Below are 57,671 nucleotides of genomic sequence, written 5' to 3'. Positions count from 1 at the left end.
TAGCCAATCGCCTGTTCTAAATTCTCCGCTTTTTCCCCTCTGATGCGGTTACGATAAGCAATTCCCAGATTGTTTTGCACTGAAGCCCATTCTTGAGGAAAAGCTTCCCTGGTAAATACCGTAGCAGCAACTTTATACCCTGCTATGGCAATTTCTATGTTACTGGCTTGATTCCCTAGAGGCAGCTTACGAATGAAGATACTAAAATTGACTATATCTGCCGCCAACTCCTGGGCTTGTTCTGGTACTATACGTGGCAAGGTCGTAGTTGCCCAATTGTGCAAAACACTGGCACAGTTATCATTAAGTAGGCGTAAGTTATCTTGTAACAGCGAGTACAACACTTTCGGGTTGTTGTTACTGTAGTGGATTGCTTGCAATAACTGCAAGAGTAAGTCAAGTTGGGAGTTAGGGTTTTGGGGTTGAGAAAAAGTGGTGGTTGATGATAATCTCAATACTTCAGATAATTGACAGCTAACATCCCTTAAAAAATTAGCAGCATTTTCGTTACCCTTTTCTGCTAATTCCTGCGCTACCTGTTGCATCATCTGCAATAACCCAGCATCGATCAAATGCCGATTGCTATTCAAAATCTCATTGATTTCCTGGCTACTGCTACATTTAAGCAGTGCGTCGATTAATTTCCTATAGGTTTCTTGACTTTGTTCGTTCATCATTGACCAATCGCACAAAACGCTGCCCAGTAGAAAGGCGATTGAAAGGGTTTACCATCATCCTCCAACTTGTAAAAACGACGACGTAGATTCATCCTAACTGCTGGTTTCAATAGTAACTGATTTTCTTCAATCCACGTTTCCAAATCCCCCTTGTTCAAATTCTTTAACCAGAGTTGAGCTTGATTAAGCGCCAAAGCCACAGCCAAACCCTTTTGTAGGTTCTGATAAAATCGAATCATCAAAAATGCTGTAGATAAGTCGTTCACTGTCCAGAGGGAACTGACGACACTAGAAGCACCTGCATAAAGGAAACCACTGGGCAAACCGATATATTCGTCGCTTGTATTCCGGAAATCAATCAATCCGGTTTCGCAAGCAGATAGAGTGACGAGGCGACATTGTTCTAGATTCAGAGTGAAAAGCGCTATAGAAGACGAAAAAGCCCAGTCATATATAGGGGAACCATCAAAAAAGATACTTTAGAGTTACACGTCCACAGTCATCGACATAGAGAAAACCACAATCCAGTAGATAAGTATTTCTGGGAAAAATACCGCAGTTGAAGTGGTTGGGACAATGTTGCGTCCTTGGTTGGATGGGATTAAACCGGATTGGGAACGGTAGAGATGGGGTGGGTTTGAAATGGGTTGAGAGAATTTACTCGTCCTCAATTGCTCCTAAAGCTTTAAAATACAAGAGTGACATCATTTCCAACGCTACATGGAATCAGCTAAAATTACATTAGTATCTTGAAATTAATTTATAGTTAAGCAAAAACGATTATGTCATCAGAAGCCATTTCGACTGTAATCAAAATGATGGAATCTTTACCGGAAGATGTACAAAATCAAGTAGCACAACATCTTCACGAATATATCCAAGATTTACAGGATGAAATAAAATGGGGTAATTCATTTCAAAAAACCCAAAATAAGCTAGTAGCCGCAGCCCAAAAAGCAAAACAAGAAATTGCACAGGGACTTTCCCAGCCTATGGACTACGAGAGGCTATGAAATCTGCCACACTCCCTTCTTTTTGGGATGCTTATTTTACTCTCGATTCTCAAACTAAAAAAAGCGCAAAAAAAGCTTATAAACTTTGGAGAGAAAATAATTTTCACCCCTCCTTATATTTTAAATGTATTAATGATGCAGAAAATATTTGGTCGGTGAGAATAACATTAAATTATCGAGCAATAGGTGTTTTGACAAGCGATACAGTTACATGGTTTTGGATTGGTAGCCATGATGAATATGAGAAATATTTTGGATAAATGTAATCGCTATAAACATTTTGGTTTTCGCGCTTCTTACTAACTACTATTCATAATTGGCAAGGAAGCTGAGAAGATGCAACGGTGATTTAGGCTGCGCGTAAACGTAAATATTCTGTATGGACAATTAATTATCGAGACTTTGGCAGCTTTAGAGTCCTATCACCCCATCTCCAGTGATTTTACCCTATGAGTAACAGTGATTTAAACAGTCGCTGTTCAGACTCAGGTTTTTGTGGTTCGTATGCTTTCGGCTGATTCTTAAGTATAATCAAAAGCTTCATACAATCGATAGTAAAGCTGCTCCGGAATCCCAGGCATATCTTTTTTTACAGCTACATCCTCATAATAGTGTAAATTTTTGGGCAAACTTGTGACAACAGGTTGCTGCCATGAGCGATCGCAAAACCTATATTATCGATATTTCGTTATCACTGACCGAGCACACAAAATGCTGCCCAATGAAAGGGCGACTGAAAAGGTTTATCATTATCTATATCTTTGTTTAATCTCCTACGTAAACTTATACTCAATGTTGCATCCAGTTGAATTTGGTTTTCTGATATCCATTTTTGCAATTCCACTTTAGTCAAATCCCTTAACCACAGTTGAGCCTGATTTAACGCCAAAGCCACACTAGTACCTTGCCTCAGGTTTTGGTAAAACCGAATCATCAACAATGCTGTAGATATGTCGTTTACAGTCCACAGAGAACTGACTACACTAGAAGTACCTGCGTAGAGAAAGCCACTAGGTAAACCAATATATTCATCGCTAAGGGGTCTGAAATCGGTTAGACCCGTTTCACACGCGGAAAGAGTGACGAGGCGACATTGGCTGAGGTCTAGGGTAAATAAGTCTGCTAAGGTGATACACTTGCTAAGGTCAAAAATTTTATTTTCTTGCAATAGGAAATATTTGTTTGGGTCGGGATTAGCTGGAAGAGATGACACTTCACAATCAGCTAGTAGAAGGGCTGAGAGCAAAGGTTCATTAAAGTTAAAGTAACCATGACAGGAAAAGTGAGCGCAATGAGCGATGCGAAGACACTGCTTGTCAATTGCTGACTTATTTGCATTAGCTGTGACTAAGATATCTTTGAATGGGAAATACTGAGCAATTGCTTGTACTTCCAAGTCGGCATACTCTAAGTCCTGGGTGGGATTTTGGATGGCAAACAGGTGAGAAAAGTTGAGACGTTGTCTCTCACTAGTCTGTTGTAGCAGTTGGCAACTAGGGGCATAACGGACACCACCAGGGAAAAGGTCAAGCAGGGTTTTACACGAACAATTAAAACATTGTCTTTCTCCTGGTGCTTCTTGCTTCTTGGCTTCTAACACATGAAGCGGGAACAGGTGAAGGTATCGATGGGGAATTAGAATCAGATGGTCACAGGTTGGGGGAATATGGGAGAGGAGATCGTCGATATGCAGTATTTGAGCAAGGCGTTGGAGGCGGAAGGCGAGTTCTTCTTTCCAATGTATTTTTTTCTCTTGGTAGTAATAGTAGTAAGCATCTAGATACTCGTTGCTCCATTTCATCAAATCTTCCAGGTCTTGTTTTGACGATTTCCAGAGTATCGGAGTTGGAGATTGAGGTGTAATGATAAAGGTGAGGAATTTATCCCCTGTAATGTACCACTCAACAATAGCAGTGTTTTCACCAGTGAGGCATTGAATCTGGCTATAGGAAATGGGTTCTACTTTTTGGGTGAGGCCAAACTTCGGGTCAATAGGTGTAATTTCCCGCTCGATCAAATCATCAAGTTGTTGCCACAGCTGATTTAGGTTGGTGCGCTCTGGAATAGCGGGTTGTAAGGAGATTAACTGTTGACTACTTTCTCCTGAAATGATGCCACCATTGCTGCTACGATTTCTCTGTAGGATTTGCTGTCTTCGCTGTTCAGCATCAATTCGCTGACGCAGGTGATTAAGTTGATTTCGTACTGCTTCGGCAATATCCCCCTTAGGGTCAAATTTGCGGGTGGAAAGCAGTTCAACAAGGTTACGGGCTTTACTACGTTCAACATATTCTATGGCTGCGTTGTAATCATACAAATCTATACAAACCTCCACCATAACTTGATAAAGTTCGTTCCATTCTTCGGCTAGCTTTTGTTTAATTTCATCACCAGAACGAATCGTGCTTCGCAAAAATTCTACAGTTTTAATAGCGCCAGCAAAGGCTTTTTTGGCAGCGGAAAACAGTTCGGCTTTTTGGTAAGCAAGTCCAAGGTTGAATTGAGTTTGTGCATATTCTTGAGGAAAAGCCTCAGAGATGCGAACCTGTAGTGCCAATTCATAAGCCGCGATCGCTTTATCTATATTCTGAGCTTTCGCACCTTCCTGCCGATTGTAGTAAACATTGCCAAGATTATTTTGAGTCCTTGCCCAATCTTCGGGAAAATTCTCACGGGTGTAAATATTCAACGCCGATTCATAAGCTGCTATTGCCCGTTCTTGATTCTCAGCTTTAATGCCTTTAAGCCTCTCGGCGTAGTCATTTCCGACATTATTTTGAATCCTTGCCCAATCTTCGGGGAAATTCTCACGGGTGTAAACATTCAATGCCGATTCATAAGCAGCGAGCGCCCTTTCTAGATTCTCAGTTTTGTTACCTTCAACTCTGTCACTGTAAGCTGCGCCAAGATTATTTTGAATTGTTGCCCATTGCTGGGGAAAACTCTCACAGGTGTATATATTTAATGCTGCTTCATAAGCAGCAATTGCCAGTTCCAAGTTGTCAGTTTTGTTGCCTTCAACTCTGTCACTGTAGGCAATGCCAAGATTATTTTGACTCCTTGCCCACTTTTCCGGAAATTGCTCACGGGTGTAAACATTCAATGCTGCTCGATAAGCTGCGATCGCTTGCTCAATATTCTCAGCTTTATCACCTTCGATACGATTATAATAGGCAATACCGATATTATTTTGAGTTGTTGCCCATTGTTCGGGAAAATCCTCACGTGTGCGGACATCCAATACCAATTGATAAACCTGAATCGCCCGTTCGATATTCTTACTTTTCTCGCCTTCTATCCTATAAAGGTAGGCACTGGCAAGATTATTTTGAATTGTTGCCCACTTTTCCGGAAATTGCTCACGGGTGTAGACATTCAATGCTGATTCATAAGCTTGAAGCGCTCGTTCGATATTCTTGCCTTTCTCTCCTTCTATTCTGTAAAAATAGGCACTGGCAAGATTATTTTGAGTTTCTGCCCACTCGTCGGGAAATTGCTTACGCGTGTACACATTCAATGCTGATTCATAAGCGGCGATAGCCTGTTGAAGGTTCTGACTTCTGTTGTCTTTCAGTAGATTATAGTAGGCAATGCCAAGATAATATTGAGTTCTTGCCCATTGTTCGGGAAAATCCTCACGGGTACGGACATCCAATGCCAATCTATATGCGGCGATCGCGTTTTCGAGATTCTCAGCTTTATCGCCTTTAAGCCTCTCACTGTAAGCACTGCCGAGATTATTTTGGATTAATGCCCAACTTACTGAATCAGTGTTCCGGGTAAAGACAGAGAGTGCTACCTCATAGCCAGTGATAGCAATCTCTAGGTTAATTGCCCGATTGCCTAGAGGAAATTGCTGAATTAAATTACTAAAGCTGTTAATACTACTTGCTTTGTTTCTAGCTTCCTCTAACTGAACATTTCTCAGCATTTCTGGTGCCCATTCTCGTAGTAGTCGATTGAAGTTATCATCCAGTTTGTCTAAGTTGATTGCTAGTAAAGGGTACACTACTTGCTTTCTTTGTCCACTACTGGTTTTTTCAATAACTTTTAGTACCTCCATGAGGAAATTTATCTCTCCGTTCGGTTCCGGCAATTCTAGGATAGCTTTGAGTTGATGGGCAACCTGAATTAAAAAATTAGCGTTATCTATTTCACCCGTTTCTGCTAAATTCACTGCTACTTGTAACATTGTCTGCACTAACTCAGAATCAACCAATTCCCAATCATTATTCAAGACCTGGTTTATTTCATCATTATTAGAACAACTTAGCAGATGTGCAATCAAATTTATATTCTTCTGAAATTTATTATCATCCATTTTAGATTCCCTCCATTACTGACCGAGCGCACAAAATGCTGCCCAGTAGAAAGGCGATTGAAAGAGTTTAGCATCATCCTCAAACTCGTAAAAACGACGACGTAAATTTATCCTAACTGCTGGTTTCAATGGTAACTGATTTTTTTCAATCCAGGTTTCCAAATCCCCCTTGGTTAAATCCTTTAACCAGAGTTGAGCTTGATTGAGCGCTAAAGCTACAGCAAAACCCTTTTGAAGGTTTTGATACAACCGAATCATCAAAAATGCTGTGGATAAGTCATTCACTGTCCAAAGAGAACTGACGACACTGGAAGCACCTGCATAAAGGAAACCACTGGGCAAGCCAATATATTCGTCGCTCGTATTGCGGAAATCAATTAATCCGGTTTCGCAAGCAGATAGAGTGACGAGGCGACATTGTTCTAGATTCAGAGTGAAAATGCTATCTAAAGTCAGGCACTTGTTAAGATCGAGTATGCCGCCTTTTTCCAAACTGAGATAATTTCCTGTATCGAATTGTGTGGGTGCAGAATTTAACTGGGCATTGGCTAGAATAAGGGCAGATTTACGAGGTTGGGTTGCGTTAAAATAACCATGACAGCTAAAGTGGGCGCAGTGGGCAGCAGTAAGATAAGTATTATCAACAGCTTCTCTGGTTGCTATTTTCTGTTTGAGAAGATGACTGGTGTTGAAATAGCTTTGGATGGTTTCGACTTCAATATCAGTATAGGTGAGGTCTCCTGTAGGGTTTTGGACGGCGAATAGGTGAGTAAATTCGGGACGTTGCCTGGTTTGGGCGAGTTGCAGAAGTTGACAGCTAGGAGCATAGCTAACTCCTTCAAGAAATCTGTCAAAAAGGTTAGAGTCTTCAGCAAGGGGCAAAGCATGAAGCGGAAGCAAATGCAAGTAGCGATGGGGAATTAGAATTAACTTGTCGCACGCTGTTGGAATTTGCTTAATAATTTCCTCAAAGTGTAGAATTTTTGCCAACAGATGCAGACGGGTAGTGAGGCGGTGCGACCAGTGAGATTTTTTATTACTGTAGGCTTTTTGATAACTGTTTGCCCAATTTGCCAATTTTTTCAGGTTTATCAAATCGGGTGGTAAAACAATTGGTTGTTGGGTTTGCTTGGTAACAATGAAGACGAGTAGCTTATCGCTTGTAATGTAAAACTCAACAATTGCAGTGCGATCGCTCAGAATTGGCTGGAACTGCTTAAACTGAAAACCAGAACCAATAGCTAGGTATCGATTTTGCAATTCGTTGCGCTGCTGTCGAAGCTGTTGGAGATGTTGGGCTAGAGCAGTTGGATCTTCTGCAGTGGCATTTTGGAGTTGATATTGACCGCTAGCGATTTCATCTCGAAGTCGATCTAGTTGAGCGACTACTTCCGGGGGGAAAATAGTGTAGCGATCTTTTGTGAGAATAAGTTCGACTAAGTTTCGCGTTTTGCTGCGCTCAACGTAAGTAAGTGTCTTGGCTGGGTTATCCAGTGCTAAGCAAACTTCTACCATTCGTTGATAGAGTTCATTCCATTCTTCAGCTAGTTTTTGTTTGTCTTCTGCTTTGCTGTAACTAGAAGCAATTTCAGCTTGCTGAACTTCTATAGTATCTATTGCAGCAGCAAAAGCAGCGTAGGCTTGAGAAAACTGTAAGGTATTTTGGTATGCAATGCCCATATTAAATTGAGTAGCCGCATAATCACTGGGATAAGCCTGACGGGTACGTACTTCCAAAGCCGCCAAGAAAAAGCGAACTGCTTCTTTCAGATTCTCCGGTCCAATGACGTTGATTAGTTCGCTGTAAACAAGACCCAGATTATTTTGAGTTTCTGCCTTTTGTCGTAAAAAGCCTTGTTGGGTATAGAAATCCAAAGACGCAATGTAACAATCAATAGCTTTTTTCAAATTCTCGGCTTTAGCTTCTTTGATACGGTTACGATAGACCTCACCAAGGTTATTTTGAATTCTTGCCCATTCTTGAGGAAAGTCTTGATAGATATACACTTTCAAAGCATGATTTAAACAGTCGAGCGCTTTCTCCAATTTTTCGCTTCTCTCACTTACGGAGTAATCGAAATAAGCCAGACCTAAACTGAGATAAGTCAGACCTAAATGGTTTTGCACCATTGCCCATTCTTTAGGAAAAGTTTGTTGGGTATAGACCTCTAGAGCCTGCTTGAAATAGTCAATAGCTAGTGCCAAATTTTGTGACTTTTCACCCTGGATACGATTGAGATAAGCCAGACCTAAATGGTTCTGCACCATTGCCCAATTTTCGGGAAATATCTGTTGACTATAAACTCCCAAAGCTGCTAGATAAAATTGGATTGCGCTTTCCAGGTTCTCGGCTCTTTCTCCTCGAATGCGATCGCTATAGACAACCCCTAAAGCAATTTGAACATCTGCCCATTCTCTGGAGAAAACTGGTTGGATATAGACGTTCAAAGCAGCTTTGAAATGGCGGATTGCAATTTCTGGATTTTCCGTCCTGTCTCCTTTGATCCTGTAAAAATAAGCAGTCCCCAAACGAATTTGGATATTTGCCCAATCTTTTGGCGAGGCTTGGAGAGTGTAAATTGCCAAAGTTTTCTCAAAACATCGAATTGCTGCTTCCAAATTATTTGCCCTTGCTTCCTTAATTCTCGCATAGTATGCTTCCCCCAAGTTTTCCTGAGTTTCTGCCCATTCTCGAGGAAACTCTTGATAAGTTCGTACTTCCAGAGCTGCCTTGAAATACCAAATAGCCATTTCTATGTTTTCTTCTTTATCTCCACAAATGCGCCGAAGGTAAGCAGCACCTAAGTTGTTTTGGATATCTGCCCATTCTTTTGCAAAGGCTTGGCGAGTGTATACCTCTAAAGCCGAGCGGAAAAAGTTGATAGCTATTTCTAAGTTCTCTTCTTTATTTCCCCGGATACGATTAAAGTAGGCAACACCCAAGTTTTGTTGAAGCTGTGCCCACCTATTAGGGAAAGCTTCGCGAGTAAAGATTCTGGCAATGGACTGGTAACCTGTAATGGCAATTTCTACATTAACTTCTCGATCTCCTTCTGAAAAAACCTGAATGAAAGTGCTGAACTCTCCAATAACAACTGCAATCTTTTCTCCTTGCTCTGGTTCTACTTGAGACAAAGTTTTAGTTGCCCAATTTTGCAATAATCTCGCAAAATTATCATTGAGTTTTTCTAAATTCGCTTGCAGCAGATGGTATTCAACTTGTGGATCGCCTTGGCTTTCATCAATTGCTTGTAATACTTGTAATAAAAAGTTAGAAAGCTCCAAGTGTTCAGCTATATCTCGCGCAATGTGAATTAAAAAATCAGCAGCCTCTTGGTCTTCTGACTTTGCTAAGCCCTCTGCTACTTGTGCCATTGTTTGCACTAAACCAATGTCAACCAACTTTAAGTTGGCATTTAAAATTTGGTCTTCTTCACCTTTTGAACAACTCAGAATTTTTTGAATTAAATTCAAGTAAGCTTCAATACGTTCTTCATTCATACTTAATTTACCAATCGCACAAAATACTGCCCACTTTCATCATCATTGACCGATCGCACAAAATGCTGCCCAGTGCTGAGGGTTTTGAAATGGTCGGTCATTTGGTAACAGTTGGTTAATCTGGCGATGCAGGCTTATTCTCAAAGTGTGGCTGATAACATTCTGGTTAGCTTCTACCCAAGCTTCCATTTCCAATTTTGTTACCTTCAGCAGCCAACGCTGCGCTTTATTGAGAGCAACTGCGGCTTTCATTCCCTGCTGAAGATTTTGGTAGAATCTAACCATCAGAAAAGCGGTGGATTGGTCTCCTACAGACCAAAGAGATACAATTATACTATTGACTCCTGCTGCAATCAAACTGCGGGACAATCCAATTATCCCATCCCCAGTGATTTTACCCTGTCCGGTACTACAGGCACTGAGAACAACTAATTGAGCATTAAGTTGCATTTCCAAAATTTCACCAGCAGTCAGAAAACCATTGTCTTCTGTAGTAGGAGCCAGAGCAATTGCCCCCGGTACACCCAGTTGCTGAATATCATCTAATAATCCGTGGGTTGCTAAATGAATGACTCGCGCTTTGGGCATCTGCTGTTTAATGTAAATTTTGGTAGCAGCTACGCCTGTAATAGCTTGTGTTTTGAAAAGGTGAGCGATGACCTGCGCTTCTGTTTTCGCCCAGGCTAAATCCTCTAACTGCACGGGTGGCTCAGTTAAGGGAATAGTTGGCATTTTAGGATTTCCTATAACCAGCGCGTCTAGAGAAGTTTCTGGTACTTGTATACTTCGTTTTTGGGTTAACTCCAGCACTTGAATGGAAGGTGCAATCAGGATGGTATGTTTTTCGATAAGAAATTTGCCTTCTGCATCTTGAAGGGTTGAGAATGGTAGCAAAAACAAAAAATCTTGGGGAATGAAAATAACTGGAACATCAGGAGAGGTTGGTAGCAGATGAGAGATTGGTTGAATTAGTAATTGATAGAGTTGTTTTAATATCTCAGAGATAGAAGAGTTGAAATGCTCCTGATGGTTAGTCGCCTTTGAGACAGGTTTCTCTTTGATATCGGGGTTCAGTATTCTATATAGTTTTACAATTAAGTCACTTAGGGAACCCAAAGAGGTTCTTTGCTTTTCTGATGGAGGCTTTAAATCAACAGAACAAAAAGAAATGTCGCTATTGGGTTGTAGTACCCAAATCAGCAGTTGTGTTTCTCTCAGAGATGGTACGCCTTCAAGCTCGAAATAATCGTAGAGCAAGGAGTATTCAACTATCGGACAATTTTGCTGTTGGACAACTTGTTGAATTTTCTGAAGATTAGGTGGAGTGGTAATAACTTGTTCGATGGATTGCGGGGTTAAACGCCGAGTTAATAACTCTGCAAATGCCCTAGCTCGACCACGCTCAGTAATTTCTAAGGCTTCGGCGATCTTACCTTGAGTCACAAGTACTTTTTGCAAGTTCCGATAAATCCGCACCTGTTCTTCAAAAAGTGATATATTATGCTCGTCTTTCAATCCTATACGGAGAGACTCCCAACGCTCTACTCCTTGGCGGAGCTTTCTTTCGGCTTCTACCAGTTGGTTGGAATGCAACAAAGTCCATCCCAAATTATTTAAAGAAGTCCCTTCGCCTCTGCTATCTCCTATTTCTCGAGCAATATCTAGAGATTGCTGGTGGCAATTCACTGCTAATTGGTACTGCTCTAGAAAGTGGTAAGCTCTACCCAGATTATTGAGAGAACTGGACTCTCCTTGACGATCGCCAAGTTCTCGTTTGATTGCTATTGACTGTTGATGGTACTCAATTGCTTTCGAGTACTGTCCTAGAGAATGATATGCATTTCCCAGTCCACTTAGAGCGTGGGCTTCTCCCTGGAGATCGCCAATTTCTTGACAAATTGATAACTGCTGTTGATGATACTCAATGGCTTCCGAAAACTGCCATAGAGAATCATAGGCATTACCCAATCCGCTCAGAGATTGAGCTTCTCCTCGGCGATTCCCAATTTCCCTTTCAATTGCCAACGATAACTGAAAGTACTCAATCGCTTTCTGGTATTGCCCTAAAGAATCATAAACGCTAGCTATATTGTTCAGAGCGCTTGCTTCTCCCCGACGGTTACCCATTGCTTGGGCAATAGATAAGGATTGCTGATGATGTTCGATCGCATTGGGGTATTGTCCCAAGGAGTCGTAAATATTGCCCAAATTATTGAGCGAGTTGAACTGTCGGTGGCGATCGCCTATCTTGTTGGCTAAGATTAAAGACTGTTGATAGCATTCAATTGCTTCTCGGTACTGTCCTAAAGAGTAGTAAACATTGCCCAGGTTGTTGAGGGAATCGGCTTCACCCTGGAAGTCGTCCAAGGCGCGTACAGTAGCTAAGACGCTCTGATGGCATTCCATTGCCTTTTTGTAATCTCCCAAGGAATAGTAGGCATTACCCAAATTGCCAAGAGCGATCGCTTCCCGATAAGAGTCTTCCTGTTCCCGGAAAGCCGCTAACACTTGCTCATAGTATTCAATCGCTTTTGAGTATTCACCAACACAAGAGTGAGCATTGCCCAGATTGCCAAGAGAATTGATTTCTCCAAGGCGATCGCTCTTAACTTGAAAAATGGACAACGCCTGTTGATGATACTCAATGGCTTTGAGGTATTGTCCCAAGGAACAGTAAACGTTACCCAAGTTTCCGAGTGCGATCGCTTCTCCTAAACTATCTTGAATGTTTTGTGCGATCGCCAAAGCCTTTTGGTGACAATCAATTGCTTTCTGGTGTTCCCCTAGGGAATAGTAAGTGTTTCCTAAACCGCTCTGTGCCTTTGATTCCCCTATAGGGTCATTGATTTCTTGTGTTATTGCCAGCTGTTGCTGATGTGAATCCAAAGCATCTTGGTGAAAACCCAAAGTGTTGTAAGTATTGCCTAAAGCATTTAGGACTTTAGCTTCTTGGCAAAGGTTTCCAATTTCTCGGCACTTTCTCTGTAACTTTTGCCATAACTTTAAAGAAGCTTGTAATTGACCTGTTTGAAACAAGTGAAGCCCTTGTTCAAAAAGTTGTTCAAAATTCATGACTGACCTATGGTACTGAACGCTCCGTAGTAATTGGAAATCATCTAGACACCTTCGTTTTTTATGATACCATTGTACTAACTTTAGCCATAATTCCCATCTATACGGTGGGGCTTTCCTGCTCGGACACAAAACCCTATTATCATTAAAAGGTGAACGGAGAACAACTGTTGAACGACCTGTATCAAGGTAAAGACCCCCGCAACATAGGGACTTATAGCGCAGCAGAGGCGGTACATTATTTACGGGTGCCGTATTCAACCGTGCGTTCTTGGGTTTTTGGCGCTCGATATAAAACTAAGCTGGGTTCTAAACGTTTTCAACCAGTTATTACTATTCCTGAAGTAGATAAACGATTATTGTCTTTTACTAATTTGGTAGAATTGCATGTTCTTAATGCGATTCGACGATATCATCAAGTACCTTTAGAAAAGGTTAGGCAAGGGGTTGCATATCTTCAAAAATCTTATGGAATGGAGCATCCGCTAGCTTATAAAAAGCTGTATACCGATGGGATAGATTTATTTATTGAACATTTAGGAAATTTGGTTAATGCTTCCAGAAATGGACAGTTAGCAATACCAGAAATTGTGCAAATTTATTTAAAACGAATTGAGTGGGATGAGACGGATTTACCAACAAAGCTTTATCCGTTTACTCGTACAAAAGAAAGTGAGTTACCGAGGTTGATTGTCATTAATCCAACCGTGTCTTTTGGACAACCTGTTTTAGAGGGGACAGGAGTACCCACAAGTATTTTGGCTCTTCGGTATGCGGCTGGAGAATCAATTGAGGATTTGGCAGTAGATTATGATTGCGATCGCCTCAAAATAGAAGAAGCTATCAGGTATGAATTACCATTGGCTGCATGAGTGAGGATACTGAAATTGTATTTTTTATTGACCGCTCTTTAGGAAAAACTCATGTTGTCAATGCTCTGAGGAATATAGGAGAGTTAGTTGAGATTCACGACGACCATTTTAACCAAGCAACACCCGATACGGATTGGTTACCTGTAGTCGCATCAAAGGGTTGGATAATTTTGACTGCTGATAAAAAAATTGCCCATCGGCGTTTAGAAATGATGGCTGTTCAAAATTCTGGCGCGTGTATGTTTGTTTTGGTTTCTGGAAATTTATCCGGTAGCGAAATGGCGTCCGTTTTTGTTCAAGCAGTACCTTCAATGAAACGTTTTATTGCCAAGACAGCCGCACCTTTTATGGCAAAAATTTACAAGGATGGTAAGGTAAAAGCCTGGAAATAGCGGTAATTGATGTAGCCAAGGCTTCTCGAAGGGTATTGCCTCTACCCTTCCTAACTAAATGTACCAACTACAGTACAGCTTTCTCTATTCTTGCGGATTGGGTAACGGGGGGAATGTCCTCATTGTTGTTTGTATTTTGCGACAATGGTGAGAAAGCAGAAGCAGGGTTAAGGAATGCGATCGCTTCTTCAATAATTTCATTACTAACATCAGAAATATCGGATTTCGAATAAATAGTAGCAAGGATGATTGCTTGAGTAGTTTTCAGATAATAAATGACTCGATAGACTCTACTTTTTACTTTTTGAATGTTGCTATTTTTGAGACGAACTTTGAAAACCTCATATTTCACGCCAGCAATTCTGTCTCCAGGAATTTCACCTGCTTGGAGTTGCTCAATTAATGGTTGCAGATCGCTACGAATTGAACGATAACGTTTAGCCAGTTCTCGAAGATCCTTTTCAAACCAAGGAGTTAGAGCAATTTGGAGCGGTGATGGTTCACTCTGCATCAATACCTTCCCACATTTCTGAAAGAGGTAGAGTTTGCCCGCTTAATGCTTCTCTGATGCCTTGATGAATGCCTTCAATCACAATTTCAGTAGGTGTTTCTTCATCAGATAATTCTCGCTCTAAGCCTAAGCGAAAGGAGTGAATTATATCATAAATTTCTGCTAGTTTGTCTTCGGGTATATTTTGCAGTTCGTGGATTATTTTATCAATTAGCATAAGTCAATCCCTCGGTTTGTTAGTGGTTAATCATCAATAAGTTTAGCTGCATTCATTATGGATCATCTTTAGAAGATGATAGTCCGTTCATAATGGAATTTTGAAGGTCTCTGTAATCATTTTCTTCCTAGAGATTTATAGTCAATAAACCACAAACTTTTGGTTCCGTAAAAATCAGGGTTTTCCCCTTCACCAACCAGGCGGTAAACAGTATTGGTTTCAAGCCGTTCTCGTAGGTCGGCTTACCCATCGCCAATGTCTACTAGTGACATCGCCTCAAATCTTCAACCAATGATTGTTTTGTGCAATCCCTCAAGTTATATGAAATATCTGTAGAGCAAGGCTGCTAAAAAACTTTTGAGTTGACTGATATCAAGTTATTTTGCACCATTAGACCCATCCTAAAACTCGCAAGCCTTCATCAATCAGGTCTTGGTTAGCACTCAACTCTTCTGCTTCTTGTCCGGTGGGGCACAACACGAGAGTTAATCGATAAACTGAGAGTGACTCCGAAGCGATTTGCGTTTAAGCACTTTTTTGTTGGTTCTGTAAGGGTTTCAGGCTTTGAGGGCGGTTCATCGCGATTTGCGTTAAAACACTTTTTTGTTGGTTCTGCAAGGGTTTCGGGATTTGAGAAGGAATCATCGCGATTTGCGTTAAAACACTTTTTTGTTGGTTCTGCAAGGGTTTCGGGATTTGAGAAGGAATCATCGCGATTTGCGTTAAAACACTTTTTTGTTGGTTCTGCAAGGGTTTCGGGATTTGAGAAGGAATCATCGCGATTTGCGTTAAAACACTTTTTTGTTGGTTCTGCAAGGGTTTCGGGATTTGAGAAGGAATCATCGCGATTTGCGTTAAAACACTTTTATGCCCAAAAAGGGAGATAGCGGGCATAGCGGCTAGAGGTTGATTCGGATTGGTCTGTCTTGATTAAGCCAGCTTCTTTGGTAGCTCCTATAATTAGAGAAACGGTTGCTGCCTGTGACTCACTTAGACGAAATCGATCGCGTAAGGTTTGGTTAGACATTCGTTTATTGCTGACATAGAGCAGACAGCAATGTTGGTAGCAGGCTCGAATTCGGTCTGTTTTGCTCATGTCAGCGAAATCCTGATGGGCAAATAGCACTGTTGTAGTGCGTGTGTCACCTACTCGAAAATCTGGTGCGGGTAGTTGAAACATCTCTGCAGCGCTTACAACTTTGTCAATGCCACTGCCTTTTTCTTCACAGATACCGAAACGTCGCATTAGGTCGGCGAGTTGTTCGTTACGGGAGCGATTTTCATCAATAAATCGTTCCACCTTAATGGGCGGGATACCAGGATTAGATATCTCAATGCGATCGCTATACATCTCGATCATCACCGAAGTTCCTGTAGCTAGAAAATCCTGGTGCACCAAAGCATTAGCAATCAGTTCTCTTAGAGCCTGTTTCGGAAACATCTTTACTTCTTCCCGCACAACTTCCTCAATAAAGCGATTTTGCGGTGCTGCTGAGTGAACAAAATCTACTAATCCGTCAAAGCCAACAGCATATCCTCGGTTGTCTGTCTTGTCATCACGGGTTTGCAGCTTGTTGCTCCCTTCATATATCACGACACGAGGCGCTTTACGAGCCAATGCAGGGGAAAAGGCATCCAGTTTTTTTGCCAAAAGCATGGCTGCTAGGTTTGCGATCGTCCAACCCTGTGCTGTTTGTTTGATTAAATGTTGGCTCTGCAATCTTTCAAGGACGGCATCGCGGCTAGTCGGATAGGGAATTTTGAGCAGTTCAAAGTACGTTTGAGTATCTAGTAAGGCAATTACATCGTCAGGGCTAGTGTTACATCGGGCAGGTTGGGAAAACCAATCTTGTTGATCTTCCGCAAAAATGCTCTTGAGTACATCTGGTGTCATCGGCACTAAATCTTCTCCCACTCTCATTAGGTAGGCTCCATCAAATGCCAATGGTTGTCCGACAGGACGGGTTGGTACTTCAAAAACCAGGACTCGTCCATCAGGATGCAGCAATTCTGTAGCGTCTACCCGAAATCTGAGTTTGTCTATGATGCGAGATTTGATATCGTTGAGGTCGGTTGGGGATAGAAAAGCATGGGAACCGACAACACGACGTGGATGCTTGTCGGTTACGCCCAAAATCAGATATCCACCACCTTCGTTGGCTAATGCTACGCAGTAGCGCAACAATTTGGTTGTGTCATACTGTTGCTTAGCTTCTTTAAACTCTAGGCGTTCTGTTTCTGCGGGTGCATTCAGCCATTTTTCAAGGGTTTCAAGGGTAATCATGCAGCATTTACCTCTTGAGCGGGTTTTGTTATCTGGTTGGTGGTGTTTGCGATCGCCTCTTTCCAAAGAACATCATCATTATTTTTAAAAGTTGGCTCAAACATTTAACTTGACTGTGGAAGTTTTAATATTAATGGCCTAGTTTACTATACTAGACTGGCTATTTGAATTGAAATGTTGATAAATGGCTGAACCGTATCAAGTAAAGCCCTCTGATAAGTTGCTGAGGTGGCTGCACCCTGGTCAATTTAACTGAGACCAACCTCAGCAGCTTTTAAGGACGATGAAATGTCTATCGATATACTTTGTTTAACGACAGTAGAAGAAAGTTATATAGCCTTTCTCAGTCTTATGAGGTACACCCCCTTTCATCCCCCCAAGGCATCGGGGGACAGAGGGGGGTAATTTTTGTACCTCACCAGGTTGAAATTTGCTGTAAAAGAGCTAAGAAGATAGGTAAAAATGCCGTAGTTTCGCTTGCAGCTAGTTTAGTGATGGAGAAAGGGTTGGAAGTATGCCATTCTCCTGTTGATGCTAACTATGCTCATGGGCTTGTTTTAGGAAAAAAGACTAAATCAATTGCTAAGTTTTTAGCTAACAACTGCGAAGTAGAAATTTATCCACCGAATGAATCGTAGAGGTAATTCATAACTAATCTTGTTAACGACGAAAAATAAAGTATTCATCGACTGTTGGAGATCGCTACGAATTGAACGATAACGTTTAGCCAGTTCTCGAAGATCCTTTTTAAACCGAGGAGTCAGAGCAATTTGGAGCGGTGATGGTTTACTCTGCATCAATACCTTCCCACATTTCTGAAAGAGGTAGAGTTTGACCGCTTAATGCTTCTCTGATGCCTTGATGAATACCTTCAATCACAATTTCAGTGGATGTTTCTTCATCAGATAATTCTCGTTCTAAGCCTAACCGAAAGGAGTGAACTATATCATAAATTTCTGCTAGTTTGTCTTCAAGTATATTTTGTATTTCTTGGATGATTTTATCAATTAACATAAGTCAATTCCTCGGTTAGTTAGTGGTTAATCATCAATAAGAGGTCATTTATAAACTCAATCTTAAATCGCCAACATCATATATTACGTAGGTTGGGTTGAGGAACGAAACCCAACATTAAATCGAATTGTTATATTTCGTTAAGAAGTCATTTATAAAGTCAATCTTAAATCCCCAACATCATATATTGCGTAGGTTAGGTTAAGGTTTTGCTCGATTAACGATCTTCACTCTCTTCAGTATAGACAAAAATAGAATCATTATCTATCTGTATATCGGGATATAGAGTAGTCAATTCTTCTGTTATATGGCAGTGGTAGTCTTTTATAGGAATTTCGATAATTTTATTACGTATTAATATAGCAAATAAATATTGAAACAATGAAATACTACGAGGAATTTTTTTAGATGAAGTTGAGGAAATTTCTTTTTTTATCTTTTCAATAATTGCTGGGATCTCATTTTCTTTTTTGGCAACTACAGCCAGACGATATAAGTTATCACAAAAACGATTCATGTCTTTTGGCTGTAGTTCGTCAGGAATTTTACCATTTTGAAAGAGCTTGTTAATTTCAACTGCTAACTTACGTTTTATTTTTATATCTGCATCATTACTTTCTAGTATAATATCAGATGTTTGTTCAAAAGCAAGAATAAGTGTATCTAGTTGTTCAACGTTTGCTTTAATTTGTGCTGCTAAACGTAATCTTTTCCAGTCAATTTCAGAACTTTTATACACCAGATCGTGAGTTGAAACTGACCATGCGTGTTCAAAAGCACTTTTAATCTGAATTTCAAAAATAATATTATAAATACTTAATTCATTCTCTATATTTAAACTGAGATTTATAACTTCCGTTTTTTTGATTCGAGCATAGATTCTAGTTGAATCAAATTTAAAAGTATCAGGTGCTTTTTTATTTTGTCCTCTTTTAACTATTCGAGTAATCTCAAAAACATTTTTACAAAATTGTATAACTTCTTCTTCATGTGATAAAGTTGGTATTATAACTGTGCAAGCAAATAAATCGTCTAAATCTAACCATTTTTTAAATCTACCTGTCTCAATTTTTTCAGCCAAAGATTCAACACTTTTAATGCGCGAAGTAAAAGCATATCCTTTACTTTCACAGAAGTTTACTAATGTTGATTTAACTCTTTCTGAAACTTTTTTAACAAAAGGAATATATTCGTTATATTTACGCTCTAGTACAGAAGGATAAATCATAAATTTAACAGTTGTATCAATTTATATTTCCCCGAATGACAGATTTCATAATTCTAATTCTAGTTTTCCTTGTACCTGCATCTGTAAATGAGAACTTAACAGCTTCATAGTATTCTAGTGCATTTCTTTGATAGTCTGTTAGAGAATCTTTAGATTGATTTTTTAATTCTGTATCTCCTACTAATTTTAGAAAATTATTAATTCTTACACCAATATCTCTAGTTATAGTAAGTTTTTCATTTTCACGATTTAACTCAGCAATCGCACCAAATAAAGAGTAAAAATCAGCTTGATTTTTCAATCTGGTTTTAGATAAATTTATATCTTGTGATAAATCTAATATTTCCTTGATAGCTTTAACAGTATTGCAAAATTCTTTCTCAACTTCCTCTTTTGCGTCCCAACTAATATCTCGATCGCTAAATGCTTTATCAAGATATTCTTGACTATAAGCTCTAACACCTTCTTCTAGAAAAAGTAAGAGTTGGGCAACCATTTCAACATCTTTCATTTGTTTTTTTGATCTTCGATCAATTGTTGGAAAATTTCCACCTAAATAATCAAACATCCAGTTAGATAATTCTTCTACCTTAGTAATAAACTCCCCGTTAAACTTTGCGTGACGAAGTTCTTGAGGAGTTAGTTTAATTACATTACGATTGATACGATCAAATATATTACCAATTATTTTTTCATCAGAAGATGGTAAATATTATATAGCGAATTGATATTTCCAAAAATTTTGTTTAACTTCAGTGTCTAAATCTTTGAAATATTTACCCCGCAACCTTTCAATCGTAGCTTTTTCATACACCGGAAATTCATTATTTGCAAATTCAAACAAAGTCGATAATCTTTGTTTTCCGTCAACTATGCTGATTTTAGATACTCCTTCAGGAGTAATTTCTTGATATATAAATATTGCTGGTGCGGGATAGCTATTAAGTACAGTATCAATAAAAAAGTCTTTATAGTCTTGATTCCAAACGCTGCGTCTTTGATAAGGTGGATCGAGTTCAAGAAGATTTCTATTATAAAGATCCCAAAACCAAGAAATAGTTTGAAAGTTAATTGTCCTACTCATTAGATATTTTTAGGTATAGATTGGTACAGTTTGTATTTAATCTATCATAGCTATTAACTAACTCTGTTTTCTAAGAATTTAATTCAACTAACATTTTTCATCAAGAAACCTTAATATTATTTTTACACTCAGTACGAAGCCTGAAACTCTTATTATACAAAAAAAGTCAAGAAAAGTGTTGTAATTTTATTGCTCTACTGTTGACTCAGCCTAACTTTATACGGAGAGATGCAAGCTCTGATTAAATCAATCTCAAAAGTGCTTAATTACATTATGCAAATTCACATACATAGAAATGTCTGATAGCTGACTTGACTACAGAAATGTTAAATTTGGATATAAAAATTTACATTTGGCAATACAGATATCAATCTGTATATCACAAACAAATAATTTAGCAATCGACAACTATTAAAAATCGGGATGACTGGATTCGAACCAGCGACCCCTTCGTCCCGAACGAAGTGCGCTACCAAGCTGCGCTACATCCCGGCAATAAAATGCCAATACAAGCATATCACAGCAACTGGAGAAATGACAAAACCAGATTGAAAAATCCCGTGCATGAGGTCAGGGGTTAGAAGGGCGGTTTATAGCATGTCTACACGCTATAATCGGCGATCGCAACTCATAAACCTTGCTACCATAAATTGTGTATATCTAGAGTGGTAGAAACGAACTGTGACTGTAAAGCCAGACTGGTTGCGGGTAAAAGCGCCTCAGTGGGAGCGCGTTGGTAACGTTAAAGAAATTTTGCGGGATTTAGCTCTCAATACGGTTTGTGAGGAAGCGTCCTGTCCGAACATTGGGGAGTGCTTTAACGCTGGTACAGCCACATTTTTAATTATGGGACCAGCTTGCACCCGTGCCTGTCCCTATTGCGATATTGACTTTGAGAAAAAACCCAAACCTCTAGACCCCACAGAACCAGTCCGACTGGCGGAAGCAGTACGGCGGATGAAACTCAATCATGTGGTCATCACCTCTGTTAACAGAGACGATTTACCCGATGGTGGCGCTTCCCAGTTTGTCCGTTGTATTGAAGCCATCCGCACTGTTTATCCCCACACCACCATTGAAGTCTTAATCCCGGACTTATGCGGAAATTGGGAAGCACTAGAGTTAATTCTTCAAGCACAACCGGAAGTTCTCAATCACAACACGGAAACAGTTCCTCGTTTGTATCGTCGCGTGCGTCCCCAAGGAAATTACGAACGAACAATAGAATTGCTGCAACGTTCTCGCGCCCATGCACCTGAAGTTTACACAAAATCCGGAATTATGGTGGGTTTAGGCGAAACAGATGAAGAGATTCGCCAAGTCATGCGGGATTTACGCGCTGTAGATTGCGATATTTTAACAATTGGGCAGTATCTCCAACCCAGTCAAAAACACTTACAAGTCTCTCAATTTATCACCCCAGAGCAATTTGATGCTTGGAAAACTTTCGGTGAAGAACTGGGATTTTTACAAGTTGTTTCTTCACCCTTGACAAGAAGTTCTTACCATGCAGAAGAGGTTAGAACTCTTATGAAGCAGTATCCAAGGGAAAAGGGTTAGTGGTTAGTGGTTAGTGGTTAGTGGTTAGTGGTTAGTGGTACTCTTTGACAACCAACAACTAACAACTAACAACTAACAACTAACAACCAACAACCAACAAATGTCAAACGTTGCAATTTTAGGTGCAGGTGCTTGGGGGACAGTCCTTGCTACTCTGGTCAAAGTGAACGGTCATGAGGTACGCCTGTGGTCGCGACAGGGGACTGAGACTCTACCACAAATCGTCCCAGATACGGATATTATTGTTTCTGCTGTTTCTATGAAGGGTGTCAGAGATGTTACCTCTTCACTTCAGTCTTTGCTTATTTCACCAAAAACTATTTTTGTCACGGCGACGAAGGGTTTAGACCCAAAAACCACATGCACACCTTCGCAAATTTGGCAAGAAACTTTCCCCAACAATCCTGTTGTTGTTCTCTCAGGTCCCAACTTATCTAAAGAAATCGAACAAGCATTACCAGCCGCAACAGTTGTCGCCAGTCAAAATATGGCGGCGGCGGAATTCGTGCAATCTATTTTCTCTTCTAACCGTTTCCGGGTTTATACCAATTCCGATCCTTTGGGTGTGGAATTGGGGGGAACGCTGAAAAATGTTATGGCGATCGCAGCCGGCGTTTGTGATGGTTTGCAGTTAGGAACCAATGCCAAAGCTGCTTTAGTCACCCGTGGACTTACAGAAATGGTTCGTATTGGTACCCACTGGGGTGCAAAAATGGAAACTTTTTATGGTTTGTCTGGGTTGGGCGATCTCCTCGCAACCTGTAACAGTCACTTAAGTAGAAATTATCAAGTAGGGTATCAGTTGGCTTGTAATAAAACACTTGCAGAAATTCTTGCTCATTTAGAAGGAACCGCAGAAGGAATTAACACGACTAACGTTTTGGTGGAACGAGCTAAGCAGCACAATATCCCTATGCCAATTACCGAACAAGTTTATCGTTTGCTTGCTCGAGAACTCACGCCCCGACAAGCATTAGAAGAGTTAATGTTGCGGGATGCCAAACCGGAATAACTTAACTTCTTAACCACATAACTAATTATTTGTGAAGAGGAAATTAGCAAATCTTCAGGAAATTACTTAACCACTCTTGTAGATATGACTATGAAAACGACCTTTAGGACTTTATACCGATATATGGCTATACTTAGCACCCAAAGTAAAAAAACCAAATTATTAAGGTTGAAATCCTAAACAAGGAACTCGCTTTTTCTAGTCCTGTTCAGAATTTTCATAGCTATTGGTAAAAGGGAGAAGCTCAGTAACCGAGCCTTCGGAGGCACTGTGTCAAAAAAAACCAGTACAGGTTTTTTGAAAAAAAACCTAAAGGTCACCCTCAACCGTGTTATTTCTTCCAAAATCACGGGAACAATAGCAACAGTTAATTAGCTGACCTAAATCTGTTGTTACCTGGAGCCATTGAGACGAACTTTATGCCAGCAACATTTTCTTACGCAGATGCCACCTACGAGTCAAAACAGTCCAGCCCAGAGTTTGACGCCGATCTCACGGTTGACGAGATGCCGATAGAGGAACTGGAAGAATTGGAAATGGCTGCTTCCGATCCTGCAAGTCTGGGTGCTACCCCGAACCGCCGCAGCACAGACTTAGTCCGTCTGTATCTTCAAGAAATTGGTCGGGTTCGCTTGTTAGGGCGCGATGAAGAAGTTTCAGAAGCTCAAAAAGTCCAGCGCTACTTGCGGATGCGAATACTCCTTGCCAAAGTTGCAAAGGAGGGAGACACGATTATTACTCCATATCTTCGGATTATTGAAGTTCAAGAGCGATTGGTATCAGCACTGGGACATCGTCCTTCTTTGGAACGGTGGGCGCGTGAGGCTGGTGTAGATGTCTTTGAACTCAAGCAATCATTAGGTCAAGGAAAACGCCGTTGGGCTGAAGTTGCCAAAATCACAGTCGAAGAACTCGAGCAAATTCAGTTCCAGGGTCTCCAAGCCAAAGAACACATGATTAAGGCGAACCTGCGCTTGGTGGTATCCGTTGCTAAAAAATATCAAAATCGCGGTTTGGAATTACTCGATTTAGTCCAAGAAGGAACTCTTGGTTTGGAAAGAGCAGTTGAGAAGTTCGATCCAACTAAAGGTTACCGCTTCAGTACCTATGCTTACTGGTGGATTCGTCAGGGTATTACTCGGGCGATCGCAACTTCTAGCCGTACTATCCGCCTACCAGTCCACATTACAGAAAAACTAAACAAAATCAAAAAAGCTCAGCGCAAAATTGCTCAAGAGAAAGGTCGTACCCCAACCTTAGAAGATCTGGCGCAAGAGTTAGAAATGACACCCACCCAAGTCAGAGAAGTCTTACTGCGAGTTCCTCGTTCCGTCTCCTTAGAAACCAAAGTTGGTAAGGACAAAGACACAGAGTTGGGAGAATTACTCGAAACCGACGGCGTGACCCCAGAACAAATGTTAATGCGAGAATCTTTACAAAAAGATTTGCAACATCTTTTGGCAGATCTCACCAGTCGCGAACGGGATGTGATTTTAATGCGCTTTGGTTTGTCAGACGGTCATCCCTACTCCCTAGCAGAAATTGGACGTGCGCTCGATCTCTCACGCGAACGAGTTCGCCAAATTGAATCCAAAGCTTTGCAGAAACTGCGTCAACCCAAGAGACGTAACATGATCCGCGACTACTTGGAATCTTTAAGTTAGTCATTGGTCATTGGTCATTGGTCATTGGTCGTTGGTTATTGGTTATTGGTACTATAAATGATTACTAAAGTATTACAAGTCACAAATGACAAATGACAAATGACCAATGACCAATGACTATTTCCACATTTCTTACTAGGTTGTAGCACATCATTCTCAGTTAAGCCAAGTTAAACTTTCTATAACTTTTTTAGATGTCTTTCCTACGGGGATCGACAATCTGTTAAATGCTCATTAGAGTTTAATTACCTATATCCAAGCATTTAACAAATGTTCTCAATAAGTAAGTTTTATTGCAAATTGCTCCGAAGATTTGCTATATTCTCAATTAATGGGTTTTATTGAGAAAAATAGCCATGACTGTCTACTCAGCAACCGCACTTAAGGCAGAATTGAACGAACGCGGCTGGCGTTTAACACCTCAGCGTGAAACAATTCTACACATTTTTCAAGACCTTCCACAAGGAGAACATCTTAGTGCTGAGGATCTCTATGAAAGATTGGAAATAAAAGGGGAAGGAATCAGCCTATCGACCATTTATCGCACTCTCAAGTTAATGGCGCGAATGGGCATCCTGCGAGAGTTAGAACTTGGAGAAGGACACAAACATTACGAACTTAACCAGCCTTATCCCCACCACCACCATCACCTGATCTGTGTCAGGTGTAACACGACTATCGAGTTCAAGAACGATGTCATTTTAAAAGTTGGAGCAAAAACCGCTCAAAAAGAAGGCTACCACTTACTCGACTGTCAATTGACAATTCATGCGATTTGTCCCAAGTGCCAAAGGTCATTAATGCCCCTTTAGCACTCAGGTAGGTATGTTCTGTGAATTTTAGGTGACAGGCGCAAGCATGAAGATCGGCAAACACCCGTGGCGGATGTTAAAAACGTCCGCTTCTCACATCACTTAAGCTGATACCGTAGAATTTTTGAGCTTGTTTAATCGCTTCCTTAGTATCTTCTCCCATCACACCATTCAGATCGCCTTTGTAAAAACCACGCGATTGCAATCGTCTCTGTATTTCCAAAGTATCAAAGTCGCTTTTCTCACCAGGACTGACCAAATCGTGCAATTTAGATCGAGTTGTGGGACCCGCAATACCACTTGCTGCTAAATAATTCTTGGTTTGAAATCTCTTAACAGCATCTGCCGTGTAAGGGCCGAAGTAACCGTTTGGTTCTCCTTGCAAATAGCCAGCTTTTATTAGCTGCTCTTGCAACACTCTAACAGCTTCTCCAGTATCGCCCAAGCGTAGTTTATCTTGACTGATACCTCGTCTGGTAGGAGCTTCTCCGTAACCAACACCTACTGGAGGTAGTCTTCTTTGCGTAGCTGGTCCTACGACACCGTCAACGGTCAATTTATAAGCTTCTTGGAAACGTTTCACCGCGTCTTCGGTAATAGGACCGTAAATTCCCGTTGAGTTACCGTAGTAAAAACCAGCAACGCGCAATCTTTCTTGCAAGATTTTTACATCTTCACCTTCATCACCTCGTTGCAAAAGGTTGGCATCACGACGCTTGTTAGCAACGGCTGTCTCACTAGAAGTTTTTTCAGCTTGAGAGTTTTCAACACTGGTTTTTTTGGCTTGAGTATTCTGGCTGCTGGGTTTTTTGGCTTGAGGGTTCTCAGCACTGGGTTTCTTAACTTGGGTATTCTGGCTGCTAGGTTTTTTCGCTGTCGAACTCTCAACACTCGGTTTTTTACTTTGGGGAGTCTCTTCCGTCTCCCAACCATCTAACTTTTGTATAGTCACCGGTCCTGCAACACCAGTCACCTCCAAGCCAGCAGCTTTTTGGAAGCGACGGACAGCCTCCTCTGTAGAAACATCATATACTTGCGTGATAGGCGCTTGATAAAAACCTGTCCTTTTTAATTCGCGTTGTAAATTTCTGACAGAAGGACCTTTATCACCCTGTTCCAAAGCTAAGGCACTACTGTAGACATTGAGTACAGACAAGATAAGGGCAAGAGGTAACATATACTTCCATGCCTTACCAGAGAGACGGTTCCAGTTAAGGGCTGCTGCCTTGTCAAACAAACTGCTGACAGAGATAATTTCACTATTCGTCAGATCTTCGTAGACAGAAGCTGCATGCAGATACGCAAGATTCTCCATAATTTCTTTCTAAACCACCTATTTTTCTTCTTCTATGGCTGCTTCGGCTTGATGGACTGAGTGTGTTAAATGTTCCAGTGTTGATATACTTACATCTTGCCATAAACCGTAGTGATATGCTTGTAAAAATGCAGTAATGCGATATGCCTTAGCCTGAACGCTAGCTTATCGCACTGTTGCCTTCAATCACGTTAAACCAAATTTTGTCCAAAAATCCGTTTCATCACAGACTTGCGCTGAAGCGGAGATTTTGCTCTTTGCGTCATCTCCTAGCATTACAATTAGAGTAGTACCATTATTACGCTGTACAATTTCCTGCACGGCTTATAAACCATCAACCTAATGGGAAACTACGGGAGATAGAGTCTATTATAGAAAAATTAACTCTCCTGACTGAGGCTTCTATCCTCGTGACGACTCCACACACTTCCGCTTCGCGGTAAGTGTGGGGCTTCTGCCGGAGTTAGCTAATTTGGCATTAATTACGATGCATGAACCCTAATTACCGTTTTAAACTGTTGGTTAGGACACAGTAGCCAATTTTCAAGAAACTGCAAAAAACCCCTTTCGCGCCAGATTGTAAACAATGTCTAGTTCTTCTGATTTGAGCTTCTCTCGAACCATACGTAATAGTACATTTGTTCGATTTAGAGAATTGCTGTTGCAAATGGCTCAATCAGTGGAAAAGCCATCTCTAGTTCTGACAGAATCGGTGCTCGTGATGGTGAACATACCCCTAGAATGGCAGGCACAACGCTTTACTGTGTTGGTGTCCCAACAATTTAGTGCGCTTTTCATTGGAACTTATTTACAGGATAAGGGGGATACGGGGAACAAGGGAGATATGGCAATAACTTCACTTTCCGCGTCACAGTCTCTGTCTTTCACAACCTCTTCCTTATCTTGTCCCAATGATTTTCTACTGGATTTTTATTTGACGTTTGATTTAGAAGAAATTGTCTCGTTTATTTCTAATTTGAGAGGTTTGTTCGACAGAAATTCTCAAACATATCAAAACCTGGAAGATTACTGTCAAATTCCCGTCACCAATGATGCAAGGCTTCAAAGCAAATTTACATTATTATTGTTGAAAGACCTTTTGTCAGAACCAAATCAATCACAGACAGAATTACCTGTAAATTTCCCTTATGTCTCTGTCTGTCAACCCGTGGAAAAAGCCCTGCAAAAACAAATAGCTCAAGAGAAGTTATTAAATCAGGTAACAACTCAAATCCGTAAAAGTTTAGACTTGCCAGTCATCATGTCTACAGCAGTTGCACAAGTCAGAGAATTTTTGGAATTAGACAGACTGGTAATATATAAATTTGAACATTCCATTGCTAAGAGTCAAGAGTCTACTATAAGTAACGAACAATACTCTCCTTCTTTGTCCCTCCCGAACTATACCCCCTTTTCAACTCCCCATTCCTTACAGCAAGACTTACAAGACAAAGCAGGCTGTATTGTCTATGAAATTCGCGCTCATGATGCTATTTCATCTGTTTTGCATTACACGGAAAATAATTGTTTTACTCAAACTAATCAATGTTGGGAAAAGTACAAACAAGGTTATACTTTATCTGTAGATGATGTGGAAACAACTTATGCTCTAGAAGAGTGTTTGTTAAATTTTTTAAGAAATACTAAAGTCCGGGCAAAATTAGCAGCACCGATTATTTTTGAAGACAAACTTTGGGGATTGCTGATTGCTCATCAATGCGATCGCCCTCGTTCTTGGACGGAAAGTGAAAAAATTTTGCTCACATCTGTAGCGGAACAATTGGCGATCGCAATCCATCAATCCGAGTTAATGCGTTCTCTGACAAAAGAAAAACAAAATTTGGAAGAACGTGTTATTGAGCGCACGGTTGCTTTACATGACGCTCTGGTTGCAGCAGAAGCGGCTAGCCGTTTAAGAAGCGAATTCCTCGCCACTATCAGTCACGAATTACTGACACCTTTAACCTACGTTATTGGAATGTCTTCTACTTTGCTACGCTGGTCCTTTGGTGAGTTAACAAAACGCCAACGGGATTATTTACAGACAATTCATGATAGCGGTGAGCATTTATTAGAGATGATTAACGATATTCTCGAACTCTCTCAAATAGAAGCAGGCAAAGCAGTATTAAATATAACCAGCTTTTCCTTGAGCGATGCAGCCGAATCTACAGTTAACGGATTAAAAGAAAAAGCAACTCTCAAAAGAGTGAATCTTAAACTCGATTTGCAAATCAATGCAGAGTGCGATCGCTTTACGGCTGATGCCAGAAGAATACAACAAATTCTGTGGAATTTACTAACTAATGCTGTAAAATTTACACCCGAAGGAGGAAACGTTACATTGCGCCTTTGGGTAGAAGACGAAAATGCTGTCTTTCAAGTAGAGGATACGGGTATTGGTATCCCAGAAGATCAATTGTCACTCTTGTTTGAGAAATTCCACCAACTCGATACGCCTTACCGTCGCCGTTACGGGGGAACTGGATTGGGCTTAGCATTAACCAAACAGCTTGTAGAACTTCATCGAGGTCGAATCGAAGTAGAATCCACAGTAGGCGTTGGTTCAATTTTTACTGTCTGGATACCTCCGGTAGCTAGCAGTTAGCGTTAAGGGACTGCCAAAGGAACAAGAAATAGCACTACCAACCACTAACCACTAACGACTAACTACTAACCACTTACGAATTATTTGCGTCTCTCAGTTCGCCCGGACGCACAGTAAACTGCTGCGTTTCGTCGCCTCGCAGTACTGTCAATTGCAAGGGCTGGTTGACTCGGCTTTTTTCTACCAAGTTTTGCAACTGTTCGGCTGTGGTTACTTTTTCTTCGCTAATCTGAGTTATGACATCACCCCGACGCAAACCAGCAGATGCGGCTGGGCTATTGGGTATGACTTGCATGACTAACACACCATTGACTTCCGGTACATTCATAGTGGAATTGGGGTCACTATTAAATTGTTTTGCTTGTTCTGGTGTTAAACTCACCATACGAACACCGATGTATGGATGGGAGATTTTTTCACCACGCGCTAAGGCATCTTTAATTAACTTAGCTTTGTCAATAGGAATCGCAAACCCAATTCCTTGAGCATCAGCACGAATGGCAGTATTGATACCGATAACTTCTCCTTGCTCGTTCACTAAGGGACCGCCAGAGTTACCGGGATTGATAGCGGCGTCTGTTTGTATAAAATCTAACCGTTTATCGGGAATACCGACCTGAGCGCTGGAGCGGTTCAACGTGCTAATAATACCTAATGTTACAGTATTATCTAAACCTAATGGGTTACCGACTGCTATTGCCCAATCTCCTACCTGCAAATCTTGAGAGTTTCCCAAACTTGCCACGGGAAGATCTTTTCCTTTAATTTTTACAACAGCTAAATCTGAGGGTTCATCTACCCCACGCACTTCTCCTTTGAGCTTGCGCCCGTCTTTCAGGGTGACGGTGACAGAATCAGCACCACTCACAACGTGAGCGTTGGTCAAAATTATACCATTAGAATCAATGATAAAACCAGAACCTTCACCTCTTTGCCGATATTCTTGAGGTGCTCTGGAAAAATCGTCACCAAAAAATTCCCGGAAAAAGGGGTCGCCAAAAAAGGGGTCGGGCGCACGCATTGTGATAATCCGCTCTGTATCAATCCGTACAACTGCGGATCCGACTTTATTGACAGCAGTGCTTACAAAACTGCGAATAGCTGCTTTTTGAGATTCTACAGGAGGTGCGTTCTCTGGTGCGAGCGCTTCTACTTCAGTAGTACTTGGTGTGGTAATACTGGAAAGAGACGATCGCCCTGGAATTGGCAGGTTAGGAAATGCCCACAAGCTTGTCAAAGTCAAGCCAATACTCAAGATTGCTACTAGAACATGGCTGGTCACTTGACGCAAAAGGGGTGAGAATCGTTGTTCTTCAGAAGATGATAATGACATATTAATTTCTGCTGTCCCGCAACACATGAGTTATCGTCTCTAAAACCATTATTACTAGGAAAAAGGCGTGTTGAGCCAATACTGAACGGTTAAGCGTTTTTTCCTTCCTGCACCCTCTGCATCCCCTGCATCCTTATACCGCTTTTCCGCCCTTTACTTGGCACTTTCTCCATACTTTATACTTCATCCTTGACACGACCATCAGCGCCTATATGGAGTATAACTTCGTCGCTATAAACACGCCGTTCAGTACTGAGGAGGTTGTAAGCCCGATCGAGAAGCGGGAAGCTATGCACTGGCGTCAGAGTTATCTTGGCATAAACATCATTGCTACCATTAAGGCGCTCCAGATTGACTTCAAGATGCCCGTAGTGCTTACCACCACTTACGAGCTGTAGGATACCATCCACTTCTTGCCACAGTTCACCTTCTTTCTGGTCGGCTGTCCATTGGCTGAATGGGTTGTAGTTGAGTAGTGGCGAATCAAAGCTGAGACCCTCACGACGCTCACCCCGCAATCCATCACCTGACACACCAACTTCATAATAATGAACGCCAATGCCATCAGCGTTTTCATCAACAAAACTGCGCTCAAACATCTCGCTGTGACCCACAAACACCGCAGCGACTCCATATTTCTCAAATAATTTGTGATATTGACGCATTGGAGTACCGCCCTGACCGCTACTGTCTTTATGATTCATGGGTAGCCCGTGTTCGCCATTGCTGTAAGGCGTGTGATGGAACTGTACAAAGATAATTTGTCCGCGATCGCGAGCATCACGCAATTGCTTTTTTGCCCAGTTCCACTGGATGCTACCTCGATTGAAGTCAGCGAGGTCAGTACCACCACCGGCTTCGTACTGCTGGCGTGTGTAATTCTCTTGAGTATCAGTACCCGGACTTGTGTAATCTCGCCCACTTACTTGAGGGGGCTGACCTTCTCCACCATAGTTACTCCGGCGATCGTCCGGTTCGCCATTGGAACTGTCCAGCGTGAGGATGGTAATGGGACCGTAGTCAACTCGGTAGTAGTTGTCTTGGTGTTCTGACGTCCCATTATCAGGTGCATCAAAATATACGTGATACTTATCGCGACCAAACTTTGGACCAAAACGACCGTCAGGGTCAGTACCATAACCACCATTGAGTGCGCCAAAGTTTTCCCAGTTGCCCAACGCGGGAAGGATTGGATACCGTGAAAGCCCACTGTCAAACTCTCCGGCATTGTGGCGAAAAAACTCATCCCAACCGGGTTGGTAACCACCTCCTTGCACGAGGTCTCCAGGCATAAGCAGAAAATCGGGATTGCGGCTGTTGACAATTGTCAGATTGCGCTTGTAACCTTCAGTTTCCGTCAGAGCATAGCGCAATGTCTGTGATACTCCCGAACCAGATGTCCCGAAGGTTGTTGCCCACTGGCTACCGCTCAACCCAGGACGTGCTGCCGATCCCTCTGCCAAAGCACCCGGTTGCCATTCCCGGTAGGTCACTCGTCCTAAAGGTTCGGTTTCGCTATCAGACATTGCAATAAAGCGGATTTGATTCCAACTATCTTTACTTGGCGCGGTTTTGAAAGTTGAATTGAAAACGCTCGACCCTTGAGTCACGGTATAGTGGTACGTTGTTCCTGGCTGCAAACCACGCAAATCCACAGCATGTTTGTAGTTATTATCACTTAGAAGCCAGGAACCCGGAGCCAGCCCGGAAATATTTTGGTTTTTCTCGGCTGTTGTGTAGGCAAGCACTGGCTCCAATGAAGGTTGAGTCTTAAAGGTGAGCGGCTGGCTCAAACCAGGTCCGGTTACCGTCAGTTGACCTGACACATCTTGCTCGGTAAACCAAGTAAAGTACACACCATCAGTAGATGGGTTCTGTAAATAGGGATTGACGCGGAACTCTGCTATAACTTCTTGAGGAGCCATGGTAACACTGAGTGCAGTTGAGACAATAGCAGCAATTAGAGCAGAAGTTGGCTGAAGCTTGTACGAGATGTGCATTGGTTGTGAGCCGTGATGAACATAGCGATCGTTTTTTGCTTGTGCATCTTACAACGAGAACGTGAAAGGGAGGTTAAATCTCTCATATCTGGCGTTTAACCTTAAGTAGTATTGCTATTTATTCTCAAAATGCTATTTATTCTCTCAAGAAACACAAGGCATGATCTTGTTGCGGGGTGCAAAAGGGAAGAGGATTGTGTTTCTTTCATTTTTTACTTGCGCTTGTAAGCGCTAGTCAGAGGCTTTCAAGAAACACATCCAACTAGCCGCGAAAATCGCCACTAGTGAAACATGAAAGATGCACATTGTTCTTCACTGACTGAGATCCTTAGTGTGTAGGGGTTATAAAATGTGCATCTTCATAACCTTTGCGTAATCCCACTAGCCCAGTTGGTAGGTAACAATGAATATAAATTAAAAAAGTTAATCTGATTCCTAAAAATAACGGAGAGAAAGTTTTATGTCTATCTGGGTATTAGTAGCGCTAATTTCTTACCTTTTGGGAGCCTTAATTCAGTGGACTGCACTCAAGCAGCAGTTTCAGGAACTCGACGACTATACTAATTTTCCCATAGTATGGGTCGCAAAAGTCGTCTTAGCAACTGGTTGTTTTTTGGAAGCTTTAGCTTGGCCATTCGAGCTACTGGACTCACCCACTGCAACTGAATAACCATCGCTACTGTTCCTGTAGAATAGTCCTGGCACAACTAGGAGCATCTAACGATGAAAGTGTGGGAAGTTCAATCTCGGGAAGGTCTTGATGCGTTGACATTGGTTGATAGACCGGAACCCCAGCCTCAGGCGGGACAGATTCTTCTCAAAATGCACGCAGCTTCACTGAATTATCGCGATTTGTTAACTGTTAAAGGAGCATATGGCTCTAAGCAAAAACTACCGCTTGTTCCCTTCTCTGACGGTGCGGGGGAAGTGGTTGCTGTTGGTGAGGGGGTAACTACAGTTAAAGTAGGCGACAAGGTTGCCAGCATTTTCATGCAAACTTGGATAGATGGGGAATTTTCAGCAGAAAAATCCCGGTCAGCATTGGGGGGTGCCATTGATGGTATCTTAGCTGAGTATGTTGTCCTGGACCAAAACGGCGTTGTTCGTTTTCCAGATCGCCTGTCTTATGAAGAAGCAGCAACTTTACCTTGTGCTGCAGTGACAGCTTGGAATGCGCTTGTTACAGATAGCAAGTTAAAAGCAGGCGATACAATTTTGATACAAGGAACTGGAGGAGTTTCAATATTTGCGCTTCAGTTTGCTAGAGCAATGGGGGTCAAAGTCATCGGTACTTCTAGCAGCGATCGGAAGTTAGAAAGGTTGCTAGAGTTAGGCGCATCAGAAGTTGTGAATTACAAGAGCGTACCAAACTGGGATGAAAGAGTTTGGGAACTCACAGGTAAAGTGGGAGTCGATCGCATTATTGAAGTGGGCGGTGCTGGAACTTTCAATAAATCCCTCCGTGCTGTACGTTATGGAGGACATATTAGTTTGATTGGGGTGCTTTCCGGGTTAAATGCTGATATCAGTACAGCTTTGATTTTACACAAAGGTATTTGCGTACAAGGCATTTATGTAGGCAGTCGCGAGATGTTTGAGGCGATGAATCGGGCTATCTCCCTACATAATATCCAACCGATAATTGACCGAGAGTTCCCCTTTGAACAAGCACGGGAAGCTTTGGCTTATATGGAAAGTGGAGCACATTTCGGCAAGATTGTCTTGCGAATATAAAAGATTTGCTGATTTGCTGAGTTTGTTGCAAATCGAAGTCATTATGAGTATGATTTAATAAGAGCAGTGAAAAACTGCAAGCGACTTCCTCAAGGTAATGGTAGGAATAAAACCAGCTATGGAAACTCTTGTTATCGGTGCGATCGCGAGTTTAGGTGCAGGACTTGCAACTGTTATCGGTGCCTTGCCGATTTTACTACCAATAAATTTTACACAAAGAGTTCAGGGAATCATGCTGGGGTTTGGAGGAGGAGTGATGTTAGCAGCAACATCATTTTCATTAATCCTACCTGGTACTGAATCTGCTATTGCTCAAGGTTATCCTCAAGCAGGTGCTGCTTTGATTATGGCGGCAGGTATTTTGCTGGGAGCAGTATTTTTACAATTAGCACATAAATTATTGCCCCACGAACATTTTTTTAAAGGACAAGAAAATGTTCGTAGGAGTAACCTCAAACGAATTTGGTTATTTATTGCTGCAATTACCATTCATAACTTTCCTGAAGGATTAGCAGTGGGAGTTAATTTTGGGAATAATAATATTAAAGATGGCATTCCCGTTGCTCTGGGGATTGGGTTGCAAAATATTCCAGAAGGTTTGGTAGTCGCGTTATCTTTAGTTGCTGAGAAATATTCAGCAGGTTATGCTTTATGGATTTCACTGCTGACAGGTTTAGTTGAACCAATTGGCGGTGCGATCGGTGCTGGTGTGGTCAGTGTGGCAAATTTTATCTTACCTTGGGCAATGGCATTTGCAGCAGGCGCAATGTTGTTTGTCATTAGTGATGAAATCATTCCTGAGTCTCATCGTAAAGGATTGGAGAAAGAAGGAACTATTGGCGTCATGCTGGGCTTTGTTATCATGATGTTTTTAGATATTGCGCTTGGGTAGATAGTGGTTAGTGGTTAGTGGTTAGTGGTTAGTACAAATGACAAATGACAAATGACAAATGACAAATGACAAATGACAAACTTACTTAAAAAGGATCGAAATTATGAATCTTCTGCGTTTTGAACACATAAATGTTTCTTGTAAAGATATCAATGCAACTCAAAAGTTCTATCAAACTTTATTTCCCGATTGGTATGTGCGTGCTGAAGGTGTATTTAATGGTAGACATTGGAAACATTTAGGTAATAATCAATTTTACCTAGCTCTTAATGATGAGGCTACTCAAGAGCGCGTACATATACCATACGAAAAGATTGGTATTAATCATGTTGGTTTTGTGATTCAAGATGGTGAAGCTATGAAAAATTTGCTTGATGAGGAAGGCATTGAATATTACACAATGACAGCACCTGAAACGAAACACAGAATTTATGTCAACGATCCAGATGGTAATGAAATTGAGTTAGTTGAATACTACCCTGAGTATGCGTTGAAGTAATTGGCTGATTTTTGCATGGGTTGCGAATCTAGTGGCGCACGTAGGATTTGCGGTGTTAACTTGGGCAAGATGATAGCGTTCTGTATTCATTGTTTTTGTGTTGATTGTGGATGGTAGGATGACAAACTTGTTAGCTGGTACAGAAGTTGAAGCACGCTCTTTGCGCTGGGAGGTGGTGAGTGCTACCCAACTGGGACAACAAACTCTTTACAGGTTGCGTTGCTTGGAAGGGGAACTCCGAGGTGCAGAATTTGATATTCTCCATCCTTTTGAATCTGTAGAGCCAGTGATTCGCGATTTGCGTCCGGATAAAGCTGCGCCTTTACCTAATTGGTTAGTTTACCATCAAGCGTTTCTCTTGGAGCAATCTTTGTCGGGGGATGCTCTCCTCGCCGTACAACCCGGTCGCTTGCGTGTAGAAGCGTATCAATTGGTTCCTGTATTAAGAGCAATTCGTATGAGTCGGGTACGGAAGAGGAGGAACTAGAAGAAATAGAAGAGGAGGAGGAAACGCCAAAGCGGGGTAAGAAAACGAAGGTGGAATGGATAGAAGAAATTCCACCGGGAAGGTTTTATTTACGGGTGGGTTTGGGAAGAAAAGCCAGTGGTTCCTATTACACTCCCCATTCTTTTGTTAGGTTTTTGGTGAAGGAAACTTTGGAACCGCCAATTAACGAACGCAGTCCCAAAGAAGACCCGAAACCGGGAGAAATATTAAAATTAAAAGTTTTAGATCCAGCCATGGGAAGCGGTCACTTTTTAGTGGAAGCTTGTCGTTTTTTGGGGGAGAAATTATATGAAGCTTGTCGGTTGTGTGATGAATTAGCTTTGGAAGCAGAACAACAAGCAGAAAATTCTGAAGATGTAGAAACGCGAAATTCTGCGTCTCAAAGAGCAAAAATATTCCGTCAACGGGTGATTGATTTACCCGACCCCAATGATAAATTAATGAAGTATTTACCTTCGGCTGCACCAGAAGGAGAAGAAACGGGGTTTTCTCAAGCAGAAGCGATCGCATTGTGTCGGCGTTTGGTTGCGGTACATTGTTTGTATGGGGTGGATAAAAATCCTTTAGCGGTGGAATTAGCGAAGTTATCTTTATGGTTGGAGTCCCACGCTGAGGGTTTACTTTGACTTTTTTAGACCACCGTTTGGTTTTGGGAGATTCATTGACGGGTGCGTTTTTTGAGCATTTGTTAAAGGAACCGGGAACGCAACATGACGTGCAAAAACTTCTCTGGCAAAAGGTGAATGAGAAATTTAGAGAAGCGATAAATGAAGCGTTGAAACACGTCCGCGATTTGGAAGCGACTATTGGAATTGATATTTCTGATATTACAGCAAAAGAAGCAGCAAAAAAAGATTGGATAGGGCGTTAGCACCGTTTAAGATTGTTGCGGCTGCTTGGTCTGGTGGGGTGATGTTGGGGAAGGATCATTGTGATGATGTTGCTTATGCTAATTTAGTGAGATTTGTTGGGGAGACGGGAGATTTACCGGAAGATTTAGCAGATGTGCAAAAGCATATAAATAATGTAGAGGAGTTGCATGAAACGTCTTTACAGAGAATGATTGCACGGGGTTTGGGGGTGGAAAGTGTTCCATCAACTCGTGAGGATTTATTGGGAGTTTTGAGTGGTAGGGAATGTGTACCAGCTTTGGCTTATGATTTGACTTTTGCTGAAGTGTTTTATCCGAGTGGGAGGTTGGATGATAGGCGGGGGTTTGATGCTGTTTTGGGTAATCCACCGTGGGAACAGCAAGAAGTTTCTGAACCCGAATTTTGGGCAGCATATGACTTACAAGCAATCGCAGCTACATCAACAAAAGAAAGAGATATTATTATAAACAATTTATCCAAATTCTATCCAGAAGGTCAAATAGCTTGGAATAAATATCAGCAACGCCTTTTAGGTGAATCAGCGATTTCAAAACAACTATATATATTTCAAATAATAGAAGTCAATGGTAAAAATACAGTTGGTAAGCCTGACGTATTTAAGCTTTTTTGTGAAAAAGTTATTCAAATTTTATCAACGATTGGGTATCTAGGTTTTGTTGTACCTTCGTCGTTTCATTCTAGTGAAGGTTGTACGGGAATACGCCGACTATTTTTAGAGAAAACAGCTTTTAAAATATGTTTTTCTTATGAAAATAGAAATAAACTATTTGAGATAGATAACAGACAAAAATTTGCTGTTATTGTAACTCAAAAAAGTCTTTTAGGAACTAGTAATTTTAAGGCTCGATTTTACTTGCGCGATGACAATTGGTTATTTGATGAGAAGAAAGATGTACTTATGTACTCTAGAGAATTTATCAAATCAACGAGTAAAATGTATTTAAACTTTGCAGAATGTAATTATTTGTCTGATATATCCACTTTATTAAAATGTTATGAAACATCTAAGCTCAATTTTAATGATTATTTAATTGCGTACAATCTCCGTTTAACTCAAGGATTTAGTGTAACTCGTGAAAATTATCTACTAACACCTATTGAGAAGAATCCTGGAGAACAAAGTCTTTTAGTTCATGAAGGTAAAACTTTCCATCAGTACCAAGATTCTTGGGAAACACCAATCCAATATTCGACATTAATCAAATATTTGATTGGAAAAGCACACTGGCTAGATAGTATTAGATTTTTCCGTTTAGCCTTCCGAAAGGTTGCAAGCTCAACTAATGAAAGAACAGCTTTATTTGCTATTTTACCTCCAGGATACGTATTTACTGAATCTGTTTGTTCAGAAACAATACCAAATCAACGTTCAAATTGTAAAGCACTCATCGCACTAGCAGTTCTCAATTCTTTTGAATTTGATTGGTTGGCAAGGCTTCGTATAGGTGTAAATGTGAATTTTTTCCTGCTCAAACCTTTACCACTACCGAACACCGTCAATATTGTAAATAACTTTTTAGCTCACTCCGCCCTCCGCCTAACCTGCAACCACACCGGATACGAACCCCTATGGCGAGAACAACTAGGCGAAACCTGGCGAGAAAGCCAACCCCCTTTCACCTTCCCAGTTCTCGCCTCAGAAGACGATCGCTGGTTAGTCCGTGCTGCTATAGATGCAGTAGTCGCCGACGCTTACGGACTCAAGCGCGAACAATACGCCCACATCCTCTCAACCTTCAGTCACAAAAGTTACCCCAAAGCACCACAACTGTGTCTCGCCTGCTTTGACGAACTGCAAACCATCGGACTCGAAGCATTTACAAAGAAATACGATCCTTACTGGAATATTCCCCTAAATGAAAACTTACCAAAACCCGTCATAGATTTACCCATCCCCAATCAAAATAAAGAAAATGCAGTTTCCACAGAAGACGGTAGCTTCCAACTCACAGCACCTCCAGAGGGGAAAACAAAGCGGAAAAGAAAAAAGTGATACCATATCCCCTGAATTAGCGATCGCAATTGCATCGTTACTTTGCGTCTTCGCGCCTTTGCGTGAGCTTTATTGAATGAACCGCACTCGACGCAAAAGACACGAACATAGAAAAGAAGAGTAGTCAGCGTAGGCGGACTTCGTTTGTGTAGCCGCGATTTCAATGTCAAGCTATTGAGCACTTATTAGGACAGGACGCTTCTCCCCTAGTTGTTACAACGGGTACGGGGAGTGGAAAAACGGAAACCTTTCTTTTACCAGTCATTCAAAATGCCATCGAGGATGCAGCCCAATTCCGAAGACAACCAGGGCTGACAGCTATTCTCGTCTACCCAATGAACGCCGTTGCCTAAAATCTTATCAAAATCAACGCTACCACGAACTACTCAATTGGCCTCAAGTTATCCCCGCCCTGGAACAACTTGCACAAACGCCCCCAACGCCACGTTCCTTAGAAACGGGTGATATTGACGATCCGCTTCCCTGGCTGGAAGCCTATGACGCAGGCGTGGGTTCCCCTCTAGAACTCAAGTTTCTCCAGCTATTTGAAAAACACGGATTTCATCCCCAAAAACAAATACCAGTACCAACAAATACGCCAATTTCCGTTGCTGATTTTGTTCTACCGGAACGGAGACTAGCAATATATATTGATGGAACTGCATTTCATAAAGGAGGAAATCGATTGCGGGATAAATTTATTCGCGATCGTTTGCGGAATGCCAATCCTCCTTGGCAAGTCGTTGAATTAAACGCTACAGATTTAGCTAGAGGTAAGGCATTAGTAGAAGAACTGAAAAGCAAATAACAGTCAGTGTGTTGCAAACAGGTTCTCAAGTTTGACGCATTGACTTGGATGAGCTAGGTTGCTCTGAAGAGCAACCAGTGGCAATTAGCTTGTGGATGCAGTACTACATAATGTCATGGTTTCAATTTCAGGTTGGGGAAATGGCTTGCTGAAGGAGAAGGCGATCGCAGTTGAACCATAAAGTCGCAAATGCTCGAGTCGCTCTTTCGCTTCAGCAACTGTAGGAGCGTGTCCTGCGGGAACCCACCATAATGCTAGGATGGGTTGCTCGGTTTTTTCAAACCAACGACGGCGATCGCGCATTATATTTGCATGAGCACCGCGATACACGTAGTTTGAAAGGGCTTCTAAGGATTTCCAAACGGTTAGAGTAATTAAAATTCGCTCATCGTCAAAAGCACGAATACTAGTAGCATCGTTTGCGCCTTCACTCCGCAAACGCCATACAAAACCCGGATCGGCATCTGCGATCGCATTAACACTTTCAATTTGTGCGACGAACTCCGCCAGTTCTGGAGAATTGAGTGGCGCACGTAAGGTAGCGGTGTTCACTTGAGCAAGATGATAGCGTTCTGTATTCATAGTTGTGGCATCCTTCTGTGATGATATCCAGAAATCTCTTTTCTAATACTTTTCATTTGTCAACTATCTAATGATATATTTTTTTTGTCAAGATACATACTTACGTATCTATCCAGAGACAGAGCGCATTGAAGACAGACTAACATCACAGGTAGAAACTTGGCATCTGATAATTCTTCATTTTTGTTTTTAATACTTCATATTGAAGTACCCAACTCAAAACGTGACCATTCATACAACAAGGCAGTTGGGAAATGTTCTATGTTAACTAAACCCTTTACTTTTGTACGAACAGCGGGTCTATCCGCTAAAGAAACATCAGAGCGGCGGAAATTACCTGCTTTTTCACTGCCATGAAACTCAATAACTGCAATGGCATCAGGTTGAACATACGCATATCAACCCCACGAGTAACTTCCTCCGCCCTGGTGATTTATTTGTGCAATTCTCTTTTCTTTCCTCTGCGTCCTGGTGCGACTCTGCGGTTCCTCAAAAATTTGTAAATATATAATGTATGTCGAGTTTTAACCTGTTATCGTGCTTTCATCTGAACTGTCTACAATTAACGCTCTCAAACAACCAACAAGTTCTGCATGGGTAGAACTTGCAGTTGCCAATCTAGACACCATTCTCCTAGATCATTCCCAATGCGAACGAAAAGCAGCCGGAGTCGCCTTGAACATGATATTTCGCTATCCCTCCAATGCCAAAATGGTGAGAGAGCTCACCAAAATAGCCCGTGAAGAACTAGAACATTTTGAACTCGTCAATCAATGGCTGGAAAAACGGGGTATTCCTCTGCGTCCATTGCAGCCACCGCCCTATGGTGCGGGTTTAAAATCGCAAATTCGCTCAAAAGAACCAGAGAGGTTTTTAGACTCTCTGCTCATCAGTGGTTTAATTGAAGCCCGCAGTCACGAACGCTTGGGATTGCTGGCAATTCACTGCTCTGAACCGGACTTAGCCAAATTTTACCGCAGCCTCATGGCATCTGAAGCTCGTCATTATGGCACTTACTGGGTTCTTGCGGATACTTACTTCGAGCGCAAACTTGTCAGACAAAGACTAGATGAACTCGCATTCGTGGAAAGTGAATTATTGGCGACTTTACACCCAGAACCGCGAATTCATAGTTAATACTATTTTGGATTTTAGATTTTAGATTTTGGATTGAGAAAGTCATGTCTGGAGTTGATTTTGGCTATCTATTTGTCCCATTCTTTGTTCATATTAGTATACGAGGAGATTTCTAGTAGAGGTAATGAAAAATTACTATCAAGATTTTTTAATTCGTCACTGGGAGGAGAGCGATCGCACCTCGGCTGCAAATATTATCAGTTCTGTACTCGTAGAATACGGTTTGGGTTGGGAACCAAATGGAGCAGATCGAGATGTGCTGCAAGTAGAAGAGTGTTATCTAGCAGTTGGGGGAGAGTTTTGGGTTGTCGAATATCAAAACCAACTGGTAGGAACTGCTGCTTATTACCCTATTAATCGAGGGGAAAAAGCTGTAGAAATTCGTAAGATGTATCTTTTACCTAAGGTTAGGGGTTTTGGACTGGGGAAACATTTATTACAACAGTTAGAGGCTGCAATTGTTTCTCGAGGCTTTCAAGAAATATGGATTGAAACTGCTAGTGTTTTAGTGGAGGCAGTTCAACTTTATGAAAATAATGGGTATGAAGAAGCATCAGGTGTAGAAACAGCCCGTTGCGATCGGGTGTATGTTAAGAAAGTTTATGGTTAGTTGTTAGTTGTTATTTTAAAGGAGAGGTAAGAGAATTTGAAATTCTGTACCTTTGCCAAGTTCAGAATGCAAATTTAACTCACCACCATGTCTTGCTTTAACAATGCGATAACTGACTGATAAATTGGTTTCTTTATCAGCACGTTTTGCTATGGAAAAAGAATCAGTAATTTGCTGTTGCAATTCTTGAGACATTCCCGGACCATTATCAGCAATATGAATTGATACCCAACGAGAGTCTGGTGTATCTGGTGAATTAACTTTTCTTGAAATGACTTGAGTCGTAATTTCAATTTTTGGCTTTTGCTCGGTGACCACAGTTTCTAAATGCATTTGCTGTCTCACTGCTTCATTAAGTAGTGTATCTACGGCTTGGCTCAAAATATTCATAAAAACCTGATTTAATTGTCCAATAAAGCAAGAGACTGGTGGGAGATGACCGTAATTTTTAACTATTTCAATTTCTCCAGTAATTCTGCTATTAATTAATAATATAATGCTGTCTATATTGGCATGTATATCTGCGGGTTTTGGATAGACTTCATCAATATGACAAAAATTCTGCAATCCAGTCACCAACTTTTTTAATCTTTCGGCTCCAGCACGGATACTGGCGATCGCTCTTGATAAATCTCGTTGTAAAAAATCTAATTCAATTTCTTGCTTAAGCTGATTTGTTTCTTCAGACAGAGGAAAATTTTCTTTTTCATAGGCTGCAACCAACTTCATTAAGTCTTGGCTGTAGTTATCAACGTGAGCTAAGTTACCCCAAATAAAATTTAAAGGGTCTAGAATTTCGTGCGCCACCCCATCTACTAAACGACCTAAATTTGCCATTTTATCATTTTGCACCATCAGAGCTTGACTGCGCTCATACCGCACTTGAGTTTCTATTCCCCGAATTTGCCAAGAGGCAATATTTAATTCTTGTATATCCAATAGCCTGTAGAGATCGGGCGCTGTATGTACAACTATAGGTTCTCCCAAGAGTTCAGTAGAACGTCTTAATGCAAGTTGTATCGCTGCTAAGATTGGGGTAGTCTCTGGAAGTAATAAAACTTCTGTGCGAGCATAACTGTAAAGAACACTCAGTGGTTGCTGAAGAAATAACTCCTTTCCGTATGGGCGAATTAGAAATTCCAGCAGTCGCCGCCGTGAAATCATTCCCATATACTTTCCCTCCTCTACTAAAATAACTCCCGGTAGAAGAGGATATTTATCGAAATATATAGCAACTTCAGTACCAGTGCAATTTGTCTCCACACAAAAGTTGTATGCTGGTAGTTCTCTAAGGGTTGACTCTAAACCTAAGTCACTATTACTGCTACCAGATAAAAATGGTGGTGATATTTGCGAACTGGATTCTTCTGACACTAGAAACCCCGAACGGAAAGATAGGTTAAACATTAAAACATAATTCTTTGTTTATGTCAATTGTAAATATAATATTTGTAATGTTTCTACAATAAGGTATTAAATCCTATTTTCAATTCAGCCACCAACCACTAACCAATAGGTAGAAAAATCTGAAACTCAGTACCTATATCTGGTTGGGATGTAACTAGTAGTTGTCCGCCATGCTTTTGAGTGATAATTTGATAACTAATTGCTAAGCCCAAGCCAGTGCCTTTGCCTCTTGGCTTTGTAGTAAAAAATGGTTCAAAAATTTTTGTCTGAATTTCTAATGGTATACCTACACCATTATCAGCTATTTTAACAGCTACAGTTTCTGAGCTTTTTTCTTCTATCAATTCTGTGGAAATTTCAATACAAGGATGCCAATCTTTTGGGTTGGTTTTGCTTTTCTCTAGCAAGGCATCAATGCCATTACTTAACAAATTCATAAAAACTTGGCTGAGTTGTCCTGAATAACATTTAATAAGCGGTAAATCTTGATAACTTTTAAGAACGTTAATACCTAACTTGAGTTGGTTTTTCAAAATCAGCAGCGTACTATCAATGCAATCGTGTATATTAGCTAGTTGAGGCGTACTTTCATCTAAATGAGAAAAACTATGCAAACTTCCTACTAGTTGTGTTAATCTTTCTGAACTTGCAAAAAGACTGGCTAAAAGTTCTGGCAAGTCTTCTTTTAAAAAATCTAAGTCTATTTTCTCTTTTATTTCCTGTATCGCATCAGATGGATTTCCATATTGTTCGTAAAACGATACTAATTGAATTAAATTTTTATAGTAATTGGATAAAAATGGCAAATTCCCTCCTATACAGTTAATAGGATTTCTAATTTCATGTGCAATTCCAGCAACCATCCTTCCCAAACTTGCCATTTTTTCTGTTTGTAATAATATGGTTTCAGTTTGTTCTTGCAAAATTTTTGCGGTCAATTCATGAATGAACGATTGAGCAACTAGTAATTCATGTACATCTAATAAACGGTATTGTTGAGGGGCTATTTCAACTACAAGAGCATCGTATAACAATTCGGGCTTGCGTTTGAGAGCCATCTGTGCTGCTGCTACGATTAACGTTTCACCAGGTAAGATAGAAATGTTTGATGGAAGAAACTGATAAAGTGTTTTTATTGGACGATTGCCAAATATATCAAGCCCAAATGGGCGACTCATACACTCTAAAAATTGCTGTCTTGAAATGACACCTACCAACTCACCATTTTCTTGGAGGATAACTGCTGGTACCAGTGGATTTGCTTTAAATTGCTCTGCTAACTCGCAACCCAAGCCAGAAATTTCAAATTGAAAATTCCACAAAGGCAATTCTCGTATTGTAGATTCTACATGAAAACTTTTGCTACAAGCCATCAACGGATTTTGGGTTGATAAGCCCATGCATGGATTAGCTACCATAAATTGAATAAATAATGGTAAAAAGTAAGTGTTTTTTGGCGTAGCGATTTAAGAGTAAAGGTTCTTGTTCAAACCTACTCACAAGCGTTGTAACACCTATTACTTTAATCCAGTCTTATTCAAAAGAAGTTAAAAACAATCAAAGTTGGATAAATTATTATTAAATTTATGGCTTTATAATCTTTAAATTAAACCTTTCTACGTAAGTAGTTATCTTGAACTGTGGACATCAAGAGGCAAGAAGGTTCCTATGTTTACTGTAAAACCAAATATCACTGCTTTAGAGTTTAGTCATCGGGAGCTTCAACCATCTCTATAAGGGTATTAAGAAATTCCCATGCATCTTCTGTTGTTGTAGTCGCTGCCAGTGATGGCGATTCCAAGGGGAATTCATCAATCGTGGGCGCTTCGTCGATCGCGACTACAACTCTATAATTTCCTGGAGGCATATCATAGGGTAACTGTACCGTAAGTTTGCCGTCAGGACTAACGTTGGCAATTGTTTCAATGCTTCTCATTGATTTATCTTACATTTTTTTTAGAATTAAGACCACGAGTTCATGTGAATTAGTTAGTGGTTAGTTGTTGGTTGTTAGTTGCCTGAAGGAAGAACTTTAATGAATTGGTTCCATTTTGGTCTTGAAGTTTTATAGGTTTTGCAGTAAGTAATTATACATATATCTTTTGGGAGAAGTTGCCAAAAGCAGTTATTGCTTTCAGTTGAGGGTAGCGAACGCTGTTTTCTTTATGTTTAGGAACTGTAAATTCTCTATAAAAATTTTTGGAAGATAATATAACATCAAGGAAAATTACTGGACTTATGAGAATAAGTCATCAGAACTATATTACTTATGGAGGTAGCGATCGAGAATCGGAACCATTTATTGAACTTAACAATCATCTAGAAGTACTGTTGTTTCTAGTAGATGAAGCTAAGTAAAAATTCTTATGCTAAAATATATACCGCTTACGGTTTACGCAATCAAGGTTATTAAACAGGTAATAACAGTATAGTTAGCACTTAACTCTCTTGTTTTTTCGGTCTGTTTTTTGTCAACAACCACCTATCAGCTCTTCTGAACGCTAGAATGACTTTTCACACCCCTAGAACTGAACACCGCTTTGATAAGCGACACCCATGAATCAATTGAACAATGGTTTCACTCTATTTCTTAGTCTGCTAGTCGAGGCGATCCCTTTTTTGTTACTGGGAGTTTTGTTCTCCAGTTTGTTGCTGTTTTTTGTAGATGAGCGCAAGTTGGCGGAGAAAATGCCTAAAAATCCAGTACTGGGCGCTTTATTTGGCAGCTTAGTGGGATTTCTGTTCCCTGTTTGTGAGTGTGGCAATGTACCAGTGGCGCGGCGATTGCTGATGCAGGGAGTCCCTACACCAGTGGCAATTGGTTTTTTGCTAGCAGCACCAACTATTAACCCTGTCGTTATATGGGCAACTTGGACTGCATTCCGAGATCAACCAGAAATAGTGGTGTTAAGAGTTTTATTCTCCTTGTTAATTGCAGTTATTGTTGGGACAGTCTTTAGTGTTCAAAAAGATCTGACTCCGATAGTCCAACCTTCAATAGCTCGTTATCTAAAGTTTAATCCACCAAAATCCTCTAAATCCAAAAAAAGCACAAAAGACAAAAAGAATAACTTATTGCAGCAGGGAGTGGGAGTTCCCACTGTATTACAATCTGGAACTTATGTGTTGGGAGGGCAGGCAGGACAAACTATACGGATGGATGCAACTGCTTTGCAAGCATCTATGGCTGCTTCCGCTCCGAGTAAACCCCTGATGGATAAGTTGCGGTTGTTGGTAGACAATTGCATACAGGAACTACGTGAACTTGGGGCGGTTTTAGTAATGGGAAGTGCCATTGCAGCTGCAGTTCAAGTCCTTGCACCCCGCGATCTGATTATTAGCTTGGGTTCGGGTCCGATTAGCTCAATTACTGCCATGCTCATACTGGCTGGAGTCGTATCGATTTGTTCAACTGTTGATTCATTTTTTGCCTTGTCTTTTGCCTCAACTTTTACCAGTGGTTCCTTAGTGGCTTTTCTAGTATTTGGACCAATGATTGATATTAAAGGTATTGGTTTAATGTTATCAGTCTTTAAACCCAAGGCTGTCCTATACTTATTTGCTCTTGCAGCACAACTCACATTTTTATTCACCCTTTTTGTTAACTTACACGTCTTTTAAAAAATTGTCATTGGTCATTAGTCATTAGTCATTTGTCCTTTGTCCTTTGTCCTTTGTCCTTTGTCATTGGTAAATGACTAATGACACTTGACACTTGACCAATGACTAATGACCAATGACACTTGACACTTGACACTTGACACTTGACCAATGGCTTCCCAAAATCAAAAAGCAAAAATCAAAAATACACTACTACCCTGGTTGGATGTTTTAGCGCTGACAGCCTGGGGCGTTTTAATTCTAAAATATTGGTTGACTAACAAGCTCGTCTTATTAATTCACCCTGATTACTTTTGGTTGGCAGTAACAGGTGCCATAGGACTGCTGGTTCTTAGTTTCTTAAAAGCGGGGCAACTTTTACAACGACCACGAGGTCAAGTGACTCCCGATATGCAACACTTTACTGTCTTTCCGCCTGGATTTGGTAGTATCTTACTGTTGATTGTAGCGATTCTGGGATTAGTCATAACACCGCGTGTCTTTGCCAGTCAAACAGCACTTCAAAGAGGTGTGACAGATTTCGTAGGAACATCACGCGTCAAACCTCAAGAGTTCCGTGCTTCTGTGCGTTCGGAGGAACGAACTTTAGTAGATTGGGTACGCACGCTTAATGTTTATCCAGAACCCGATGCCTATACGGGACAAAGAGCCAAAGTACAGGGGTTTGTTATTCATCCACCGGAACTTGGAAAAGAATATTTGTTTATAGCACGATTTGTGCTCACTTGCTGTGCTGCAGATGCTTATCCTATAGGATTACCTGTAAAATTGAAAGAACCTCGCGATAAGTATCCACCCGATACTTGGTTGGAAATTGAAGGGCAAATGGTAACCGAAACCATACAAGATAAGCGTCAACTTACCATCGCCGCCTCCTCTTTAAGAAAAATCTCTCAACCCAAAAATCCTTATAGTTATTAAGGTTAGTGGTTAGTGGTTAGTAGTTAGTGGTTAGTGGTTAGTGGTTAGTGGTTAGTGGTTAGTGGTTAGTGGTTAGTGGTTAATAGTTAGTAATTAAGAACAACTAACACCTAACAACTAACACCTAACCACTAACAACTAACACCTAACAACTAACACCTAACACCTAACAACTAACAACTAACCACTAACAACTAACAACTAACAACTAACCACTAACAACTAACACCTAACAACTAACAACTAACCACTAACAACTAACAACTAACAACTAACCACTAATCAATGACTACCAAAGCTTTTTTCCATCCTATAGATCGTGTTGCGATCGCGTTCTTGCTGATCCTTAGCTTGTTGACAGGGCTGTTGATCTTACAAGGTGATGCGGTTAAACCCAGCGTCAGGCATTTTAGTTGGGAAAATCAAAAAATTGGCGCAGATGATTCTTCTTTTGCTCTCACTTTTAGTCGTCCCATGGATACAAAAACTGTTGAGGAAAATTTGAAGATCGATCCACCTTTAGCAGGTAAAGTCAGTTGGGCGGGGCGGCGAATGGTATACACGTTGCTTACACCAGCACCTTATGGAACTAACTATAATGTCAAGTTACAAGGTGCAAGAGATAAGTTTTCGGCAAAAGAAGGGAAAAATAGGCTGATACAACCTTTTACAGGTAGTTTTCGCACTCGAGATCGGGTTATCCTTTATATAGGAGCTGATAAAGAAGATAAAGGGCGGTTAGTTCTTTACAACTTAACTCAAGAGCAAAAAAAAGTTCTGACTCCTAAAGATTTAGTTGTGATGGACTATAAGCCGTTCCCAAATGGAGAAAAAATTTTATTTTCAGCTCGCTCTGCTAGTACTCAAGATTTAACCTCGTCTCAACTATACACTGTAACTACAGGTATTTCTGCAAGTTCCAATAAAAAGCCAGAACTCCCTAGTAAAATCGATCTGATTTTAGATAACAAAGAATATCAAAATTTGAAATTTGACTTATCTCCAGACGGTCAAACTATTGTTGTCCAACGAGGTAAAAAAGATGACCCTGGTGACTTTGGGTTGTGGTTTCTACCTGCAAACCACAAAAATGATAGTGAGAATTCTGACGAACCAGTTCTGAAACGCTTGCAAAGTCAACCTGTAGGAGACTTTGTGATTACACCAGATAGTAAAGCTGTGGCAGTTGCACAAGGTCAGGGTGCGGCAATATTACGGTTACAATCTGATGCTAGCAAACCCCTAGATTATTTACCCCAGTTTGGTCTAGTGCAAGCCTTTTCTAAGGATGGTTCTCAAGCAGCAATGGTTAAGTTTAATACGGACTACACAAAAGAGCTGTTTTTGGTGACTAACCAAGGCATCCAGAAACAATTACTACGCATTCCGGGATCGATTCTCAGCTGCCAGTTTGATACTGCTTCACCTACTCTGTATTGTTTGCTCACACAACTACTACCAGGCGGTTTGTATCAGGAGCAACCATACTTAGTCGCGCTCGATCTGAAAAGCGGGCAACAGAAACCTCTGATGATACTTCCTGCAGAACAACGGAACGTAGAAATGAGTTTAGCACCTGACGGTTTGGGATTGCTGTTTGACCAAATCGTGCCACAATCAACTGTTACGGGGTCCTCGCTTGCAAATCTACTAACGACTGATGACGGTCAAGCAATATCTACTAGCAGTTTGTGGCTGATGCCTTTGCTGCCGATCTCCGATCCCTCAGCATCTGCTGATATCAAGCCAGAACAGCTTCCTCTAGTGGGTTTTCATCCCCGTTGGTTGCCATAAACTTTCACGTGACTCTTGCCGAATCAAACCAGCCATTGCAGCTTCTTGTAAACTCATAAAAGCGTTTAAATCTTCCATGTCATATTTTGTTCTTAACAGTTGCCGTAGTTGTTCTTCTGTCGCAACACTAAGAAAACCAGTCATCATAACTTGTCTAACCAGATCGCGAATCAATATCATACACATACCAATGGAGATTGAAAACAACCATGCCCAGAGCCGATGCGTTGCTCTAAGTATTTCTCATGAGCAGACGGGCTGTTTTACGAAAATTTTAACGAATCTTTATAGAATTTGCACGAACAATTTTTATTTCTACAAATTTTAACTTGAAGAAGGCAGACAGCAGTAGGTTGGGTTGAGGAACGAAACCCAACACTCACAGACATTTGTTGGGTTACTCTGCTGAAGGACATCCTCACGCTTCAAACCAGGGAACCTATGCCCCCGACCCTCTACCTTCTTAAAAAAGACTCTAAAACTTTACTTCACCAATTGCTGCCTGAAAAAATATCTAAACTGAAATATTTTTTCTCTCACTCTCTGTAAAAAATTGACTCTCACTTTAGGTTCATCATTCAAGTAACTGGGTAAAGAATCAGCTATTTTTTCAATCAAGCTCGCTAAGAGCAAAACACCTTCTTCATTGCTGAGACTGGGGTCTAAGTGTTGTTTAACCGCTAAAGTATACTTATTAAACGCGTTCATTAAAACACTGTAGTTCTCTGAAGACTGAAACAATAAATTCTGGAATTCTTGGTTAAAATTGTCAACTTTCTCATTTTCTAAGGAGATGTATATATCATCTAATTCAGTTTTCATACTGTAATTTTTACCTACTCCAAAAAAAGGCTCTTTAAAAAAAATTAGATGTCAAACAGAAAACACAAAGTTAGCTTGTTTTTTCCAAGTTACTATTTTTGATTTGAGATTGATAACCCCTGGTCAATTTCTACCACCTTAGAGTGAGGATTATCAAGTTAATTGCTGAACTTTGCTAAGACTTTACAATAACTGTAAGGCGCAATATCGGAAAGGCTTGATTTAACTATTGTCATTATCCATGGGCTGTTCTCTTACCTATACTCTTTCTTTACAAAAAATTTATATTTTCTCCATATATTTATCTTAGTTAACAAGTAAAAACCCTGTTTGACAAAAGTGTTTGACCACACAGGGTTTTAAATTGATTGTTGTTGCAGCATTTAATGAGTTATCGGTAAAATACAGAATCATTACGCAAAATTTCTGAGACTTCTACAAAACTTTACAAACTTATCTTTAAGAAAACTCTTATCTCAGAGCTTATTGACATCACGAGCAATTTTTGCACTGCAATGTGGGATGCTCCCAGCTTAGAGCATATACCACCTGTGGATTTGGATTAAAGCGCTGATGGGTCAATGTGCAACTTTTAAGCTCGAAAAATTTATGGATTAAAGCGTTGATGGGTCAATGCCCATTTCTCGTAACTTCTCTGCCATGCGTTCAGCTTTTTGCCGTTCCTGCTCTGCACGTTGGCGCTCCTGTTCTGCACGTTGGTACTCTTGGTCTGCTGCTTCCTCTGGAGATAGTAATAACTGTCCTTCATCTGTCAAAAAGCGCGGGTGGCTTCCGGTTATGTGGTATTTGTGAAAAACTTTATACCACACGTTTCGGTATGTTCCTACTGCCGCCATCTCAGGATAGGAACGTTTATCTGGAACTTGGAATTGCGATCGCACTCAATCGTCCTACGCTGTTACTACGTCATGCAAGTAATAAAGAAGGTGATTTAGAGTTGCCAAAGTGTTTGCAGTGTCTCAGGGAACAAATTTTAGAGTTTAGTGGTAAACACAGCCTCAAAAAAGTTTTGCGGGAACAATTGCCAAAATGGATAAACATAATACCCGAGCAAGCTTGGTTGCATCGCCACTGCATTTTTGGAGGAACAGTTTGTGAATATCGTGAAGTACATCCACTTGCTCTAGCCAAGTAGTGGCAATTGTAGCATATGCTACCCGTGGATTTGGATTAAAGGGTAGAACTCAAATACATCCAATAATTCGATGAAATGTTGGGTTTCGTTCCTCAACCCAACCTACAAATGTCCAAGCACAATTGTCTGAAATGGTCGCCCCGTTGTTCAAAATTGGCGTATTGGTCGAAACTCGCACAAGCGGGAGATAAGAGTACGACTGGTGCTTGATACTGTTTTGCTAATTCTGCGGATCTAGAAACAGCTCTATCCATTGTTTGTACAATCTCGTAGCTATAGTACCCTTCTTGTTGCAAACGTTGGGCAAATGCAGGTGCGGCATTACCAATCAGTAATACGAAGGCTGCTTTGGCTTTGATTTTTGCTAAAAAACCTGTATCATCACCAGCTTTAGCTTCTCCACCAGCAATTAAGATGAGTGGGCTTTTTACGGAGGCTAAACCCACTTCAGCCGCATCATAGTTGGTTGCTTTGCTGTCGTTGATAAAATCAATGCCTTCCCAAGTACAAATATGTTCGAGACGATGGGTAACGCCAGGAAATTCTCGGACAGCTCGAGCGATCGCATCTTTATCTATTCCCGCTAATCTTGCTGCTGCAACTGACATTAACAAATTTTGTAGGTTGTGTTCTCCTACCATTCGCAACGTTGATGCTTCTACGATGCGTTCATCTTCTGAAGACGCACCACCTTTTGTCTCTAAAACCCAACCACCTTCAATGTAGTAACCTTTGGAGTTTAATAAACTATCTTTCCCCGCGATACTTGTCCAGTAGGCGCTCGACCAATATTTTTGTCCCACTTGTCTCAAGTACGGATCGTCACCATTAAACACTTGCAACTGAGATTGCTGTAGCAAATGGGCTTTTATATTGTAGTAGTTTTCTAAAGTTTTATGGCGACTGAGGTGATCTGGCGTAAAAGTTGTCCAAATACCAATTCTAGGTGCAACTGAAGGCGATGATTCTATTTGGTAACTGCTGAGTTCCGCTATCACCCAATCTATTTGATTTTGGATTTTGGATTTTGGATTTTGGATTTTGGATTTTGGATTTTGGATTTTGGATTTTGGATTTTGGATTGGGGTTTCTCCCCCACTCTCCCCCTCTCCTTGTCCGCCATTCCTCTCAAGAGATAATGCAACTTCACATGCTGCGTAGCCAATGTTACCACAAGCGGGAGCATTTAAGCCTGCTGTTTGAAAAATTGCAGCAATTAAGGATGTTGTTGTTGTTTTACCGTTAGTACCAGTGACTCCAACCCAGGGAATCGATCGCAAGTGTCTCCAAGCAAGTTCCATTTCGCCAATGGTTTCTATCCCCATTTCTCGGGCACTCAGTAATGGAGGTATATCCCAAGGCACGCCGGGACTGACAACGATTAACTGGGGTAAATCTGATGGATCGAGTTCTAGAGAATAGCCCAGTTTCACTGCGATTTGTTCTGCGGCAAGTTCTTGTTGTTGTTGGAGAAGGTCGGGGGAAGTATTGCGATCGCCTAGCTCTACCTCCCAACCCTCCCTTTTCAACAATCTCGCCGCAGCAACACCGGACTTTCCTAATCCAATTACATGAGCTCTTGGCATAGACTGTGGCAGGTATCCCTGGTCAAGCTCTCATATACTAACTTTAATTGGCAATCTTTACACAACTTTTTTATAAAATTGTGCTACAAATTTTTGACAACAGAACCAAAGTCTGCTAATACACGAGCATGATTGCGGAGTAACCCCAGCAAATTTAACCGATTTTGTTTAATTTGGGGGTCGGGGTCCATAACCAATACGCTGTCGGGACCGTCAAAAAAGGTGCTGACTGTGGGAGCAATTTTCTCTATTGCCGTAACTAATTGCCTGTAATTTCGTGACTCTTTAGCGGCTTGCGTTTGGGGTACTAAATCTACAACGCTATTGTAGAATGCTTCTTCTGAAGGTTTTTGGAAAAGGGAAGTGCCAATTACAGTTGTTGGGTCTAGCTGTTGTGTATCCAAATCCCCCTGTGTTGCTAAACGAGCCGAACGGTTGACTGTTTCATAAATCTTATCTAACGTTCCATCATTCCGGATTTCTTTGAGGAATAAAGAGCGATCGCGAACATCCAATAAATCCTTCAATGACCGTTCCGCATATTCTGGGTCATTTTCCCCCAACACAGCATTCACTAGGTCATAATCAATTTGTTTCTCTTCTTGTAGTAACGTCCTAATCCGTTGCAAGAAGAACTCTTCTAAAACTGTCACTAACTGCTGTTTGTCTTTGTTATGTACCTTAACAAAATCCGCAGCAATCTGCTCTAGTAACTGTTGTAAATTAATTGGTAAGTTTGCCGCCCACGTAATATTAATAACAGCATTTGCTGCTCGTCGTAAGGCAAAGGGATCGGAAGAACCCGTAGGAATCATGCCCAATCCAAAGATACTGACTAAAGTATCAAGCCTGTCTGCCAAACCAACAATTTGACCTGTTAAAGTTTGGGGTAAAATATCATTTGCACCTCTAGGCAAATAATGTTCAAAAATAGCTGTTGCTACTTCTTCCGATTCTCCACTTGCCGCAGCATACTTTTGTCCCATAATTCCCTGTAATTCAGGAAATTCATAGACCATCTGAGTCACAAGGTCTGCTTTACAAAGTAAGGCAGCTTTGATAATCTTTTCTGTTTCGTGTTCCTTTAATTGGAGTTGTTCTGTAATTTTTTCGGCAATTTTAACAATCCGGTCTACTTTCGCACGTAAAGAACCTAAATCTTCTTGGAACGTGACTTTTTCCAATTGAGGCAAAAAGTTTTCTAATGGCTTTTCCAGATCCGAGTTGTAGAAAAATCGACCGTCATACAAGCGAGCGCGAATAACTCTTTCATTTCCGACAGCAATAATTTCTGCTTTTTCGGGATTTCCATTAGAAACCGTCACAAAATACGGCAATAATTCTTTAGTATCACTTGCCTTAAAGACAGGAAAATAGCGTTGGTGACTCACCATAACAGTGGTAATCACCTCAGTTGGCAAGTTCAAAAATTCAGATTCAAACTTACCAACAACAGATGAAGGAAATTCCACAAGATTTGTGACTTCCTCTAACAAATCTGGGTAAATTTCTGCATAGCCATCTAACTTTTGGGCTGATTCTTTGACTTGCTGTGTAATGGTATTTTTCCGTTCTTCAGTATCTACCACAACACAAGCAGAACGCAATACGTCAACGTAATCAGTGGCTTTTGTAACTGTCACTGGTTGCGGATGCAAAACGCGATGACCTTGTGAAATGCGATCGCTTGTTATTAACTTAGAACCATTCTCTAACTGAATCGGTAAAACTGTTTCATCTAACAAAGCGATTAACCAGCGAATGGGACGAGAGAACTTTTGATCTCCATCCCCCCAGCGCATCAACCGCTTACCCTCTAAACTCCAAATCCACTCCGGTACAAGCTCTGTTAAAATTTCTGTAATTGGGCGACCGGGAATAACTTTCTGTACGAAGACAAAATCCCCTTTATCTGTAGCACGAACTTCCAATGCATCAACTGCCACACCTTGTTTTTTGGCAAAACCTTGGGCTGCAGGTGTTGGTTTGCCATCTTTGAATGCAGCTTGGGCTGGTGGTCCTTTAATTTCTTCCTCTCTATCTGGTTGCTGAGATGGTAAACCTTTGATAAGAACAGCCAATCGGCGGGGAGTCCCGTAAACTTCCACAGCATCGTAAGAAAGGCTGTTGGTTGAGAGTGTTTTTGGAATGTGCGATCGCCATTGAGTCAAAGCATCACTTAGAAAACCCGCAGGTAGCTCTTCCGTACCAACTTCTAATAAAAACGCCTTCGTCCCTGTATTTTCAATACTTTCTGCCATTATTCTTACTTTGCTACACAAATAATTTGGTTTATCAGTATATCGCAATAAATATATGTATATTTTATTACTTTTGCGTTACACAATGATTATCCATTAAATATACTATCAGATCCCCTACCTCTTCAAGAATACTGTTAGCCCTCACCTCGTTCCCAGCGATCGCGTCTCCTCTCGTCCCCAGGCTCAGCCTGGGAATGCAGTCTAAGAGGCTCTGCCTCGCGTAGCACTGATACAGGAGGCGTAGGATGGACATCACTAGCTAGCCCTGTCAAGGTAACTGATAAAATTTTGATTCAGGTAGAATTCCTCATCTTTCTCCTCTGCGTACTCTGCGCCTGTGTGGTTAAATAAATGTCTATTTAACCGCAGAGTACGCAGAGTACGCAGAGGTAAGAGGTGAGAGGGCTATTGATTTCCTAAAGTTTTTATCCATCTAGACAGGGCGCATTTACAGCTGTCCCTACCTCAAATAAGTATTAATACTTAAAGCAAGAGTTAGGAATGAATGGCAGCAGTTTTGTATTAAAGAATGATTGCTGTTTTCAGTACGTTCATTTAGCTTTAATTTGCTCAAACAGTTATTTATGTCTGCCAACTACTACACTTACCACATTGACAATCAACCTCCGACAGAAGCGGCTGGCAAATTTCGTAGCGATCGCTTGACAGATAAAGTTAAAGAATTCATTAACATTATCCGTGATGCTCCCCGAAACGAACAATTTCAGGATTCGGAAAAAGTCAGGTCATTAGGAGAGGCTTTGTTTGATATCTTCTTCGATCTTGAACTTTTTCAGGATTTTATAGCTTTTTACCATCGAGTTGTTGAACAACAGCAAAGCATCATGCGGGTTGAACTGAAGATTAAGAGGAAGGTATACCAGAGATTGCAGCACTTCCTTGGGAATTTATGTGCGTCCCGAAAAGGTATAATGCGGGAAATATAGCGGTTCGCCACCGATCCCAAACTGATTTTCTTACGCCGTCCTCAAGCACCAAACGAGTCAAACACAACCCGTTCCCCTCGGGCAAAATGAAAAGCTGAGGATTGCATTAGTGATATCTAAGCCTTCGGGTGAAGGTAATGTCCAATCGTATCAAGTGCAAAAAACTTTGGAAGACGTGAGCGCTCGATTTAATAGAGATGGAACTAACGCATAAGCAAAAACAACAATTACGTGAGGCTTTAATTCATGCTTTCCCAAGTAAGGATGACTTGAAAATTATGCTAAGTGATGGGTTAGGATGGGATTTAGATCGAGTAGCTGGTGGAAACACTCTTGAAAAAATTGTATTTAATCTCTTGATATGGACTGAATCTAGAGGACAGCTAAAACAACTTTTAGAAGCTGCGATCGCAAGCAATCCATTTAATTATAAATTAAACAATCTGAAGAAATCTTATTTAAATCCTATTACACAAGATGAAATAAACAATTTGAAGTTGATTCTAGACCAGATAGATTTTTCTATAATTAAATCTTCTTTTCTGAAAATTCTACCAGATGGAGCAAGAGAAGACAATGTAGGATTAAATGAAGTGAAAAGCACAGATGATATTATAAAAAATTTGTGTGAAAATTATTCAAGCACTAGTAGTAATGTTCCAAGGATTATAAAGCTTGGAGAAGATATAATTAGTAATAGTGAGAATGACGAATCTAAAGAGTTAGTCTGTTGGTTAAATCAAGTTTCCTCAAGATTGGGAATAGAAATTTTCAATGTTCCGCCTCAGCAATTTAAATCCAGTTACCATTTATTATTCCTCGTCTATCCAGAAGGTGAATCCTTTCGCATAGAAACTGCGTATACTCAAGATGGAATTACGAAGGCTTTAGATTCTTTACAAGACACTAATAGCGCATCAGTCTCAGTTAATAGCCAATACAGGAAAGGTATTTTATGTCCCTCTTTTCAAGAAGTTCCTAAAGTATTAGATCGAATCATTAAAGAT

General features: G+C 40.9%; 51 protein-coding genes, 1 tRNA gene and 2 pseudogenes (1 of these 54 running past the window's edge). 26 read left to right on the top strand and 28 right to left on the bottom strand.

Features of this window, described 5'->3' with window-relative positions; translation table 11 throughout:
* Together F7734_RS18055 and F7734_RS18050 are read right to left on the bottom strand one after the other, a co-directional pair.
* A protein-coding gene (locus F7734_RS18055; RefSeq protein ID WP_243146945.1) for a CHAT domain-containing tetratricopeptide repeat protein crosses the window boundary here: on the bottom strand, positions 1-677 show its start. Its footprint begins 2,425 nt before the window's first position; the window shows 677 of its 3,102 coding nt (coding positions 1-677); the start codon lies at positions 675-677; its stop codon lies off the left edge, out of view.
* Positions 674-1,039, bottom strand: a complete 366-nt coding sequence (locus tag F7734_RS18050) for a CHAT domain-containing protein (protein WP_243146944.1) — start codon at positions 1,037-1,039, stop codon at positions 674-676. Before F7734_RS18050 ends, F7734_RS18055 begins: the two co-directional genes overlap by 4 nt.
* 420 nt (positions 1,040-1,459) lie before the next feature.
* Here F7734_RS18050 and F7734_RS18045 point away from each other — a divergent pair, with 420 nt between their 5' ends.
* A complete protein-coding gene (locus F7734_RS18045) occupies positions 1,460-1,690 on the top strand; it encodes a hypothetical protein (RefSeq protein ID WP_155745977.1) in 231 nt (76 codons plus the stop codon).
* Positions 1,687-1,950: a hypothetical protein gene (locus F7734_RS18040; RefSeq protein WP_155745976.1), complete on the top strand. Its 264-nt coding sequence runs from the start codon at positions 1,687-1,689 to the stop codon at positions 1,948-1,950. Before F7734_RS18045 ends, F7734_RS18040 begins: the two co-directional genes overlap by 4 nt.
* 431 nt (positions 1,951-2,381) lie before the next feature.
* Here F7734_RS18040 and F7734_RS18035 read toward each other — a convergent pair whose 3' ends face one another.
* The 3 genes from F7734_RS18035 to F7734_RS18025 are packed head-to-tail and all read right to left on the bottom strand — an operon-like array spanning position 2,382 to position 12,584.
* Positions 2,382-6,011 carry a CHAT domain-containing protein gene (locus F7734_RS18035; RefSeq protein ID WP_155745975.1) on the bottom strand — a complete coding sequence of 1,210 codons (3,630 nt, stop codon included), beginning with the start codon at positions 6,009-6,011 and terminating at the stop codon, positions 2,382-2,384.
* Positions 6,012-6,026: 15 nt separating this feature from the next.
* Positions 6,027-9,512, bottom strand: coding sequence for a CHAT domain-containing protein (locus F7734_RS18030; protein ID WP_155745974.1), 3,486 nt, complete (start codon positions 9,510-9,512; stop codon positions 6,027-6,029).
* 42 nt (positions 9,513-9,554) lie between these two features.
* Positions 9,555-12,584, bottom strand: a complete 3,030-nt coding sequence (locus F7734_RS18025) for a tetratricopeptide repeat protein (protein ID WP_155745973.1) — start codon at positions 12,582-12,584, stop codon at positions 9,555-9,557.
* Between the two features lie 170 nt (positions 12,585-12,754).
* On the opposite strand from F7734_RS18025, the gene F7734_RS18020 reads away from it, so the two are divergent.
* Positions 12,755-13,456: a DUF433 domain-containing protein gene (locus F7734_RS18020; protein WP_155745995.1), complete on the top strand. Its 702-nt coding sequence runs from the start codon at positions 12,755-12,757 to the stop codon at positions 13,454-13,456.
* Positions 13,453-13,848: a hypothetical protein gene (locus tag F7734_RS18015; RefSeq protein WP_155745972.1), complete on the top strand. Its 396-nt coding sequence runs from the start codon at positions 13,453-13,455 to the stop codon at positions 13,846-13,848. The genes F7734_RS18020 and F7734_RS18015 overlap by 4 nt, the downstream gene beginning before the upstream one ends.
* Positions 13,849-14,023: 175 nt before the next feature.
* Here F7734_RS18015 and F7734_RS18010 read toward each other — a convergent pair.
* From F7734_RS18010 to F7734_RS17965, 10 genes and pseudogenes are all read right to left on the bottom strand, one after another.
* A pseudogene (locus F7734_RS18010) lies at positions 14,024-14,359 on the bottom strand (type II toxin-antitoxin system RelE/ParE family toxin); the annotation flags it as partial.
* Entirely contained in the window at positions 14,349-14,576 is a 228-nt protein-coding gene (locus F7734_RS18005) for a hypothetical protein (RefSeq protein WP_155745971.1), read from the bottom strand. The gene F7734_RS18005 and the pseudogene F7734_RS18010, both read right to left, overlap by 11 nt.
* A gap of 525 nt (positions 14,577-15,101) precedes the next feature.
* Complete coding sequence (locus F7734_RS18000; RefSeq protein WP_155745970.1) at positions 15,102-15,419, bottom strand: hypothetical protein; 318 nt, start codon at positions 15,417-15,419, stop codon at positions 15,102-15,104.
* 22 nt (positions 15,420-15,441) lie between these two features.
* The gene (locus F7734_RS17995; RefSeq protein ID WP_155745969.1) at positions 15,442-16,860 is read right to left on the bottom strand and encodes an ATP-binding protein; all 1,419 of its coding nucleotides are present in this window, start codon (positions 16,858-16,860) and stop codon (positions 15,442-15,444) included.
* A 590-nt stretch (positions 16,861-17,450) separates the two neighbouring features.
* The gene (locus tag F7734_RS63575; protein WP_243146943.1) at positions 17,451-17,657 is read right to left on the bottom strand and encodes a type II toxin-antitoxin system YafQ family toxin; all 207 of its coding nucleotides are present in this window, start codon (positions 17,655-17,657) and stop codon (positions 17,451-17,453) included.
* Positions 17,647-17,874 carry a hypothetical protein gene (locus tag F7734_RS17985; RefSeq protein WP_155745968.1) on the bottom strand — a complete coding sequence of 76 codons (228 nt, stop codon included), beginning with the start codon at positions 17,872-17,874 and terminating at the stop codon, positions 17,647-17,649. The genes F7734_RS63575 and F7734_RS17985 overlap by 11 nt, the downstream gene beginning before the upstream one ends.
* Positions 17,875-18,091: 217 nt before the next feature.
* A complete protein-coding gene (locus F7734_RS17980; protein WP_155745967.1) occupies positions 18,092-19,102 on the bottom strand; it encodes a hypothetical protein in 1,011 nt (336 codons plus the stop codon).
* 16 nt (positions 19,103-19,118) lie between these two features.
* Positions 19,119-19,670, bottom strand: coding sequence for a hypothetical protein (locus F7734_RS17975; RefSeq protein WP_155745966.1), 552 nt, complete (start codon positions 19,668-19,670; stop codon positions 19,119-19,121).
* Positions 19,671-19,814: 144 nt separating this feature from the next.
* Positions 19,815-20,186, bottom strand: a complete 372-nt coding sequence (locus F7734_RS17970; RefSeq protein WP_155745965.1) for a DUF262 domain-containing protein — start codon at positions 20,184-20,186, stop codon at positions 19,815-19,817.
* Positions 20,187-20,604: 418 nt separating this feature from the next.
* Positions 20,605-20,678 (bottom strand) — tRNA-Pro (locus F7734_RS17965).
* 189 nt (positions 20,679-20,867) lie between these two features.
* On the opposite strand from F7734_RS17965, the gene lipA reads away from it, so the two are divergent.
* From lipA to F7734_RS17945, 4 genes are all read left to right on the top strand, one after another.
* The gene (gene lipA / locus F7734_RS17960; RefSeq protein WP_166481974.1) at positions 20,868-21,746 is read left to right on the top strand and encodes a lipoyl synthase; all 879 of its coding nucleotides are present in this window, start codon (positions 20,868-20,870) and stop codon (positions 21,744-21,746) included.
* Positions 21,747-21,846: 100 nt separating this feature from the next.
* Complete coding sequence (locus tag F7734_RS17955; RefSeq protein WP_155745964.1) at positions 21,847-22,758, top strand: NAD(P)H-dependent glycerol-3-phosphate dehydrogenase; 912 nt, start codon at positions 21,847-21,849, stop codon at positions 22,756-22,758.
* Between the two features lie 419 nt (positions 22,759-23,177).
* Positions 23,178-24,422, top strand: a complete 1,245-nt coding sequence (gene sigC / locus F7734_RS17950; protein ID WP_155745963.1) for an RNA polymerase sigma factor SigC — start codon at positions 23,178-23,180, stop codon at positions 24,420-24,422.
* Positions 24,423-24,778: 356 nt separating this feature from the next.
* Positions 24,779-25,234: a transcriptional repressor gene (locus F7734_RS17945; protein ID WP_155745962.1), complete on the top strand. Its 456-nt coding sequence runs from the start codon at positions 24,779-24,781 to the stop codon at positions 25,232-25,234.
* Positions 25,235-25,310: 76 nt separating this feature from the next.
* On the opposite strand, the gene F7734_RS17940 is transcribed toward F7734_RS17945, so the two are convergent.
* Entirely contained in the window at positions 25,311-26,549 is a 1,239-nt protein-coding gene (locus F7734_RS17940; RefSeq protein ID WP_155745961.1) for a peptidoglycan-binding protein, read from the bottom strand.
* A 586-nt stretch (positions 26,550-27,135) separates the two neighbouring features.
* On the opposite strand from F7734_RS17940, the gene F7734_RS17935 reads away from it, so the two are divergent.
* Positions 27,136-29,157, top strand: a complete 2,022-nt coding sequence (locus F7734_RS17935; protein ID WP_155745960.1) for a GAF domain-containing sensor histidine kinase — start codon at positions 27,136-27,138, stop codon at positions 29,155-29,157.
* Positions 29,158-29,230: 73 nt separating this feature from the next.
* On the opposite strand, the gene F7734_RS17930 is transcribed toward F7734_RS17935, so the two are convergent.
* Together F7734_RS17930 and F7734_RS17925 are read right to left on the bottom strand one after the other, a co-directional pair.
* Positions 29,231-30,490, bottom strand: coding sequence for an HhoA/HhoB/HtrA family serine endopeptidase (locus tag F7734_RS17930; protein WP_155745959.1), 1,260 nt, complete (start codon positions 30,488-30,490; stop codon positions 29,231-29,233).
* Positions 30,491-30,666: 176 nt separating this feature from the next.
* Positions 30,667-32,490, bottom strand: coding sequence for a metallophosphoesterase family protein (locus F7734_RS17925; RefSeq protein WP_155745958.1), 1,824 nt, complete (start codon positions 32,488-32,490; stop codon positions 30,667-30,669).
* A gap of 460 nt (positions 32,491-32,950) precedes the next feature.
* Here F7734_RS17925 and F7734_RS17920 point away from each other — a divergent pair, with 460 nt between their 5' ends.
* The 9 genes from F7734_RS17920 (at position 32,951) to F7734_RS62070 (ending at position 39,817) form a co-directional block, all read left to right on the top strand.
* A complete protein-coding gene (locus tag F7734_RS17920; protein WP_155745957.1) occupies positions 32,951-33,160 on the top strand; it encodes a hypothetical protein in 210 nt (69 codons plus the stop codon).
* 53 nt (positions 33,161-33,213) lie between these two features.
* Positions 33,214-34,224, top strand: a complete 1,011-nt coding sequence (locus F7734_RS17915; protein WP_155745956.1) for an NAD(P)-dependent alcohol dehydrogenase — start codon at positions 33,214-33,216, stop codon at positions 34,222-34,224.
* A 118-nt stretch (positions 34,225-34,342) separates the two neighbouring features.
* Positions 34,343-35,116, top strand: a complete 774-nt coding sequence (locus F7734_RS17910) for a ZIP family metal transporter (RefSeq protein ID WP_155745955.1) — start codon at positions 34,343-34,345, stop codon at positions 35,114-35,116.
* Between the two features lie 103 nt (positions 35,117-35,219).
* Positions 35,220-35,615 (top strand): VOC family protein, encoded by a 396-nt coding sequence (locus F7734_RS17905; protein ID WP_155745954.1) that lies wholly within the window; start codon positions 35,220-35,222, stop codon positions 35,613-35,615.
* A 118-nt stretch (positions 35,616-35,733) separates the two neighbouring features.
* The gene (locus tag F7734_RS17900; protein WP_207714135.1) at positions 35,734-36,102 is read left to right on the top strand and encodes a hypothetical protein; all 369 of its coding nucleotides are present in this window, start codon (positions 35,734-35,736) and stop codon (positions 36,100-36,102) included.
* Positions 36,103-36,152: 50 nt separating this feature from the next.
* On the top strand, positions 36,153-36,749 hold the full coding sequence (locus tag F7734_RS17895) for an N-6 DNA methylase (RefSeq protein ID WP_155745953.1): 597 nt from the start codon (positions 36,153-36,155) through the stop codon (positions 36,747-36,749).
* A complete protein-coding gene (locus F7734_RS17890; protein WP_155745952.1) occupies positions 36,746-36,994 on the top strand; it encodes a hypothetical protein in 249 nt (82 codons plus the stop codon). The genes F7734_RS17895 and F7734_RS17890 overlap by 4 nt, the downstream gene beginning before the upstream one ends.
* Positions 36,979-39,009: a hypothetical protein gene (locus F7734_RS17885; protein ID WP_155745951.1), complete on the top strand. Its 2,031-nt coding sequence runs from the start codon at positions 36,979-36,981 to the stop codon at positions 39,007-39,009. The genes F7734_RS17890 and F7734_RS17885 overlap by 16 nt, the downstream gene beginning before the upstream one ends.
* 508 nt (positions 39,010-39,517) lie before the next feature.
* Positions 39,518-39,817 carry a hypothetical protein gene (locus F7734_RS62070; RefSeq protein ID WP_207714134.1) on the top strand — a complete coding sequence of 100 codons (300 nt, stop codon included), beginning with the start codon at positions 39,518-39,520 and terminating at the stop codon, positions 39,815-39,817.
* 84 nt (positions 39,818-39,901) lie between these two features.
* Here F7734_RS62070 and F7734_RS17870 read toward each other — a convergent pair whose 3' ends face one another.
* Positions 39,902-40,399 carry a DUF3291 domain-containing protein gene (locus F7734_RS17870; RefSeq protein ID WP_155745950.1) on the bottom strand — a complete coding sequence of 166 codons (498 nt, stop codon included), beginning with the start codon at positions 40,397-40,399 and terminating at the stop codon, positions 39,902-39,904.
* A gap of 537 nt (positions 40,400-40,936) precedes the next feature.
* Here F7734_RS17870 and miaE point away from each other — a divergent pair.
* Positions 40,937-41,536: a tRNA isopentenyl-2-thiomethyl-A-37 hydroxylase MiaE gene (miaE, locus tag F7734_RS17865; protein ID WP_166481973.1), complete on the top strand. Its 600-nt coding sequence runs from the start codon at positions 40,937-40,939 to the stop codon at positions 41,534-41,536.
* Positions 41,537-41,660: 124 nt separating this feature from the next.
* A complete protein-coding gene (locus F7734_RS17860; protein WP_155745949.1) occupies positions 41,661-42,146 on the top strand; it encodes a GNAT family N-acetyltransferase in 486 nt (161 codons plus the stop codon).
* A 15-nt stretch (positions 42,147-42,161) separates the two neighbouring features.
* Here the strand turns inward: F7734_RS17860 and F7734_RS17855 are convergent, their stop codons facing one another.
* From F7734_RS17855 to F7734_RS17845, 3 genes are all read right to left on the bottom strand, one after another.
* The gene (locus tag F7734_RS17855) at positions 42,162-43,520 is read right to left on the bottom strand and encodes a HAMP domain-containing sensor histidine kinase (protein WP_166481976.1); all 1,359 of its coding nucleotides are present in this window, start codon (positions 43,518-43,520) and stop codon (positions 42,162-42,164) included.
* Between the two features lie 131 nt (positions 43,521-43,651).
* Positions 43,652-44,971 (bottom strand): ATP-binding protein, encoded by a 1,320-nt coding sequence (locus F7734_RS17850; protein WP_155745947.1) that lies wholly within the window; start codon positions 44,969-44,971, stop codon positions 43,652-43,654.
* Positions 44,972-45,258: 287 nt separating this feature from the next.
* Positions 45,259-45,489: a hypothetical protein gene (locus F7734_RS17845; protein WP_155745946.1), complete on the bottom strand. Its 231-nt coding sequence runs from the start codon at positions 45,487-45,489 to the stop codon at positions 45,259-45,261.
* Between the two features lie 620 nt (positions 45,490-46,109).
* On the opposite strand from F7734_RS17845, the gene F7734_RS17840 reads away from it, so the two are divergent.
* The 3 genes from F7734_RS17840 (at position 46,110) to F7734_RS17830 (ending at position 49,889) form a co-directional block, all read left to right on the top strand.
* A complete protein-coding gene (locus F7734_RS17840; RefSeq protein ID WP_155745945.1) occupies positions 46,110-47,174 on the top strand; it encodes a permease in 1,065 nt (354 codons plus the stop codon).
* Positions 47,175-47,324: 150 nt separating this feature from the next.
* Complete coding sequence (locus F7734_RS17835) at positions 47,325-48,095, top strand: TIGR03943 family protein (RefSeq protein ID WP_155745944.1); 771 nt, start codon at positions 47,325-47,327, stop codon at positions 48,093-48,095.
* 285 nt (positions 48,096-48,380) lie between these two features.
* Positions 48,381-49,889: an Ig-like domain-containing protein gene (locus F7734_RS17830; protein ID WP_155745943.1), complete on the top strand. Its 1,509-nt coding sequence runs from the start codon at positions 48,381-48,383 to the stop codon at positions 49,887-49,889.
* On the opposite strand, the gene F7734_RS17825 is transcribed toward F7734_RS17830, so the two are convergent.
* The 3 genes and pseudogenes from F7734_RS17825 to F7734_RS17815 form a co-directional block, all read right to left on the bottom strand.
* Positions 49,857-50,069: a hypothetical protein gene (locus F7734_RS17825; protein ID WP_155745942.1), complete on the bottom strand. Its 213-nt coding sequence runs from the start codon at positions 50,067-50,069 to the stop codon at positions 49,857-49,859. The genes F7734_RS17830 and F7734_RS17825 overlap by 33 nt on opposite strands.
* Before the next feature lie 303 nt (positions 50,070-50,372).
* A complete protein-coding gene (locus tag F7734_RS17820) occupies positions 50,373-50,711 on the bottom strand; it encodes a hypothetical protein (protein ID WP_155745941.1) in 339 nt (112 codons plus the stop codon).
* Positions 50,712-51,325: 614 nt separating this feature from the next.
* A pseudogene (locus tag F7734_RS17815) lies at positions 51,326-51,493 on the bottom strand (Uma2 family endonuclease); the annotation flags it as partial.
* Between the two features lie 56 nt (positions 51,494-51,549).
* Here F7734_RS17815 and F7734_RS17810 point away from each other — a divergent pair.
* On the top strand, positions 51,550-51,867 hold the full coding sequence (locus F7734_RS17810) for a hypothetical protein (RefSeq protein ID WP_207714133.1): 318 nt from the start codon (positions 51,550-51,552) through the stop codon (positions 51,865-51,867).
* A gap of 92 nt (positions 51,868-51,959) precedes the next feature.
* Here the strand turns inward: F7734_RS17810 and murD are convergent, their stop codons facing one another.
* The 3 genes from murD to F7734_RS17795 form a co-directional block, all read right to left on the bottom strand.
* On the bottom strand, positions 51,960-53,453 hold the full coding sequence (gene murD, locus F7734_RS17805) for a UDP-N-acetylmuramoyl-L-alanine--D-glutamate ligase (RefSeq protein WP_155745940.1): 1,494 nt from the start codon (positions 53,451-53,453) through the stop codon (positions 51,960-51,962).
* An 83-nt stretch (positions 53,454-53,536) separates the two neighbouring features.
* On the bottom strand, positions 53,537-55,714 hold the full coding sequence (gene glyS / locus F7734_RS17800; protein ID WP_155745939.1) for a glycine--tRNA ligase subunit beta: 2,178 nt from the start codon (positions 55,712-55,714) through the stop codon (positions 53,537-53,539).
* A gap of 137 nt (positions 55,715-55,851) precedes the next feature.
* Positions 55,852-55,989: a hypothetical protein gene (locus tag F7734_RS17795; RefSeq protein WP_155745938.1), complete on the bottom strand. Its 138-nt coding sequence runs from the start codon at positions 55,987-55,989 to the stop codon at positions 55,852-55,854.
* A gap of 312 nt (positions 55,990-56,301) precedes the next feature.
* Here F7734_RS17795 and F7734_RS17790 point away from each other — a divergent pair, with 312 nt between their 5' ends.
* Positions 56,302-56,664: a hypothetical protein gene (locus F7734_RS17790; protein WP_155745937.1), complete on the top strand. Its 363-nt coding sequence runs from the start codon at positions 56,302-56,304 to the stop codon at positions 56,662-56,664.
* Positions 56,665-56,861: 197 nt separating this feature from the next.
* Positions 56,862-57,671: effector-associated domain EAD1-containing protein (locus F7734_RS17785; RefSeq protein WP_243146942.1), on the top strand; the 810-nt coding region annotated here is incomplete at its 3' end.

It is taken from the genome of Scytonema sp. UIC 10036 (genome assembly GCF_009725235.1).
Note: the sequence above shows the minus strand (reverse complement) of the source record. Positions and strands in the feature narration are given on the sequence as shown.

What these genes read in the sequence shown, in the direction of transcription:
- F7734_RS18045 (WP_155745977.1), top strand. Translation starts at nt 1,460, where the DNA reads ATGTCATCAGAAGCCATTTCGACTGTAATCAAAATGATGGAATCTTTA.
- F7734_RS18040 (WP_155745976.1), top strand. Translation starts at nt 1,687, where the DNA reads ATGAAATCTGCCACACTCCCTTCTTTTTGGGATGCTTATTTTACTCTC.
- F7734_RS18035 (WP_155745975.1), bottom strand. Translation starts at nt 6,011, where the DNA reads ATGGATGATAATAAATTTCAGAAGAATATAAATTTGATTGCACATCTG.
- F7734_RS18030 (WP_155745974.1), bottom strand. Translation starts at nt 9,512, where the DNA reads ATGAATGAAGAACGTATTGAAGCTTACTTGAATTTAATTCAAAAAATT.
- F7734_RS18025 (WP_155745973.1), bottom strand. Translation starts at nt 12,584, where the DNA reads ATGAATTTTGAACAACTTTTTGAACAAGGGCTTCACTTGTTTCAAACA.
- F7734_RS18015 (WP_155745972.1), top strand. Translation starts at nt 13,453, where the DNA reads ATGAGTGAGGATACTGAAATTGTATTTTTTATTGACCGCTCTTTAGGA.
- F7734_RS18005 (WP_155745971.1), bottom strand. Translation starts at nt 14,576, where the DNA reads ATGCTAATTGATAAAATAATCCACGAACTGCAAAATATACCCGAAGAC.
- F7734_RS18000 (WP_155745970.1), bottom strand. Translation starts at nt 15,419, where the DNA reads ATGATTCCTTCTCAAATCCCGAAACCCTTGCAGAACCAACAAAAAAGT.
- F7734_RS17995 (WP_155745969.1), bottom strand. Translation starts at nt 16,860, where the DNA reads ATGATTACCCTTGAAACCCTTGAAAAATGGCTGAATGCACCCGCAGAA.
- F7734_RS63575 (WP_243146943.1), bottom strand. Translation starts at nt 17,657, where the DNA reads ATGCAGAGTAAACCATCACCGCTCCAAATTGCTCTGACTCCTCGGTTT.
- F7734_RS17985 (WP_155745968.1), bottom strand. Translation starts at nt 17,874, where the DNA reads ATGTTAATTGATAAAATCATCCAAGAAATACAAAATATACTTGAAGAC.
- F7734_RS17980 (WP_155745967.1), bottom strand. Translation starts at nt 19,102, where the DNA reads ATGATTTATCCTTCTGTACTAGAGCGTAAATATAACGAATATATTCCT.
- F7734_RS17975 (WP_155745966.1), bottom strand. Translation starts at nt 19,670, where the DNA reads ATGTTTGATTATTTAGGTGGAAATTTTCCAACAATTGATCGAAGATCA.
- F7734_RS17970 (WP_155745965.1), bottom strand. Translation starts at nt 20,186, where the DNA reads ATGAGTAGGACAATTAACTTTCAAACTATTTCTTGGTTTTGGGATCTT.
- F7734_RS17955 (WP_155745964.1), top strand. Translation starts at nt 21,847, where the DNA reads ATGTCAAACGTTGCAATTTTAGGTGCAGGTGCTTGGGGGACAGTCCTT.
- sigC (WP_155745963.1), top strand. Translation starts at nt 23,178, where the DNA reads ATGCCAGCAACATTTTCTTACGCAGATGCCACCTACGAGTCAAAACAG.
- F7734_RS17945 (WP_155745962.1), top strand. Translation starts at nt 24,779, where the DNA reads ATGACTGTCTACTCAGCAACCGCACTTAAGGCAGAATTGAACGAACGC.
- F7734_RS17940 (WP_155745961.1), bottom strand. Translation starts at nt 26,549, where the DNA reads ATGGAGAATCTTGCGTATCTGCATGCAGCTTCTGTCTACGAAGATCTG.
- F7734_RS17935 (WP_155745960.1), top strand. Translation starts at nt 27,136, where the DNA reads ATGTCTAGTTCTTCTGATTTGAGCTTCTCTCGAACCATACGTAATAGT.
- F7734_RS17930 (WP_155745959.1), bottom strand. Translation starts at nt 30,490, where the DNA reads ATGTCATTATCATCTTCTGAAGAACAACGATTCTCACCCCTTTTGCGT.
- F7734_RS17925 (WP_155745958.1), bottom strand. Translation starts at nt 32,490, where the DNA reads ATGCACATCTCGTACAAGCTTCAGCCAACTTCTGCTCTAATTGCTGCT.
- F7734_RS17920 (WP_155745957.1), top strand. Translation starts at nt 32,951, where the DNA reads ATGTCTATCTGGGTATTAGTAGCGCTAATTTCTTACCTTTTGGGAGCC.
- F7734_RS17915 (WP_155745956.1), top strand. Translation starts at nt 33,214, where the DNA reads ATGAAAGTGTGGGAAGTTCAATCTCGGGAAGGTCTTGATGCGTTGACA.
- F7734_RS17910 (WP_155745955.1), top strand. Translation starts at nt 34,343, where the DNA reads ATGGAAACTCTTGTTATCGGTGCGATCGCGAGTTTAGGTGCAGGACTT.
- F7734_RS17905 (WP_155745954.1), top strand. Translation starts at nt 35,220, where the DNA reads ATGAATCTTCTGCGTTTTGAACACATAAATGTTTCTTGTAAAGATATC.
- F7734_RS17900 (WP_207714135.1), top strand. Translation starts at nt 35,734, where the DNA reads ATGACAAACTTGTTAGCTGGTACAGAAGTTGAAGCACGCTCTTTGCGC.
- F7734_RS17870 (WP_155745950.1), bottom strand. Translation starts at nt 40,399, where the DNA reads ATGAATACAGAACGCTATCATCTTGCTCAAGTGAACACCGCTACCTTA.
- F7734_RS17860 (WP_155745949.1), top strand. Translation starts at nt 41,661, where the DNA reads ATGAAAAATTACTATCAAGATTTTTTAATTCGTCACTGGGAGGAGAGC.
- F7734_RS17850 (WP_155745947.1), bottom strand. Translation starts at nt 44,971, where the DNA reads ATGGTAGCTAATCCATGCATGGGCTTATCAACCCAAAATCCGTTGATG.
- F7734_RS17845 (WP_155745946.1), bottom strand. Translation starts at nt 45,489, where the DNA reads ATGAGAAGCATTGAAACAATTGCCAACGTTAGTCCTGACGGCAAACTT.
- F7734_RS17840 (WP_155745945.1), top strand. Translation starts at nt 46,110, where the DNA reads ATGAATCAATTGAACAATGGTTTCACTCTATTTCTTAGTCTGCTAGTC.
- F7734_RS17835 (WP_155745944.1), top strand. Translation starts at nt 47,325, where the DNA reads ATGGCTTCCCAAAATCAAAAAGCAAAAATCAAAAATACACTACTACCC.
- F7734_RS17830 (WP_155745943.1), top strand. Translation starts at nt 48,381, where the DNA reads ATGACTACCAAAGCTTTTTTCCATCCTATAGATCGTGTTGCGATCGCG.
- F7734_RS17825 (WP_155745942.1), bottom strand. Translation starts at nt 50,069, where the DNA reads ATGATATTGATTCGCGATCTGGTTAGACAAGTTATGATGACTGGTTTT.
- F7734_RS17820 (WP_155745941.1), bottom strand. Translation starts at nt 50,711, where the DNA reads ATGAAAACTGAATTAGATGATATATACATCTCCTTAGAAAATGAGAAA.
- F7734_RS17810 (WP_207714133.1), top strand. Translation starts at nt 51,550, where the DNA reads ATGTTCCTACTGCCGCCATCTCAGGATAGGAACGTTTATCTGGAACTT.
- murD (WP_155745940.1), bottom strand. Translation starts at nt 53,453, where the DNA reads ATGCCAAGAGCTCATGTAATTGGATTAGGAAAGTCCGGTGTTGCTGCG.
- glyS (WP_155745939.1), bottom strand. Translation starts at nt 55,714, where the DNA reads ATGGCAGAAAGTATTGAAAATACAGGGACGAAGGCGTTTTTATTAGAA.
- F7734_RS17790 (WP_155745937.1), top strand. Translation starts at nt 56,302, where the DNA reads ATGTCTGCCAACTACTACACTTACCACATTGACAATCAACCTCCGACA.